Annotated in this window: 61 protein-coding genes and 1 tRNA gene (1 of these 62 running past the window's edge); 31 read left to right on the top strand and 31 right to left on the bottom strand. The window is 68.2% G+C overall.

The genetic code is table 11. The features are described 5' to 3' along the window. The first annotated feature begins 235 nt into the window (after positions 1 to 235). From BMY69_RS07020 to dcm, 9 genes are all read left to right on the top strand, one after another. The gene (locus tag BMY69_RS07020) at positions 236 to 490 is read left to right on the top strand and encodes a hypothetical protein (RefSeq protein WP_090176479.1); all 255 of its coding nucleotides are present in this window, start codon (positions 236 to 238) and stop codon (positions 488 to 490) included. Further along, on the top strand, positions 487 to 723 hold the full coding sequence (locus BMY69_RS19270) for a hypothetical protein (RefSeq protein WP_143070414.1): 237 nt from the start codon (positions 487 to 489) through the stop codon (positions 721 to 723). The genes BMY69_RS07020 and BMY69_RS19270 overlap by 4 nt, the downstream gene beginning before the upstream one ends. Further along, on the top strand, positions 720 to 1,088 hold the full coding sequence (locus BMY69_RS07025; protein WP_090176481.1) for a hypothetical protein: 369 nt from the start codon (positions 720 to 722) through the stop codon (positions 1,086 to 1,088). The genes BMY69_RS19270 and BMY69_RS07025 overlap by 4 nt, the downstream gene beginning before the upstream one ends. Continuing rightward, entirely contained in the window at positions 1,085 to 1,234 is a 150-nt protein-coding gene (locus BMY69_RS19580; protein ID WP_177191103.1) for a hypothetical protein, read from the top strand. The genes BMY69_RS07025 and BMY69_RS19580 overlap by 4 nt, the downstream gene beginning before the upstream one ends. A gap of 108 nt (positions 1,235 to 1,342) precedes the next feature. Continuing rightward, the gene (locus BMY69_RS19585; RefSeq protein WP_090176484.1) at positions 1,343 to 1,603 is read left to right on the top strand and encodes a hypothetical protein; all 261 of its coding nucleotides are present in this window, start codon (positions 1,343 to 1,345) and stop codon (positions 1,601 to 1,603) included. Next, a complete protein-coding gene (ssb, locus tag BMY69_RS07035; protein WP_090176485.1) occupies positions 1,603 to 2,112 on the top strand; it encodes a single-stranded DNA-binding protein in 510 nt (169 codons plus the stop codon). The genes BMY69_RS19585 and ssb overlap by 1 nt, the downstream gene beginning before the upstream one ends. Positions 2,113 to 2,143: 31 nt before the next feature. Further along, complete coding sequence (locus BMY69_RS07040) at positions 2,144 to 3,052, top strand: recombination-associated protein RdgC (protein ID WP_090176488.1); 909 nt, start codon at positions 2,144 to 2,146, stop codon at positions 3,050 to 3,052. After that, positions 3,052 to 3,435, top strand: a complete 384-nt coding sequence (locus BMY69_RS07045; protein ID WP_090176493.1) for a hypothetical protein — start codon at positions 3,052 to 3,054, stop codon at positions 3,433 to 3,435. Before BMY69_RS07040 ends, BMY69_RS07045 begins: the two co-directional genes overlap by 1 nt. Continuing rightward, a complete protein-coding gene (gene dcm, locus BMY69_RS07050) occupies positions 3,428 to 4,390 on the top strand; it encodes a DNA cytosine methyltransferase (RefSeq protein ID WP_255364478.1) in 963 nt (320 codons plus the stop codon). The genes BMY69_RS07045 and dcm overlap by 8 nt, the downstream gene beginning before the upstream one ends. A gap of 5 nt (positions 4,391 to 4,395) precedes the next feature. Here the strand turns inward: dcm and BMY69_RS19590 are convergent, their stop codons facing one another. Then, on the bottom strand, positions 4,396 to 4,566 hold the full coding sequence (locus BMY69_RS19590) for a hypothetical protein (protein ID WP_177191104.1): 171 nt from the start codon (positions 4,564 to 4,566) through the stop codon (positions 4,396 to 4,398). Positions 4,567 to 4,625: 59 nt separating this feature from the next. Between BMY69_RS19590 and BMY69_RS07055 the strand changes: the two genes are divergently transcribed. From BMY69_RS07055 to BMY69_RS19595, 3 genes are read left to right on the top strand one after another with little or no spacing between them, the layout of a single operon-like run. After that, positions 4,626 to 5,168 (top strand): FaeA/PapI family transcriptional regulator, encoded by a 543-nt coding sequence (locus tag BMY69_RS07055; RefSeq protein ID WP_090176496.1) that lies wholly within the window; start codon positions 4,626 to 4,628, stop codon positions 5,166 to 5,168. A 2-nt stretch (positions 5,169 to 5,170) separates the two neighbouring features. Further along, entirely contained in the window at positions 5,171 to 5,515 is a 345-nt protein-coding gene (locus tag BMY69_RS07060) for a hypothetical protein (RefSeq protein ID WP_090176498.1), read from the top strand. Further along, positions 5,512 to 5,679 (top strand): hypothetical protein, encoded by a 168-nt coding sequence (locus BMY69_RS19595; RefSeq protein WP_177191105.1) that lies wholly within the window; start codon positions 5,512 to 5,514, stop codon positions 5,677 to 5,679. The genes BMY69_RS07060 and BMY69_RS19595 overlap by 4 nt, the downstream gene beginning before the upstream one ends. A 107-nt stretch (positions 5,680 to 5,786) precedes the next feature. Here the strand turns inward: BMY69_RS19595 and BMY69_RS19275 are convergent, their stop codons facing one another. Next, a complete protein-coding gene (locus tag BMY69_RS19275; protein WP_143070415.1) occupies positions 5,787 to 6,455 on the bottom strand; it encodes a hypothetical protein in 669 nt (222 codons plus the stop codon). A gap of 74 nt (positions 6,456 to 6,529) precedes the next feature. Between BMY69_RS19275 and BMY69_RS07070 the strand changes: the two genes are divergently transcribed. Then, entirely contained in the window at positions 6,530 to 6,730 is a 201-nt protein-coding gene (locus BMY69_RS07070; RefSeq protein WP_090176504.1) for a helix-turn-helix transcriptional regulator, read from the top strand. On the opposite strand, the gene BMY69_RS07075 is transcribed toward BMY69_RS07070, so the two are convergent. From BMY69_RS07075 to murJ, 7 genes are all read right to left on the bottom strand, one after another. Further along, positions 6,696 to 7,928, bottom strand: coding sequence for a tyrosine-type recombinase/integrase (locus tag BMY69_RS07075; RefSeq protein WP_090176505.1), 1,233 nt, complete (start codon positions 7,926 to 7,928; stop codon positions 6,696 to 6,698). The two genes, BMY69_RS07070 and BMY69_RS07075, sit on opposite strands and share 35 nt — an antisense overlap. A 173-nt stretch (positions 7,929 to 8,101) precedes the next feature. Beyond that, positions 8,102 to 8,177 (bottom strand) — tRNA-Thr (locus BMY69_RS07080). Between the two features lie 49 nt (positions 8,178 to 8,226). Next, positions 8,227 to 9,168 carry a 4-hydroxy-3-methylbut-2-enyl diphosphate reductase gene (ispH, locus tag BMY69_RS07085; protein ID WP_090176508.1) on the bottom strand — a complete coding sequence of 314 codons (942 nt, stop codon included), beginning with the start codon at positions 9,166 to 9,168 and terminating at the stop codon, positions 8,227 to 8,229. A 66-nt stretch (positions 9,169 to 9,234) separates the two neighbouring features. After that, positions 9,235 to 9,738, bottom strand: coding sequence for a signal peptidase II (gene lspA, locus BMY69_RS07090; protein WP_090052314.1), 504 nt, complete (start codon positions 9,736 to 9,738; stop codon positions 9,235 to 9,237). Between the two features lie 76 nt (positions 9,739 to 9,814). Continuing rightward, positions 9,815 to 12,673, bottom strand: a complete 2,859-nt coding sequence (gene ileS, locus BMY69_RS07095) for an isoleucine--tRNA ligase (protein WP_090176511.1) — start codon at positions 12,671 to 12,673, stop codon at positions 9,815 to 9,817. A gap of 52 nt (positions 12,674 to 12,725) precedes the next feature. Beyond that, positions 12,726 to 13,679 carry a bifunctional riboflavin kinase/FAD synthetase gene (locus tag BMY69_RS07100; protein WP_090176514.1) on the bottom strand — a complete coding sequence of 318 codons (954 nt, stop codon included), beginning with the start codon at positions 13,677 to 13,679 and terminating at the stop codon, positions 12,726 to 12,728. A gap of 89 nt (positions 13,680 to 13,768) precedes the next feature. Next, a complete protein-coding gene (gene murJ, locus BMY69_RS07105) occupies positions 13,769 to 15,376 on the bottom strand; it encodes a murein biosynthesis integral membrane protein MurJ (RefSeq protein ID WP_090176516.1) in 1,608 nt (535 codons plus the stop codon). A gap of 398 nt (positions 15,377 to 15,774) precedes the next feature. Between murJ and rpsT the strand changes: the two genes are divergently transcribed. Then, a complete protein-coding gene (gene rpsT, locus BMY69_RS07110; protein ID WP_090052307.1) occupies positions 15,775 to 16,038 on the top strand; it encodes a 30S ribosomal protein S20 in 264 nt (87 codons plus the stop codon). A 129-nt stretch (positions 16,039 to 16,167) separates the two neighbouring features. Here rpsT and cgtA read toward each other — a convergent pair whose 3' ends face one another. From cgtA to BMY69_RS07130, 4 genes are all read right to left on the bottom strand, one after another. Further along, on the bottom strand, positions 16,168 to 17,235 hold the full coding sequence (cgtA, locus tag BMY69_RS07115) for an Obg family GTPase CgtA (protein WP_090176519.1): 1,068 nt from the start codon (positions 17,233 to 17,235) through the stop codon (positions 16,168 to 16,170). Positions 17,236 to 17,322: 87 nt separating this feature from the next. Next, positions 17,323 to 17,580, bottom strand: a complete 258-nt coding sequence (rpmA, locus tag BMY69_RS07120; protein WP_072321611.1) for a 50S ribosomal protein L27 — start codon at positions 17,578 to 17,580, stop codon at positions 17,323 to 17,325. A 20-nt stretch (positions 17,581 to 17,600) separates the two neighbouring features. Beyond that, entirely contained in the window at positions 17,601 to 17,915 is a 315-nt protein-coding gene (gene rplU / locus BMY69_RS07125) for a 50S ribosomal protein L21 (protein WP_090176522.1), read from the bottom strand. Between the two features lie 282 nt (positions 17,916 to 18,197). Next, complete coding sequence (locus tag BMY69_RS07130) at positions 18,198 to 18,722, bottom strand: DUF2059 domain-containing protein (protein WP_090176524.1); 525 nt, start codon at positions 18,720 to 18,722, stop codon at positions 18,198 to 18,200. 214 nt (positions 18,723 to 18,936) lie between these two features. Here BMY69_RS07130 and uvrA point away from each other — a divergent pair, with 214 nt between their 5' ends. From uvrA to BMY69_RS07150, 4 genes are all read left to right on the top strand, one after another. After that, the gene (gene uvrA / locus BMY69_RS07135) at positions 18,937 to 21,876 is read left to right on the top strand and encodes an excinuclease ABC subunit UvrA (RefSeq protein ID WP_090176527.1); all 2,940 of its coding nucleotides are present in this window, start codon (positions 18,937 to 18,939) and stop codon (positions 21,874 to 21,876) included. Beyond that, positions 21,873 to 22,313: an acyl-CoA thioesterase gene (locus tag BMY69_RS07140; RefSeq protein WP_090052298.1), complete on the top strand. Its 441-nt coding sequence runs from the start codon at positions 21,873 to 21,875 to the stop codon at positions 22,311 to 22,313. The genes uvrA and BMY69_RS07140 overlap by 4 nt, the downstream gene beginning before the upstream one ends. A 179-nt stretch (positions 22,314 to 22,492) precedes the next feature. Then, positions 22,493 to 23,953 (top strand): DUF4139 domain-containing protein, encoded by a 1,461-nt coding sequence (locus tag BMY69_RS07145; protein WP_255364479.1) that lies wholly within the window; start codon positions 22,493 to 22,495, stop codon positions 23,951 to 23,953. A gap of 387 nt (positions 23,954 to 24,340) precedes the next feature. Next, positions 24,341 to 25,099, top strand: coding sequence for an enoyl-CoA hydratase/isomerase family protein (locus tag BMY69_RS07150; RefSeq protein ID WP_090176532.1), 759 nt, complete (start codon positions 24,341 to 24,343; stop codon positions 25,097 to 25,099). 74 nt (positions 25,100 to 25,173) lie between these two features. Here the strand turns inward: BMY69_RS07150 and BMY69_RS07155 are convergent, their stop codons facing one another. The 3 genes from BMY69_RS07155 to BMY69_RS19890 all read right to left on the bottom strand — a co-directional run bounded on the left by BMY69_RS07155 (position 25,174) and on the right by BMY69_RS19890 (position 26,843). Continuing rightward, positions 25,174 to 26,103 (bottom strand): Nudix family hydrolase, encoded by a 930-nt coding sequence (locus tag BMY69_RS07155; protein WP_090176535.1) that lies wholly within the window; start codon positions 26,101 to 26,103, stop codon positions 25,174 to 25,176. Then, positions 26,103 to 26,591: a dihydrofolate reductase gene (locus BMY69_RS07160; RefSeq protein WP_090176538.1), complete on the bottom strand. Its 489-nt coding sequence runs from the start codon at positions 26,589 to 26,591 to the stop codon at positions 26,103 to 26,105. The genes BMY69_RS07155 and BMY69_RS07160 overlap by 1 nt, the downstream gene beginning before the upstream one ends. 123 nt (positions 26,592 to 26,714) lie before the next feature. Next, entirely contained in the window at positions 26,715 to 26,843 is a 129-nt protein-coding gene (locus BMY69_RS19890) for a hypothetical protein (protein WP_255364480.1), read from the bottom strand. A 190-nt stretch (positions 26,844 to 27,033) separates the two neighbouring features. Between BMY69_RS19890 and BMY69_RS07165 the strand changes: the two genes are divergently transcribed. Next, positions 27,034 to 27,588, top strand: coding sequence for a DUF4142 domain-containing protein (locus tag BMY69_RS07165; RefSeq protein WP_218143136.1), 555 nt, complete (start codon positions 27,034 to 27,036; stop codon positions 27,586 to 27,588). Positions 27,589 to 27,658: 70 nt separating this feature from the next. On the opposite strand, the gene BMY69_RS07170 is transcribed toward BMY69_RS07165, so the two are convergent. Continuing rightward, positions 27,659 to 27,868: a hypervirulence associated TUDOR domain-containing protein gene (locus tag BMY69_RS07170; RefSeq protein WP_090176540.1), complete on the bottom strand. Its 210-nt coding sequence runs from the start codon at positions 27,866 to 27,868 to the stop codon at positions 27,659 to 27,661. 79 nt (positions 27,869 to 27,947) lie between these two features. Then, positions 27,948 to 28,835 carry a LysR family transcriptional regulator gene (locus tag BMY69_RS07175; protein ID WP_090176543.1) on the bottom strand — a complete coding sequence of 296 codons (888 nt, stop codon included), beginning with the start codon at positions 28,833 to 28,835 and terminating at the stop codon, positions 27,948 to 27,950. Between the two features lie 108 nt (positions 28,836 to 28,943). Here BMY69_RS07175 and BMY69_RS07180 point away from each other — a divergent pair, with 108 nt between their 5' ends. Then, on the top strand, positions 28,944 to 29,876 hold the full coding sequence (locus tag BMY69_RS07180) for an NADP-dependent oxidoreductase (protein ID WP_090176545.1): 933 nt from the start codon (positions 28,944 to 28,946) through the stop codon (positions 29,874 to 29,876). A 10-nt stretch (positions 29,877 to 29,886) separates the two neighbouring features. Here the strand turns inward: BMY69_RS07180 and BMY69_RS07185 are convergent, their stop codons facing one another. The 4 genes from BMY69_RS07185 to BMY69_RS07200 all read right to left on the bottom strand — a co-directional run bounded on the left by BMY69_RS07185 (position 29,887) and on the right by BMY69_RS07200 (position 32,804). Then, on the bottom strand, positions 29,887 to 30,618 hold the full coding sequence (locus BMY69_RS07185) for a TlpA family protein disulfide reductase (RefSeq protein ID WP_090176548.1): 732 nt from the start codon (positions 30,616 to 30,618) through the stop codon (positions 29,887 to 29,889). Between the two features lie 86 nt (positions 30,619 to 30,704). Further along, on the bottom strand, positions 30,705 to 31,817 hold the full coding sequence (locus BMY69_RS07190; RefSeq protein ID WP_090176550.1) for a M56 family metallopeptidase: 1,113 nt from the start codon (positions 31,815 to 31,817) through the stop codon (positions 30,705 to 30,707). After that, positions 31,814 to 32,179, bottom strand: a complete 366-nt coding sequence (locus BMY69_RS07195) for a BlaI/MecI/CopY family transcriptional regulator (protein WP_090176553.1) — start codon at positions 32,177 to 32,179, stop codon at positions 31,814 to 31,816. Before BMY69_RS07195 ends, BMY69_RS07190 begins: the two co-directional genes overlap by 4 nt. A 73-nt stretch (positions 32,180 to 32,252) precedes the next feature. Beyond that, positions 32,253 to 32,804: a TetR/AcrR family transcriptional regulator gene (locus BMY69_RS07200; RefSeq protein WP_090176557.1), complete on the bottom strand. Its 552-nt coding sequence runs from the start codon at positions 32,802 to 32,804 to the stop codon at positions 32,253 to 32,255. A gap of 87 nt (positions 32,805 to 32,891) precedes the next feature. Here BMY69_RS07200 and BMY69_RS07205 point away from each other — a divergent pair, with 87 nt between their 5' ends. Both BMY69_RS07205 and BMY69_RS07210 read left to right on the top strand, forming a co-directional pair. Continuing rightward, positions 32,892 to 33,911, top strand: a complete 1,020-nt coding sequence (locus BMY69_RS07205; protein WP_090176560.1) for an NADP-dependent oxidoreductase — start codon at positions 32,892 to 32,894, stop codon at positions 33,909 to 33,911. A 32-nt stretch (positions 33,912 to 33,943) separates the two neighbouring features. Then, positions 33,944 to 34,288, top strand: a complete 345-nt coding sequence (locus BMY69_RS07210; RefSeq protein ID WP_090176562.1) for a hypothetical protein — start codon at positions 33,944 to 33,946, stop codon at positions 34,286 to 34,288. Between the two features lie 24 nt (positions 34,289 to 34,312). Here the strand turns inward: BMY69_RS07210 and BMY69_RS07215 are convergent, their stop codons facing one another. Together BMY69_RS07215 and lgt are read right to left on the bottom strand one after the other, a co-directional pair. Further along, a complete protein-coding gene (locus BMY69_RS07215; protein ID WP_090052254.1) occupies positions 34,313 to 35,107 on the bottom strand; it encodes a thymidylate synthase in 795 nt (264 codons plus the stop codon). 11 nt (positions 35,108 to 35,118) lie between these two features. Further along, positions 35,119 to 35,949, bottom strand: a complete 831-nt coding sequence (lgt, locus tag BMY69_RS07220; RefSeq protein WP_090176565.1) for a prolipoprotein diacylglyceryl transferase — start codon at positions 35,947 to 35,949, stop codon at positions 35,119 to 35,121. A gap of 150 nt (positions 35,950 to 36,099) precedes the next feature. On the opposite strand from lgt, the gene BMY69_RS07225 reads away from it, so the two are divergent. Together BMY69_RS07225 and BMY69_RS07230 are read left to right on the top strand one after the other, a co-directional pair. Then, positions 36,100 to 38,076 carry an alpha/beta hydrolase family protein gene (locus tag BMY69_RS07225; protein WP_255364481.1) on the top strand — a complete coding sequence of 659 codons (1,977 nt, stop codon included), beginning with the start codon at positions 36,100 to 36,102 and terminating at the stop codon, positions 38,074 to 38,076. A gap of 190 nt (positions 38,077 to 38,266) precedes the next feature. Further along, a complete protein-coding gene (locus BMY69_RS07230) occupies positions 38,267 to 41,089 on the top strand; it encodes a TonB-dependent receptor plug domain-containing protein (protein ID WP_304441821.1) in 2,823 nt (940 codons plus the stop codon). 37 nt (positions 41,090 to 41,126) lie between these two features. On the opposite strand, the gene BMY69_RS07235 is transcribed toward BMY69_RS07230, so the two are convergent. The 4 genes from BMY69_RS07235 to BMY69_RS07250 form a co-directional block, all read right to left on the bottom strand. Then, complete coding sequence (locus BMY69_RS07235; protein ID WP_090176570.1) at positions 41,127 to 41,627, bottom strand: TPM domain-containing protein; 501 nt, start codon at positions 41,625 to 41,627, stop codon at positions 41,127 to 41,129. Then, complete coding sequence (locus BMY69_RS07240) at positions 41,627 to 42,523, bottom strand: TPM domain-containing protein (protein WP_090176574.1); 897 nt, start codon at positions 42,521 to 42,523, stop codon at positions 41,627 to 41,629. Before BMY69_RS07240 ends, BMY69_RS07235 begins: the two co-directional genes overlap by 1 nt. Continuing rightward, a complete protein-coding gene (locus BMY69_RS07245) occupies positions 42,523 to 43,146 on the bottom strand; it encodes a LemA family protein (RefSeq protein WP_090052246.1) in 624 nt (207 codons plus the stop codon). Before BMY69_RS07245 ends, BMY69_RS07240 begins: the two co-directional genes overlap by 1 nt. A 62-nt stretch (positions 43,147 to 43,208) precedes the next feature. Continuing rightward, complete coding sequence (locus BMY69_RS07250; protein ID WP_090052244.1) at positions 43,209 to 43,583, bottom strand: diacylglycerol kinase; 375 nt, start codon at positions 43,581 to 43,583, stop codon at positions 43,209 to 43,211. Positions 43,584 to 43,880: 297 nt separating this feature from the next. On the opposite strand from BMY69_RS07250, the gene BMY69_RS07255 reads away from it, so the two are divergent. The 5 genes from BMY69_RS07255 to BMY69_RS07275 are packed head-to-tail and all read left to right on the top strand — an operon-like array spanning position 43,881 to position 48,967. Next, the gene (locus BMY69_RS07255; RefSeq protein WP_090176577.1) at positions 43,881 to 45,416 is read left to right on the top strand and encodes a peptide MFS transporter; all 1,536 of its coding nucleotides are present in this window, start codon (positions 43,881 to 43,883) and stop codon (positions 45,414 to 45,416) included. Positions 45,417 to 45,469: 53 nt separating this feature from the next. Beyond that, on the top strand, positions 45,470 to 46,750 hold the full coding sequence (locus BMY69_RS07260; protein WP_255364482.1) for an ATP-binding protein: 1,281 nt from the start codon (positions 45,470 to 45,472) through the stop codon (positions 46,748 to 46,750). Next, entirely contained in the window at positions 46,747 to 47,325 is a 579-nt protein-coding gene (locus tag BMY69_RS07265; RefSeq protein ID WP_090052240.1) for a response regulator transcription factor, read from the top strand. Before BMY69_RS07260 ends, BMY69_RS07265 begins: the two co-directional genes overlap by 4 nt. 2 nt (positions 47,326 to 47,327) lie before the next feature. Next, a complete protein-coding gene (locus BMY69_RS07270; protein ID WP_255364483.1) occupies positions 47,328 to 48,506 on the top strand; it encodes a sialidase family protein in 1,179 nt (392 codons plus the stop codon). Next, entirely contained in the window at positions 48,506 to 48,967 is a 462-nt protein-coding gene (locus BMY69_RS07275; RefSeq protein ID WP_090176578.1) for a TlpA family protein disulfide reductase, read from the top strand. Before BMY69_RS07270 ends, BMY69_RS07275 begins: the two co-directional genes overlap by 1 nt. Positions 48,968 to 48,980: 13 nt before the next feature. On the opposite strand, the gene BMY69_RS07280 is transcribed toward BMY69_RS07275, so the two are convergent. The 3 genes from BMY69_RS07280 to BMY69_RS07290 all read right to left on the bottom strand — a co-directional run bounded on the left by BMY69_RS07280 (position 48,981) and on the right by BMY69_RS07290 (position 51,462). Further along, a complete protein-coding gene (locus BMY69_RS07280; protein WP_090176583.1) occupies positions 48,981 to 49,973 on the bottom strand; it encodes a sensor histidine kinase in 993 nt (330 codons plus the stop codon). Between the two features lie 26 nt (positions 49,974 to 49,999). Beyond that, entirely contained in the window at positions 50,000 to 50,728 is a 729-nt protein-coding gene (locus tag BMY69_RS07285) for a response regulator transcription factor (protein ID WP_036111366.1), read from the bottom strand. Between the two features lie 119 nt (positions 50,729 to 50,847). Further along, entirely contained in the window at positions 50,848 to 51,462 is a 615-nt protein-coding gene (locus BMY69_RS07290; RefSeq protein WP_090176586.1) for an arylesterase, read from the bottom strand. Here BMY69_RS07290 and BMY69_RS07295 point away from each other — a divergent pair. Together BMY69_RS07295 and BMY69_RS07300 are read left to right on the top strand one after the other, a co-directional pair. After that, complete coding sequence (locus BMY69_RS07295; RefSeq protein ID WP_090176588.1) at positions 51,461 to 52,147, top strand: ABC transporter ATP-binding protein; 687 nt, start codon at positions 51,461 to 51,463, stop codon at positions 52,145 to 52,147. The genes BMY69_RS07290 and BMY69_RS07295 overlap by 2 nt on opposite strands. After that, a protein-coding gene (locus BMY69_RS07300) for an ABC transporter permease (RefSeq protein ID WP_090176591.1) crosses the window boundary here: on the top strand, positions 52,144 to 54,345 show its 5' portion. Its footprint extends 282 nt past the window's final position; only the first 2,202 of its 2,484 coding nucleotides appear in the window; its start codon is at positions 52,144 to 52,146; its stop codon lies off the right edge, out of view. Before BMY69_RS07295 ends, BMY69_RS07300 begins: the two co-directional genes overlap by 4 nt.

The raw sequence follows: 54,345 nt of genomic DNA on the forward strand, positions 1-54,345 counted from the left end.
TCCGTTATCGCGGCCGAAACCTGCGGTCCGTGATTGGAACGAGCGTGAGCTGGAGCATCGCTCCGACCAAGCCGTAAGGGTTTGACGACAAGCACCAGCGGCACGCTACTAAGATAAACATACACTGAATGCAGTTTAGTGCTCTGTACCCGATAAGTTCATTTCTCTTGACTGTCGCTAGTTCAGAGAAATAGACTCTCTTCCACGCCGCCGGACACCGGCGAGGGAGAGGACCATGCGCACCAATCAGAATGCACTCGGTAGCCAGCAGCGGCTCGCGGATCGCCTCGGCGAACTGACCCGCACCGTCAACCAGGTGATCGCGGACATCGAGTCCGACCTCGCCTCGCCGGGTGAAGCCGCCTTCCATGCGAAGGACGCCTACCGGGCCTTGTGCAGCGCGCACAACGCGCTCCTCGACAGCGCCCGCAATGCTGCGGCCAACCACTACGGGCAGATGGCGCGCGATGCGCAGCAGGCGGCGGCATGAACGACCAGCAGCGAGAGGCGCGTGCAACGGCGTTTGCTGTGGGCTATTGGGTAGCCGCGGCCCGTGAGCAAAATCGGTGGCGGGTCGGCCTGCGCCGTGATGCTCGTGCGGAGCTCCGCTGCGGAAAGTCGGGCCGCCTCTACGACGAATCCCGCCGATGCCGCGTTCGCCGGGACGCCTTCATGGAAATTGCCCGCGACATCCGCAGCGCGCGCACCGGCGGTGCCGCATGAACCGCCTCACGATCCGCGAGCGTCAGGCCCTCCGTTACGCCGTGACGAAGCGCGCCGGTGACCGCGAAGTGCGCGACGAGCGCGCCGCCGAGCAGCTGCGCCACGCCTCTTCGTCCACGCCCGCGCTCCAGCGCTGGTTCGAAGAGCGCGGCGGCTGGCTCGTCGTCTTCATACTGATCGGCGCCGCCGTCTCCCTTACCGCCTGCGGCGAGTGGCGTGCGCGGCCGGACCTCAAGGTTTCCACCCTCACCCAGTCCAGCGCGGCGTGCGTGCGCGGCCACAAGACCGAGCAGGTCGGAACGATGGGCCTCTACGGCACACCCGTGGTCGTGGTCACCGCCGAGCGGTGCGAGGCGAAGCCGTGACGGACTTCGAGATCCACCTCGCGCAGATCGGCGAGCACGCGCAGGCGCACCGGCCGATGACGCGGCGCGACTGGCTCGACCTCGCGAAGGGCCTGGGACTTCCGCTGCTCGGCCTTCTCGCCTTGATCGCCTTCTGCGGTCACTGAACGCCCGCGCCTTCCCCCTCCCCCGAGGTGTGGCGCGTACCGACGGCCGGCGGTGCTTCACCGGCCACCTCTTCAACAGCGCCGGCCTCGCCAGCAAAGGAATCCGCAGTGAGCAAGACCCCAACCCGCATCTACACCGTGAAGCGCAGCAACACGAACAGCGTGCGCCTGGTGCGTGCCACCTCGCAGGCGCAGGCGCTGCGCCACGTCGCGCTCGACGAGTACACCGTCGAGGTGGCCGGGCAGGACGAGCTTGTCCGCGCTCTGCACGACGGCGCCGACGTCGAAACCGCCGCCGCCGAGCCCGCCGTGAGCGACCTGAGCAAGGGCGCGGGCGACGACGTCACGCAGCGCGGCGCGATCGCCTGATGGCTCGCGGCGTCAACAAGGTGATCCTCGTCGGCAACCTCGGCGGCAATCCCGACGTCCGGTACACCGGCGGCGGCACGGCGGTCACCACGATCAGCATCGCCACGTCCGAGCAGTGGACCGACAAGCAGTCGGGCGAGAAGCAGGAGCGCACCGAGTGGCATCGCGTGAAGCTGTTCGGGCGCCTCGCCGAGGTCGCCGGCGAGTACCTGAAGAAGGGCCGTCAGGTGTACGTCGAGGGCTCCCTGCGCCACGACAAGTACACCGACCGCGACGGCATTGAGCGCTACACCACCGACGTCATCGCGAGCGAGCTGCAGATGCTCGGTGGGCAGCAGGCCGACCGTCCGTCAGACCGTTACGGGGATTCCCGTTTCGGCGGCGGGGAGCGCGCCAGCGGCCGCACCGGCAAGGGCCGCGCGCAGCGCGACGCCGACCAGCAGCGCGCCAGCGGATCCACGCCGCCCGCCCAGGGCGAGCAGTTCAACGAAGACGACATCCCTTTCTGATCGCGGCCGGCCGCGCCGGCAAGGATTCCTGATGTTCTTCCGCAACCTCACGCTGTTTCGCTTCTCACCCGCCGTCGCCGAAGACCTCGCGCGCCTCGACGAAGTGCTTCCAGAGCACCGCCTGCGCGATGTCGGTCCGATGGAACTCTCGACCCGGGGCTTCGTGTCGCCGACCAGCCTCGCCGCCCACGACCTTACTCACCACGTGGGGGCGGTGACTTCAATCGCCGCCGGTTCCCAGACGAAGCTGTTGCCGCCTGGCGTGGTCAACGACGAGATCGCCAAGCGCGTCGAGAAGATCGCCGAGGCCGAGGGCAGGAAGGTGAGCGGCCGGGAGCGCAAGCGCATCAAGGACGACGTGCTCAACGAGCTGCTGCCGCGCGCCTTCGTCAGGGCTTCACGCATCCGGGCCTACGCCGACGCGCGGGATGGCTGGCTCGTGGTCGATACCGCAAGCCGCCGCGCAGCCGAAGACGTGCTATCGCAGCTGCGCGAGGCGCTGGGCTCCTTCCCGGCTGTGCCGCTCGCGCCGGAGGAATCGCCCCGCGTGCTGATGACCCACTGGGTCGCGACGGGAAAGCTGCCCACCGGCTTCGAGCTGGGCGACGAGATCGAGTTGCGCGACCCGGCTACGGCCTCAGGCGCTGTCGCGCGCTGCCGCCGGCAGGACCTCGATACCGACGAGGTGCGCGAGCACCTGCGGACAGGCAAGCAAGTTTTCCGTATCGGCCTGGTGTTCGACGACCGCATCAGCTTCGTGCTCGGTGAAGACCTCGTGCTCCGCAAGGTCCGCTTCACCGACGTCGTGCTCGACGAGGTGCCGGACGAGCCGGAGAGCGCCGCCGCCGAAGCGGACGCGAACCTCGCGCTGATGATGCTCGAGCACGGCCGCCTGTTCGAGCGCCTGGCGACGATCTTCAACCTGCCGAGGCCCGAGTGATGGCCGCCGCCCCGATCTACGCAGGCATGCGCGACCACGAGCGCGACGAGGCCATCGCGGCCGCGCGCGCCGCCGGGACGACCGACGAGGTTGCCAACCGATTCCAGATCACGCCCGGCGCCGTGCGCGCCGCGTGCCGACGGGTGCGCCAGCAGAAGACCTACGAGCTGTTCCTCGAGCGCCACGACGGCACGCGCCAGCGCATCGGGACCGTCGTCACGCACAAGGGCTTCACCGCCGCATGCGTCGGCGCCTACCGGACCTACGGCGAGTTCTTCCGGGGCCTCGAACTGGAGGGGTGGCGGGTCACTGACGCCTCCGGCAGCTGCAACACCCTCGAAACCATCCGCAAGATCATCAGCAGGACCGACACCAATGGCTGACGGTAGCCACCACATCCCCATCGCGAAGAAGCCGCTCACGGGTGCACTGGACGTGGGCGATCTCTTCGCCGGCCTGGGCGGCTTCAGCGAAGGCGCGCGCGCCGCGGGCTGCAACGTCGTCTATGCAGCGAACCACTGGCCGGCAGCTGTTGCTGTGCACGCGGCGAACCATCCCGAGACCACCCACGCCTGCCAGGACCTTCAGCAGACGAATTTCGCTCTGCTGCCCCACCTCGACCTGCTTCTGGCGTCGCCGGCGTGCCAAGGCCACAGCCGCGCGCGGGGGAAGGAGCGGCCGCACCATGACTCGCTCCGGTCGACCGCGTGGGCCGTGGTCGCGGCGCTTGAGGCGAAGAAGCCATACGCGTTCGTCGTCGAGAACGTGAAGGAATTCGTGAAGTGGGCGATGTTCGAAGCCTGGAAGGCAGCCATCGAGGCGCTGGGGTATTCGATCTCGATCTACTTCATCGATGCCGCCGACCACGGCGTGCCGCAGCACCGCGTGCGCGTCTTCATCGTCGGCACGCGGTCCGCCAACTCGATCCAGCTCCGCCTGCCGCGGCGCGAGCACGTCCCGGCATCCACGTTCATCGACTTCGGCGCAGGCCGCTGGTCACCGATCGAGAAGCCGGGCCGTGCGGAGAAGACCCTGACGCGCGTGCTCGCCGGGCGCGCCGCCCACGGTGATCGCTTCCTCACGGCGTACTTCGGCAACGAGTGGGGCGGTCGTTCGATCCATCGCCCGATCGGCACGGTCACCACGCGCGACCGCTACGCAGTGGTCGATGGTGACCGCATGCGCATGCTGACAGCCGAGGAGTATCGCCACGCCATGGGCTTCCCGAGCGACTACCAGCTCCCGAAGAACCATCGGGACGCCGTTCATATGCTCGGCAACGCCGTGTGCCCGCGCGTGGCGACGGACGTGATCAACGCGATCCGGCAGGCCGCATGATGAGGTTAAGCGCTCGCCGCCCGCTCGTTGCGATTCATCGAAGCCAACACGGAGAGGTAAACACCGACCGCGAAGTCTGCGTCACGAGAGTTTTGTTTCGTAAAGGTGAAGTGACCGCTCGCAAGCATGCCCGCCGCAAGCTGGGCTGCAATCAGCGCCTTCGTATTCTCGTCCATTGCACCACCCTCGTGAACCGCACGTCGCGGCTTGCCAACCTTATCGCGGTGCGGATCGCATGACCGCGCTCAGCAAGAAGTTTGCCGATTTCGAGCATGCCCTAAAGCGCGCGTGCCTTCGCGCCGTCGCGCGCGCCTCCCGCTACGAGCCGCTGCGCGGCGGCGACATCACGGCCGTCGTCTACGGGCCGCTGATCGGCGAGATCGCGGATGAGGCCGACCTGTCCGTGCCGCAGACGCGCCGACGGCTGCAGGCGCTCCAGCGCGAGGGCAAGGTCATCCGCGACGACCGGCGTGGCGGCAGCACTGCCTGGTGGCTCGTCGGGCTCGCTGAAGCGCCCCGGGCTGCCGCTGGTACGCCTGCCCCGGCGCCGGCAGCACCGCATCAGACCGTGACGGCGACCGTGCCCGCGCGCCAGCACTGGAGCGACGTGCTGGGCGTGGCGCGCGACTGCTCGACCCGTGACGCGACGCGCGCCTACCGCCTCGAGCTGGCCCGCCTTCTGGAAAGCGACGACCTCGAAGCACCCAACGACCTCATGCGGCTGAAGGAGGCGTACAGCGCCTGCTGCCGCGAACACGAAATCCAGATCGAGGAGTGACCATGGACCTGCCCATCCGCAAGCTGTTCGACCCTGCCGCCCTGCCCGCGCGCGACGACATGGGTTGCGTCGAGCATCCGGACCTCGATCGATTCCTGACCGACAAGGACGGCGAGGGCTACCTCGACACATCCGCGCTGGACGCCGCAGGCTTCGATCGCCAGTTCGTCCACCTGGAATCGAGCGACGACCAGGCGGCCATCGACCGCTACTTCGAGCAGGGCGACCCGGATTTCTCGGGCTGGACCCCGCAGACCCCCGAGGGCGGCTGGCTGCTCGCGGGCATGTGGGAGACGGAGGACTGGGGTCCGGTCGCGTTCTACGTGCGCGAGGTCGCGCCGGTATGAGTCCGAACGCCGATCGCCCCGAAGCCAGCGCCATCGCCGGCAAGGTCCACACATTCGTCTGCGGCGGGCACCAGGTGATGTCGATCGCCGCCGCGGAGTCCTACATCCAGAAACTCGCCGCTGCCGTCGAGCAGGCGAAGAAGCAGGAGGCCGAGAAGAAATGAGCACGACGGAATTCGCCGTGCGACGAGGCTGCCAGAAGCCCGCTCACCCTGGTTCGGAACCCTTGAACATGAGCCTAAACGTTCGATGGGCGTGTTTGCCTTTCACACTAATTGACGATCAGTGGCGGCCTGCCATTAGGCGGAATGTGTCGATCGGGAATTGGCGTGCCCTTCGCGGCCGCAATCGCCCATATCGAATCGAGTGCAGCATCCGCCTTCGCCGAAATGTCGCGGGCCGCATTGGCAACCTGGCCCTGCGCGAAGTGGACAACTTCGAGCATGTCTATGCGCGGGAACTTATGAATGTCAGCCTGAAGTCTCAGGATTGCTGCGTAAAGAGTCATCAGGAGGCGACCGCGATCTCCGCGGTACACGTCACGAGCCGCGACGAGGTCGAGAGTCGGTGCGCGACAGGACTCAAGATGGGCCAGCATCGTTCGGTATGCGGGCCGATTCTCTTCTCCTGCGCTGTCAGCATGGATCGCAAGAATCTGGCCGCAAACCCACCGCAGCTGAATCAGCTCTTCCGCGATTCCGGGAGCAAATATCCGCTCCGCATCTGCAGCTTCTTTTTGTCGTGCACGACTTTCTCGTGTGGAAAGGGCCAAGGCAACGACAACAGCACCCGTCGAGGCTACGGCGCCAGCCCACGTCGCAACGTCTCCCCAATCAACGTTTCCATCCCACCGATCGCCAGGCGGGATGGCCAGCAAGACGTAAATGACAAACCCTACGAAAATGTACAGCGCAATGAGTGCGACGGTGCGACAGTCCATGCGTGAGCTCCCCATCCTTTTCAGTGCGCCGATGGTGACTCGGCCGCATCCCACTCGCAAGAAGGAGGCCCATCGTGGCTGAGCGAAGCCTCATCAAGCTGACCGAGGTCCAGAAGCGTACTGCGCTGAGCCGGAGCTCAATCTACGCCAAGGTGGCAGCCGGCGCCTTTCCGCGCCCGGTCAAGCAGGGCGCTTCGTCGGTGTGGGTCGACACCGAGGTCCAGGAGTGGATCGACGCACTTATCGCGTGCCGCGATCAGCAGCACGCCGCGTGATGTCCACCACTTCCCCGCCGCGGCGCAGGCGATCAAGAAGGTCGGCCCACGCCTGCATCATCTTGCGCCGCTCGGGCAGGTGCTGCGCGTAGTTGTACGCCGCGCGCACGCCGTCTTTCTCGCAGTGCGCCAGCTGCCGCTCGATCCAGTCGCCGTTGAACCCTTCCTCGTTGAGGATAGTCGAGGCCATTGATCGGAAGCCGTGGGCCGTCATCTGGTTGCTCGCGTAGCCCATGCGGCGGAGCGCGGCATTGATGGTGTTCTCGCTCATGGGTCTGCTCGGGCCGCGCAGCGACGGGAATACGTACCGCCCTCGCCCCGTCAGCGGACGAAGCTCGTCGAGCACCGCCTGTGCCTGACGCGACAACGGAACGATGTGCGTCACGCCCATCTTCATCTTCTCGCCCGGGATGCGCCACTCGCTACCGTCCTCCGAGATCTCCGACCACTCCCACTGCCGCAGCTCGCCCGGGCGGACGAACACCAGCGCCGACAGCTGCAGGCCGCAGCGCGTGACGAGCTGCCCAGTGAAGGCCTCGATGTCGCGCATCAGCTGCCCGACGCTGGGCTTGTGGGTGATGCTCGCGTGGTGCTGGACGTGCACGGTGGTCAGGACACCGCGCAGGTCCGCCGTCGGGTCGCGATCGGCGCGGCCGGTGCCGATCGCGTAGCGGAACACCTGGCCGCTGGACTGCTTCAGACGCTGCGCGGTTTCCAGCTTGCCGAGGCTCTCGGGCCGGCGGAGTAGTAGGAGCATTTCCGGCGTCGTGATCGAGCCGATCGGCCGTTTGCCGATCCACGGGAACGCGTAGGTCTCAAGCATCCATACCACCTTCGAGCGGGTCGCGTCCGACCACTTTCCCTGCTTCGACATCCACTCGCGCGCGACGCCCTCGAAGCTGTCGTCCGCGGCGACCTGCGCCAGCACCTTGGCCTGCCGGCGAACGTCCGCCGGATCCACGCCGCGCGCGAGCAGGTCACGCTGCCGGTCGCGCTCGCGGCGGGCTTCCTGCAGTGACATCGCCGGGTAGTCGCCCAGGTGCAGCATGTTGGCCTTGCCGAGGAAGCGGTAGCGGTAGCGCCAGGCGCGCGCGCCGGTCGGCCGCACCTCGAGACACAGCCCCTCCATGTCGGCCACGCGGTAGAGCTTCGGCCGCGGCTTCAGGGAGCGGATTTTCGTGTCGGTCAGCGCTGCCATGTGAGTACGGTCCCCTGCGATATCGAGCTTTCGCGGACTGTACTCACAACCGTACTCACACGCTGAGATGGATGCCGGTGGACGGTCGTGGACGTGTGGGCACAAAAAAACCCGCTTTTCAGCGGGTTTCGTTGCGTCTTCTGGACTCCTGTGGAGTGCCTTGGACGGGTATCTGGTGCCGGAAATAGGAATCGAACCTACGACCTCATCATTACGAATGACGCGCTCTACCAACTGAGCTATTCCGGCGAGAAGCGGAATTCTAGGGAACCTTGGCCCCGGGCGCAAGCCTTCGCGGTCAACCCGCGAGGCGAAGCTCCTTCGGCAGGGCGAAGGTGATGTTTTCGGCCTCGCCGTCGAGCTCGCGGACGGTGCCCGCGCCCCAGGACTGCAGGCGGGCGATGACTTCCTGCACCAGCTTCTCCGGTGCCGACGCGCCGGCGGTGACGCCGATGCGGGCCTTGCCTTCGAGCCAGTCGCGCTCGATGTGCTCTGCACCGTCGATGAGGTACGAGGTGACGCCCTGCTTCTCGGCCAGTTCCTTCAGGCGATTGGAATTGGAGCTGTTGACCGACCCCACCACGAGCACGAGGTCCACGGCATCGGCGAGGCGGCGCACGGCGTCCTGGCGATTCTGCGTGGCGTAGCAGATGTCGTCCTTGCGCGGTCCTTCGATGGTGGCGAACTTCGCGCGCAACGCGCCGATGATGGCGATGGTGTCGTCCACCGAGAGCGTGGTCTGCGTGACGAACGCGAGCTTGTCCGGCTGCGCCGGTGCCAGCGCCTCGACGTCGTCCACCGATTCGACGAGGTAGATGCTGCCGGTGTTCGCCGGGTTCCACTGCCCCATCGTGCCTTCGACTTCCGGATGACCCGCGTGGCCGATCAGCACGACGTCATGGCCGGCGCGGCCCAGACGCGCGACTTCCATGTGCACCTTGGTGACCAGCGGGCACGTCGCGTCGAACACGTTGAGGCGGCGGCGGTCGGCCTCCTCGCGCACGGCCTTCGGCACGCCGTGGGCGCTGAAGATCACGGTGGCGCCATCGGGCACGTCGTGCAGCTCCTCGACGAACACGGCGCCGTCGGCGCGCAGACGCTCGACCACGTAACGGTTGTGGACGACTTCGTGGCGCACGTAGATCGGCGCGCCGTACGACTCGAGGGCGCGCTCGACGATGGCGATGGCGCGATCGACGCCGGCGCAGAAGCCGCGGGGATTGGCGAGGAGGATGTCCAAGGGGACCTCGGGGCCTTCAGGGCCGTGAAAAGGGGATGGGCGCCGCGCGGGCGCCGGACCTCTCCATTATCGCATGGGAGCCTTCGGGCTGCCGAAGAGGCTGAAGACGATGAGGGCGACGGCGCCGACGCTGATCGCGGAATCGGCGACGTTGAAGACGGGGAACGGGTAGCTGCCCAGGAACACCTGGATGAAATCGGTGACCTTCGCAGCGTGGAGCCGGTCGATGACGTTGCCCAGCGCGCCGCCCAGGATCAGGGCCAGAGGCGCGGCGGTGCGCCAGTCGGCGCGCGGCGTGCGCGACAGCCATACGGCGAGCGAGGCGCTGACGCCCACCGCGAGCAGGACGAAGAACCAGCGCTGCCAGCCGGCGCTGTCCGCCAGGAAGCTGAACGCCGCGCCCGTGTTGAAGGTGAGCGTCCAGTTCAGGATGCCCGGGATGACCGGATGCGGCGTCTCGGCCGGCTGCAGGGCCGTGAGCGCCCACCACTTGGTCAGCTGGTCGAGCACGATCATGGCGGCGGCGAGCCAGAGCCAGGACAGGGCGTTGGGTTTGGGGCGTGCGGTCATGCGGATCCGGGCGGTGCGTTGCGAGGGTCCGCGCCGCCGGGCGGCGGCGCGGAAAGGTTCGGCGACGATCGCCGGATCAGAACCAGCGGCGGTCCTCGCCCTGCCCCGTCACGTTCTCCACGCAGCGGCCGCAGATCTCGGGATGGTTCGGGTCGACGCCGACGTCCGGGCGATGGTGCCAGCAACGGACGCACTTCACCGCGTCGCTCACCGCCGCCGAGACGTAGACCTCGGCGCCGTCCAGATCGACACGCTCGGCCGTGGCCGGGCGACCTTCCAGCGGCGCGAGCGTCACCTCGGAGGTAATGAAGAAGAAGCGCAGTTCCTTCGCGGATTCCGCCAACGCGGACTGCGTCGGCAGGTCGGCGTGGATCGTCAGCGTCGCGTCGAGCGACGCACCGATCTGGCCGGCCTTGCGCATGCCTTCGAGGACGCGCGACGACGTCTCGCGGATGGCGAGCAGCGTGCTCCACCAGCCGCGCGCCTCGCCGTCCTGGCGCACGTCGAGGCCGTCGTAGAACGTCTCGAACAGCACCGACTCGCTGCGCGAACCCGGCATGTGCGCCCAGGCTTCTTCCGCCGTGAACGTGACGATCGGCCCCAGCCAGCGCAGCAGCGCCTCGAGGATCCGGTACATCGCGCTCTGCGCGCTGCGCCGGCCGCGGCTGTCCGTCGGCATCGTGTAGAGGCGGTCCTTCGTGATGTCGAGGTACAGCGCGCCCAGCTCGTTCGTGCAGAAATTCTGGATGCGCTGGACGATCTCCGGGAAGTCGTAGCGCTCGTACGCCGCCACGATCGCCGCCTGCGTGTCCGCCGCCTGCTGCACCGCCCAGCGATCGAGATCGAGGCAGGCGTCGGTGGCGAGCAGGTGCTTGTCCGGGTCGAACCCGTCGAGGTTGCCGAGCAGGAAGCGGGTGGTGTTGCGGATACGGCGGTACGTATCCGCGACGCGCTTGAGGATCTCGTCCGAGAGCGACATCTCGTTGCGGTAGTCGGTCGAGCAGATCCACAGGCGCAGGATGTCCGCGCCGAGCGTCTTCATGATGTCCTGGGGCTCGATACCGTTGCCCAGCGACTTGGACATCTTGCGACCCTGCGCGTCCACGGTGAAACCGTGGGTCAGCACGTGGTCGTACGGCGCACGGCCGTTGATGGCGGCCGACGTGAGCAGCGACGACTGGAACCAGCCGCGATGCTGGTCGGAGCCTTCGAGGTACATCACCTTGTATTCGCCCGCGTCGCCGGCCTGCAGTTCGGGGCGCGCGCCCACCACCGCGAAGTGGCTGACGCCCGAGTCGAACCACACGTCGAGGACGTCGGTGACCTTCTCGTACTTGTCCGCGTCGTCGCCGAGCAGCTCGCGCGGATCGAGGGTGAACCAGCAGTCGATGCCTTCGAGGGCGACCTTCTTCGCCACCTTCTCCATCAGCGCGACGGAGTCCGGATGCGGATCGTGCGTGACCTTGTCGATGAACAGCGTGATCGGCACGCCCCACGTGCGCTGGCGCGAGATGCACCAGTCGGGGCGACCCTCGACCATGCCCGCGATGCGCTCCTCGCCCCAGCCCGGCACCCAGCGCACGCCCTTGATGGACGTGAGCGCGGTGCGGCGCAGGTCGGCCTGCTCCATGCTGATGAACCACTGGGGCGTGGCGCGGAAGATCACCGGCGTCTTGTGGCGCCAGCAATGCGGATAGCTGTGCGTGAGCTTCGACGAGGCGAGCAGCACGCCGCGGTCGCGCAGGAGATCGACGATCTGGTCGTTGGCCTTCCAGATGTGCACGCCGGCGAACGACACGTCGCCCGCCAGTGGCAGCTCCGCGCGATAGACGCCACGGCCGTCGACGTAGTTGAGCGTGCCGATGCCGTAGTGCTGGCCCACGGTGAAGTCTTCCGCGCCATGGTCGGGCGCGGTGTGCACGGCACCGGTACCGTCCTCGTCCGAGACGTGCTCGCCGAGGATGATGGGTAGCTGCTTGTCGTAGAACGGATGGCGCAGCGGCTGGTTCTCCAGCACCGCGCCCTGCACGCGCCCGAGCACGTTCACGCGCTCCACGCCGTAGCGCGCGAGCGCCTTCTCCACCAGCGCCGAGGCGATCACGAGCAGCAGCGGATTGCCGCCGCGCGACGGACCCTCGACCAGCGAATACTCGAGCTCGCCGCCAAGCGACACGGCCTGGCTGGACGGCAGCGTCCAGGGGGTGGTCGTCCAGATGGGCACGGCGACGGTGGCGTCACCCGCGGCGACGCCGAACAGCGCGGCGAACGAGATCGAATCCACGGCGTCGTAGGCGACGTCGACGGCCGGCGAGGTCTTGTCGGCGTATTCGATCTCGGCCTCTGCGAGCGCCGAACCGCAGTCGAAGCACCAGTACACCGGCTTCGCGCCGCGCACCACGTGGCCGTTGTCGACGATACGCGCGAGCGCGCGGATCATGTCGGCCTCGTACGTGAAGTCGAGCGTGCGGTACGGTTTTTCCCAGTCGCCGAGGACGCCGAGGCGCTTGAAGTCGACGCGCTGCAGGTCGATCTGCGCCATCGCGTATTCGCGACACTTCTGCCGGAACGCGGCGGCGTCGAGCTTGTCGCCGGCCTTGCCGAACTTCTTCTCGATCGCGATCTCGATCGGAAGACCGTGGCAGTCCCAGCCCGGCACGTAGGGCGCCCGGTAGCCGGCCATCAGCTTCGACTTGACGACGACGTCCTTGAGCACCTTGTTGACGGCATGGCCCAGGTGGATCGCGCCGTTCGCGTACGGCGGGCCGTCGTGCAGCACGAACACCTTGTCGCGGCCCGCCGTTTTCTCCTGGATCTGCGCATAGCGCCCCACGCGCTCCCACGTCGCCAGCCAGTTAGGCTCGCGCTTGGGCAGGTCGCCACGCATCGGGAAATCCGTCTGCGGCAGGTTGATGGTGTTCTTGTAGTCCTGGGTCATCGCTTAGAACCGTGGGTTTCGGGGCGTGACGCGCGCGAGGCGCGTTCCGTCGTCAATCGACAAGTATGGGGTTCATCCCAAGGGCCTGCCGGGCGGCGATCTCGTCCTTGCGCATCTGCGCCGTCAGGGCGTCGAGGCCGTCGAATTTTTCTTCGTCGCGCAGCTTCCGCACGAACTCCACGCCGATGCGCTGGCCGTAGAGATCGCCGGAGAAATCGAAAAGATGGGCTTCCAGCAGGGGCTCCTGCACCGCGTTCACCGTCGGCCGGCGGCCCAGGCTCGCGACGCCCGGCCAGCTGCACGGGCCGTCGCCGATGCCGATGCGCACGGCGAAGATGCCCTGGATGGGGCTCACCCTGTCCGTGAGATGGACGTTCGCGGTGGGATATCCAAGGGTGCGACCGAGCTGCTGGCCGTGCTCGACATGGCCGTCGATCACGAACGGCCGCCCCAGCAGGCGGGTCGCGCCGGCGAAATCGCTTTCCGCCAGCAGCGTGCGCACCCGCGAGGACGACACCCGCTCGCCGTCGACGACCACCGGCCGCACCGCGTGCGCGGTGAAACCCAGCTCCGCGCCCATGGACTGCAGCAGCGCGAAATCGCCGCCACGGCGGTGACCGAATCGGAAGTCCTCGCCCACCCAGACCTCGCGCGCAGCCATGCGGCCGACGATGACCCGGCGGACGAAGTCCTCGGCGGACATCTCGGTCAGGGCCTTGTCGAAGCGTAGCGACAGCAGGTCGCGGATGCCGGCCGCGGTCATGCCCTCGGCTTTTTCGCGGACCCCCGAAAGACGCGCCACGGGCTCCTTCGAGAAGAACGCACGCGGCAGCGGCTCGAAGCTGATGACCGCCGGGGCCAGGCCCGCGGCCTCCGCGCGGCGACGCACCTCCGAGAGGATCGCCTGGTGACCGAGATGCAGGCCATCGAACGCACCGATCGCGACGATGCTGCCACCGGGCGCGAGGCACGGTCCATCGACGTCGCGATGCAGTCGCAGCGTCATGCCCGGGGGTCCTGGAATCGATGCGGAATAAAAGCCATCGGGCCAGTATAGCGGCCCCATTGCGCCGCACAATGCGACGCGCGGGAACCTCAGTGGGCGCGCAGGTCGCGCAGGCGGAAGCCCAGCGCGAACAGGCTCGCGACATACGCACCGCCGCCCGCGACCACCAGCACCGCGAGACGCCCCACCCGCTGCCACTTCTCCACGTCGCTCCATTCCGGCCAGACCCACAGGCCGCCGAGCAGCACCGCGACCATCACGGCGCAGGCGACGCCGAGGCGGAGCAAGTGTCGCGGCCAGCCGGGCTGGCGGGTGTAGACGCCGGCCTTGCCCAGCCAGCGCCAGAGCAGCAGCAGGTTGAGGTAGCTGGCCAGCGCGCTGGCCATGCCCAGCGCCATGTGCAGGCCCGGGATCGTCGCCAGGGCCGTCATCCACGAGCCCGCCTTCTGCGCCGGGCTCGCCCAGAGGAAGAACAGCAGGGCCAGGAACGCGACGTTGAAGACCATGTTGGCGACCAGCGACGCCACCCCCGCCCGCACCGGCGTCTTCGTGTCCTTGCGGGCATAGAAGGCCGGCAGCACCACCTTGACCAGCGCGAACGCCGGCAGGCCGAAGCTCAGCGCGGAGATCGACAGCGACGCCATCTTCGTGTCGAACGGCGTGAACCGCCCGTGCTGGAAGATCGTCGCCACCAGCGGCACCGAAAGGATCATCAGCGCGAACATCGCCGGGACGGCGATGAGCAGCGTCGTGCGCAGGCCCCAGTCGAGCGCGCGCGAGAAGCCCGCCTTGTCGGTCGCCACGTGATGGCGCGACAGCGACGGCAGGATGACCGTGCCCAGCGCCACGCCGAAGACGCCCAGCGGCAGCTCCAGGAAGCGGTCCGCCTGCGACAGCCAGCTCTGCGACCCCGCGATCAGCAGCGAGGCGATGACGGTGTCGAGCAGCAGGTTGATCTGCGCGACCGAGGAGCCGAACAGCGTCGGCACCATCAGGGTCATGATCCGGCGCACGTCCGGCGAGCTCCAGCCCCAGCGAGGGAGCGCCAGAAGATCGAGCTGCCGCAACGCCGGCAGCTGGAACAGCAGCTGGAGCAGGCCCGCGACGAGGATCGCCCAGCCCATCGCCATGATCGGCGTCCGCAGCTTCGGCGCCAGCCAGAGCGCGCCCGCGATCATGCACAGGTTGAGGATCACCGGCGTCAGGGCCGGCAGGCCGAACCGGTGGAAGCTGTTCAGGGCGCCGCCACTCAGAGCGGTGAGCGAGACGAAGAGCAGGAACGGAAAGGTGAGCCGCAGCAGGTCGACCGTGAGGCCGAACTTCTCCGGCGTATCGACCGCCCCGGGCGAGAACAGCGCGGTGACCTGCGGCGCGAAGATGACACCCAGGGCCACGACCACGAGCAGCACGCCGCCGAGCGTGCCGGCCGTCAGCCCCATCAGCCGCTTGAGATCCGCATGCGGCCGCGTCTCCTTCACCTCGGTGAACACCGGCACGAAGGCCGTCGAGAACGACCCCTCCGCGAAGAGGCGGCGCATGAAGTTGGGGATGCGGAAAGCCACCCAGAAGGCGTCGGTCGCCGCGTTGGCGCCGAACGAGGCATTGATCGCCATGTCGCGGACGAGCCCGAGCACGCGCGAAACCATGGTCATGCCGCTGAAACTGAGCATGCCGCGAAGAAGGCTGGGGGTTTTCATCCGGTCGAGGGCTGGCAAAAGGGATAGTTTGACAGGCCGGGAGGGCGATGGGGCGTGGCAAGGGGGGCTCGGGGTGGGAATTGGGGGGCGCGGGTGTGGCCGGGGGGTGGGAGTTGGGAATTGGGGGCGATGTAGCCGGCGGACGCGAGAGGGTGCTGGAAGCTCCGCGCCGGCGTCGACGCCCAGCTGATGGCCTGTCGCGCCCTCAACCGCCCGTCGGGATCGCGCCCCCATTTCCCATCCCCCATCCCCCGGCCACACCCGCGCCCCCAATTCCCATCCCCCATCTCCCTTCGCGTCGCGCCCCCACCCACACCCCCCTAACCTATTGACCAACCCCACCTTTGAGGTCAAACTAAGCGTCTTTTTTAAAACCAACCGAACTCTGGAGCTTTACCTTGGCCAACATCAAGTCCGCGAAGAAGCGTGCGCGTCAGTCGGAGCAGCGCCGTCTGCGCAACGTCAGCGCGCGTTCCATGGTGCGTTCCGCACTGAAGAAGGTCGTCAAGGCGATCGACGCCAAGGATAAGGCAGCCGCTGCCAGCGCCTACGCCGTCGCCGTGCCGGTGATGGATCGCTACGCCGCCCGCGGCCTGATCCACAAGAACAAGGCCGCTCGTCACAAGAGCCGCCTGAACGCGAAGATCCGCGACCTGGCATAAGCCTGCGCGACATCGCTGTTCACAAAAAAAGCCGGCTTCCGCCGGCTTTTTTTTGTGTCTCCCTCCCTCCGGTCGCCGTACCCGCGCTACCGAAGGGTGGGAGCCGATCGTATCGGCGATAGGCCAGGCCTACTCCCCGCGCATCCGCACGTCGTCGCGTTCGTCGGTGCGCTCGCGCTGCTTCGCGCGCTCGGCATCGAAGAACTGCTGCACCTTAAGACAGACGTCCCAGGTCCCCACCTCGCCCGCGGCGGAAACGACGAACCACGGCGCCTTCCACTCCAGGCGGGCGACGATGTCGTCGACCAAGGCCTTGAGCTCATCCTCGTCGTCGATGACGTCGGACTTGTTGATCACCAGCCAGCGCGGACGCTCGACGAGCTCCTCATCGAACTGCTGGAGCTCGGCCTCGATCGCACGGACCTGCTCGACGGGATCCGAGCCGTCGATGGGACGGATGTCGACCACGTGCAGCAGGAGACTGGTGCGCGACACGTGACGCAGGAACTGGATGCCCAGGCCGGCGCCTTCGGCCGCACCCTCGATGATCCCGGGGATGTCCGCGATCACGAAGCTCTGGTCCGTGCCGATGCGCACGACGCCGAGGTTCGGATGCAGCGTGGTGAACGGGTAGTCGGCCACGCGCGGCGTCGCCGCCGAGACGGCGCGGATGAACGTGCTCTTGCCCGCGTTCGGGAAGCCCAGCAGACCGACGTCGGCGAGCAGGCGCAGCTCGAGCTTGAGATCGCGCACTTCGCCCGGCGTGCCCGGCGTCGACTTGCGCGGCGCGCGGTTCACCGAGCTCTTGAAATGGATGTTGCCCAGGCCGCCACGACCACCCTGCGCCACCTTCAGGCGCTGGCCGTGCGACGTGAGGTCGCCGATCACCTCGTCGGTATCGACGTTGGTGACCACGGTGCCGACGGGCACGCGGACCTCGGTGTCTTCGCCACCCTTGCCGTACATCTGGCTGCCCATGCCGCCCTGCCCGCGCTGCGCCTTGAACGAGCGCATGTGGCGGAAGTCGACGAGGGTGTTGAGGCCTTCGTCGGCCACGAGCCACACGGAGCCGCCATTGCCGCCATCGCCGCCATCGGGACCACCGAACGGGATGAATTTCTCGCGACGGAAGCTGACACAACCGTTGCCGCCGTCACCGGCCGAGACCCTGATTTGCGCTTCGTCGACGAATTTCATGGGGAAAACCTGGAAAGAGTGTGATGCCGCGCTACAAACGAAAAGCCCCGCCTAGGGCGGGGCCTTCGCTATCGCGTCGGGCGAGGCTTACGCCTGGACGACGTCGACGAACTTGCGGCCCTTGTCGCCGCGGGTCTTGAACGACACGGTGCCGTCGACCAGCGCGAACAGGGTGTGATCGCGGCCGAGGCCGACGCCCACGCCGGCGTGGAACTTGGTGCCACGCTGACGAACGATGATGTTACCGGCTTCGACAGCCTGGCCACCGTAGATCTTCACGCCGAGGTACTTCGGGTTCGAATCGCGGCCGTTACGGCTGGAACCTACGCCTTTTTTATGTGCCATGACTTATATCCTCCGGCGACTCAGGCGTTGATGCCCGTGATCTCGATTTCGGTGTAGTGCTGACGATGTCCCTGCGTGCGCTTGTAGTGCTTGCGACGACGGAACTTGATGATGCGGATCTTATCGGCGCGGCCGTGGGCGCGAACCTTCGCGCTGACGGTGGCACCGGCGACCAGCGGGGCGCCGACCGTGACCGACTCGCCTTCGCCGACGAGGAGGACCTGGTCGAACGTGAAGGTGGAATCGACATCGGCGGGGAGCAGCTCGACGCGCAGGACTTCGCCTGCCATCACGCGATACTGCTTGCCACCGGTCTTGATGACTGCGTAGCTCATGGTGATTTCCTGTTACTGATTATGTAGTTCTTTTTAGGGTCGTACGGGTGTTGCGAACTGCGAATTATAGCGGGACCCAAAAGGCAAGGTCAATCAGGCGGTTAAGATCGGGCGTCTCAAGGCCCCTCTCCCCGCACACCAGTAAAATCAGCATGTTACCAGCTGACCGTAGGAGCGCGCCCTGCGCGCGACATGTTTTCGCGATGAGCCGCAGGACCTGCGGCCCCTCGCGAAAGGCTGTCGCGGCCAGGGCCGCTCCCACAAGGCGCGCCCCTGTCGCGGCTACTTCTTCTTCGCCGACGCTGGCGCCGGCGCCGCCGGAGCGGGCTTCGCCGCCGCGCCCGTGGCCGGGCACTGACCCTGGGCGTTGAGCGTGCCCTGGCTCTGGAGCTGGCCGATCATCTGCTTGCCGCGTTCCTGGCCCCAGGCCTTGCCGATCTGCATGCCCTCGGCCATGGTCGCCGGCATCTGCGTGATCACCTTCTGGCCCAGCGGCGAACGGTAGAACTTCAGCAGGCCGTCGACGTCCTCGGCCGTGAAGTGCTTCTGGTAAACGGGCACCATGCGGCCGATCAGCTGATTCGTCGCGTTGGCGTCCACGAAGCCCTGCCAGTAGCTGGCGGGCACGCACGGCAGCGCGGTGGCCATCACACCGGCCATCTGGCTGTTCATCTGGCTGAGCATCTTGCCCATGCCCACGGCCTCCATCAGCTGGCGCACCTGCGCCTCGCTGGGCGGCGCCGCCAGCGCCTGGCCCGCACTCCACGCCAGCACCAGGCCGGCCGCGATCCCTGTCCACTTACGCATGCGTCGTCTTCCTCTTCGGATGATTGGCTTGGGTCGGATCCCCTCCCCCGAGGGGCCGGCGCCATGGTAGCCGCCACCGGGCCGGTTCGGGCAACCCCCTCGAAGCATGCGTCCGGAGCCTCATGACAAATGTGATGAACAGTCACAGGTCGACGCGGAATGAAGGCCGAAAAGCCTTGGTATAGTCAGTGGCTTCCCCCATCTACGTCGGCACATGGACAGCATTCGCATCCGCGGCGCCCGCACGCACAATCTCAAGAATATCGACCTCGACCTGCCCCGCGATCGCCTGATCGTGATCACGGGGCTGTCCGGGTCCGGCAAATCCTCGCTGGCCTTCGACACCATCTACGCCGAAGGCCAGCGTCGCTATGTCGAGTCGCTGTCGGCTTACGCCCGGCAGTTCCTCTCGATGATGGAAAAGCCGGATGTGGACACGATCGAAGGCCTCTCGCCGGCCATCTCGATCGAGCAGAAGTCGACCTCCCATAATCCCCGCTCCACCGTCGGCACGATCACCGAGGTGTACGACTACCTGCGCCTGCTCTACGCGCGCGTCGGCACGCCCCGTTGCCCGAACCACGGCATTCCGCTCGAAGCGCAGACGGTCAGCCAGATGGTCGACACCGCGCTCGCGCTGGATCCGGACAAGCGCTGGATGCTGCTGGCGCCCGTGATCCGCGAGCGCAAGGGCGAGCACGTGCAGGTGTTCGATCAGCTGCGCGCGCAAGGCTTCGTGCGCGCCCGCGTCGACGGCGAGGTGTACGACCTCGACGCCGTCCCGCCGCTGACCCTGCGCCAGAAGCATACGATCGAAGCGGTCATCGACCGTTTCCGTCCGCGCGAGGACATCAAGCAGCGCCTGGCCGAGTCCTTCGAGACCGCGCTTCGTCTCGGCGACGGCATCGTCATCCTCGTCGACATGGACGACGCGAAGGCCGGCGAGCAGCTGTTCTCGTCGCGGTTCTCGTGCCCCATGTGCGACTACTCGCTGCCGGAACTCGAGCCGCGTCTGTTCTCGTTCAATTCGCCCGTCGGCGCCTGCCCCACCTGCGACGGCCTGGGCGTGACCCAGGTGTTCGACCCGGCGCGCGTCGTCGGCCACCCGGAGCTCAGCCTCGCCGGCGGCGCCATTCGCGGCTGGGATCGTCGTAACGCCTACTACTACCAGATGATCCTGTCGCTGGCGAAGTACTACGGCTTCGATCCGGAGACGCCGTGGCGCGAACTGACGAAGTCGGCTCAGAACGCCGTGCTCAACGGTTCGGGCAAGGACCTGATCCCGTTCCGCTACATCACCGACCGGGGCGGCAAGGTCACGCGCGAGCACAAGTTCGAAGGCATCCTGCCGAACCTGGAGCGCCGCTATCGCGAGACCGAGTCCACGGCCGTTCGCGAGGAGCTGGCGCGCTACATCTCCGACCACCCGTGCCCGGACTGCGGCGGCCAGCGCCTCAACCCGTCGGCGCGCAATGTGTTCGTGGCCGACCGCGCCATTCCCGAGCTCACCTCGCTGGCCATCGACAACGCGCTGGCCTTCTTCGAGACCCTGGCCTTGCCCGGCTGGCGTGGCGAGATCGCGGTGAAGATCGTGAAGGAGATCCGCGAGCGGCTGACCTTCCTCAACGATGTCGGCCTCAACTACCTCACGCTCGACCGCCAGGCGGATTCGCTTTCTGGCGGCGAGGCGCAGCGCATCCGCCTCGCCAGCCAGATCGGCGCGGGGCTCGTCGGCGTGATGTACGTGCTCGACGAGCCGTCCATCGGCCTGCATCAGCGCGACAACGAACGACTGCTCGGTACCCTCACCCGCCTGCGCGATCTGGGCAACACGGTGATCGTGGTCGAGCATGACGAGGACGCGATCCGCGCCGCGGACCACATCCTCGACATCGGCCCGGGCGCGGGCGTGCACGGCGGCGACATCGTCGCCGAAGGCACGCTCGAGCAGGTGCTCGCCTCGCCGCGCTCCGTCACGGCGAAGTACCTCACCGGCGAGCGCGGCATCCGCGTGCCGGAGAAGCGCCGCGAAGCGCGCGACGACCAGTGGATCGAGCTCAAGGGCGCCAGCGGCAACAACCTCAAGGACGTGGACGTCCGCATCCCGGTCGGCGTGTTCACCTGCGTCACCGGCGTGTCGGGCTCCGGCAAGTCGACGCTGATCAACGACACGTTCTACCGCCTCGCGGCGATGGAACTCAACGGCGCGAGCGAGCAGCCGGCGCCATACGAATCGATCGAAGGCCTCGAGCTGTTCGACAAGGTCGTGGACATCGACCAGTCGCCGATCGGCCGCACGCCGCGCTCGAATCCCGCCACGTACACCGGCCTGTTCACGCCGCTGCGCGAGCTCTACGCGCAGGTGCCGGAGGCGCGCCAGCGTGGTTACACGCCGGGCCGCTTCAGCTTCAACGTTCGCGGCGGCCGCTGCGAGGCGTGCGAAGGCGACGGCATGATCAAGGTGGAGATGCACTTCCTCCCCGACGTATACGTGCCGTGCGACGTGTGCCACGGCAAGCGCTACAACCGCGAAACGCTCGAGGTGCTGTACAAGGGCCACACCATCGCCGACGTGCTCGACATGACGGTGGAAGACGCCTTCAAGCTGTTCGAGAACGTGCCGGTGATCGCACGCAAGCTGGAAACGCTGCGGGCGGTGGGCCTCGACTACATCAAACTCGGCCAGAGCGCCACCACGCTGTCCGGCGGCGAGGCGCAGCGCGTGAAGCTTTCCAAGGAGCTGTCGAAGCGCGACACCGGCAGCACGCTGTACATCCTCGACGAGCCCACGACCGGCCTGCACTTCCACGACATCGAGCAGCTGCTCGACGTGCTGCATCGCCTGGTGGATCACGGCAACACCGTGGTGGTGATCGAGCACAACCTCGATGTCATCAAGACGGCCGACTGGCTCGTGGACCTCGGTCCGGAAGGCGGCTCGGGCGGCGGACAGATCCTCGTCAGCGGCACGCCGGAGAAGGTCGCCGCGACGAAGACCTCGCACACCGGCCGCTTCCTGCTGCCGCACCTCAAGCCGGCGGCGCCGGTGACGAAGGCGCCGGCGAAGGCGGCCGCACGCAAGAACACCGCGAAGGCCGCTCCGATGAAGGCGGCCGCCAAGAAAACGCCCGCGAAGAAGAAAAGGACCGCATGAGCACCGAAGCCGCCCAGACCCCGAGCCCGACGCCGATCTTCATCACGCCGATGGACGTCCGTTGGCAGGATCTCGACGCGTACAACCACGTCAACAATTCGAACTACCTGGTCTACCTGCAGGAAGCCCGACTGAAGTGGCTCAAGGAGCTGCCCGGCGACTGGTACAGCCCGTCCGCGGCGCCGGTGATGGCCCATAGCGAGATCAACTACCGCCTGCCCATCGAATGGCCGGCGGACATCCAGATCGAGTTGTACGCCAATCGCATGGGCACCAGCTCGATGACGGTCGGCCACCGCATCCTCGATTCGCAGGACGCCACCCGCATCCATTGCGACGGCAGCGTCACCATGGTCTGGATCGATACGAAGACCGGCCGCCCGGTCCCGCTTCCGCAGGTCATCCGCGACGCCGTGGCCGCGGCCCGGCAGGACTAAAAGACGCTTCCATCGCCGATACGATCGGCTCCCACCGTTCGGGCCCCGGGCGGAATGGTGGGAGCGGATCGCATCGGCGATCCCGCGGCGGCGGGCACGGCTGCCGAACCGTGCCGCAAAAGATCGCGACCGTTCATTTCGCCCCGGTATGATCCGCGAGGATCATCATGGAGAGCATCATGCAACGTTCCCTCGTCCTCGCGATCGCCTGCGCCGTTTCCCTTCGCGCGTTCGCCGCCGATGAGCGCACCGCGCTCACGCTCTACCGCGCCGACGGCGATGCGCTCTTCGCCACGGGAGGCGACGCCGTTTCCGGCGACGGTTACGCCGTGGTGCACGAGCGCCGCGCGTTCGACCTGAAGGGCGGCACGCAGGATCTCTCCATCGACGGCCTCCCCTCCGCGCTCGACAGCGAAGCGCTGTCGCTGCGCTTTCCCGGCAAGGACACCCGCGTCGTCTCGCAGCGCCTGCTGCTCGGCCAGGGCTTCGACGGCGCCGTCGCCGGCCTCGTCGGCCACGATGTCGTCGTGGTCGGCGAAAGCGGCCAGGCGCTCGCCAGCGGCACGCTCGTTCGCGGTGGCGATGCGCTCGTCGTGCGCGACAGCAGCGGCCACGCCACGCTCATCCGCCAGTACGCCGCCCTGCGTGCCGCCGACAGCACGGACTTCGCCCGTGGTTCGACGCTGCAGGTGCGTGTCGCCGGCGGCGCGGCGGGCAGGACGAACGCCAACCTCGATTACCCCACGTCCGGCCTGGGCTGGCGCGGCGCCTACGTCGCGACGCTCGCGCCGGGCAACGCCTGCCGCATGACCTTCGACGCCGCGGCGAGCATCGCCAACCGTAGCGGACGCGACTGGAAGGACGTCTCGCTCAAGCTCGTCGCCGGCGATGCGCGGCGCGCGAAGGCACCGATCCAGAACAAGCTCTTCATGGTCCGTGCCGCGCCGGCCCCGGCCGCCATGGATGCCGAGTCGATGGCGCCTCGACAGGCCACGCTGGGCGACCTGCGCACCTACACGCTGCCGACGCCGGTCGACCTCCCCGACGGCAGCGTCACCCAGACGCCGCTGTACGACCGCCACACCCTCGACTGCCAGCGCGAGGCCGTGTACGACGGTGGCAACACGTGGTTCCCGCCGCGGCCCAACGCCGAGCGCCAGCCGATCCTCGCCAACGCCGGCACGCCGATCGTGTCCAACATCCGCTTCAGGGCATTCGACAGCCTGCCCGCCGGTTACGTCCGCGTGCTGACGACCGACCGCGACGGCAACGCCGAACTGCTCGGCGAAGGACGCATCGACGACACGCCGAAGAACAAGGACACCACGGTGTCGCTCGGCAACGCCTTCGACCTGTCCGCCACGCGCGAGCAGACGGCGTTCACGGCGGACATGCCGGGGCACCGGATCGACGAAAGCACCCGTATCGTCCTGACCAACGCGGGCGACACGGCGCGCACGGTCACCGTTCGCGAGCATCCCAACCGCTGGCGCGCCTGGACGATCACGTCGTCGTCGATGAAGCCGTCGAAGGTCACGCCGGAGGTGGCGGAGTTCAGTGTCACCGTTCCGGCGAATGGCAGCGCGACGCTCGATTACGCCGTGCGCTACACCTGGGCGGACGCGGATATCGCCCAGTAACCGGCATCGCTGAGGCGCCTGATCGCCGATACGATCGGCTCCCACCCTTCGGTACGTACCTCCCCGCAAGGTCACTGCCGGAACGGTGAGGACAGCCCATCGCCGATACGATCGGCTCCCACCCTTCGGTAGCTGCCTTCCCACAAGGCCGCTACCGGAACGGTGAGGACAATCCATCGCCGATGCGATCGGCTCCCTCCTTCGGTAGCTACCTTCCCGCAAGGTCACTGCCGGAACGGTGAGGACAGCCCATCGCTCGAAAATGACGGTGGGAGCCGATCGTATCGGCGATCCCGCGGCAGCGGGCAACGAAGCCGGTGAAGCGGCTGCACCACCGGCCGCCGAAACGCCATAATCGACGCAACCCACACCGACGGACGCGCACCCATGCTCGACATCCTGCTGCACGACGGCGACATCCACGAAATCCGCATGGCTCGCGGGCCGGTCAACGCGCTGGACATCGGCCTCGTCGAGGCGTTGCGCGAGGCGATCGTCGGAGCCCCCGCGAACGGCGCGCGAGGCATCGTGCTTTCCGGCGCGCAAGGCATGTTTTCGGCGGGCGTCGACGTCCCCGCCCTGCTCCAGCGCGACCGCGCGGGCGTCCGCGACTTCTGGAACGCCTTCTTCGCGCTGTGCGGCGCACTGGCGACCTCGCCCGTACCGACCGTCGCGGCGATCACCGGCCACAGCCCCGCGGGCGGCGCGGTCATTTCGCTGTTCTGCGATTACCGTGTGATGGCGCACGGCGTCTACAAGATCGGCCTGAACGAGGTGCAGGTCGGCCTTTCCGTGCCCGAGCCGATCCAGTTCGCGATGCGCCGCATCCTCGGCGGCTACCGCACCGAGCGACTGCTGGTGGCCGGCGCGATGGTGGACGCCGAGCAGGCCCACGCGATCGGTCTGGTCGACGAACTCGCGACCGTCGAACAGGTCGTCACCCGTGCCACGCTATGGCTCGCCGACCTGCTGAAGCTGCCGCCGAAGGCGATGCTGCGCACCCGCGAGATCGCCCGCGCCGATCTCGTCGCCGTCTGGGGCGACACGTCGAACCTGCTCGATCCGGGTTTCATCGACGACTTCTTCGCCGAGGAGACGCAGGGCGTGCTGCAGGCGCTGGTGGCGCGGCTGAAGGCCAAGCACTAGCCAAGCTCTCGCAAGCCCGTATCGCCGATACGATCGGCTCCCACCCTTCGGTAGGAGGTGGGAGCGATCACCGGCTATCGAGCGAACCCGCGGATGCCGGCCACGCCCTGCGCGGCATGCATCCGCGCCTCTCCCACATCGTCGGGACCAAGACCGCCCAGCGCATAGACCGGCAACGACGCCGTCTCGGCCAACCGCGCGAACCGCGGCCAGCCCAGCGGTTCGGCGCCGGGATGGCTGGCCGTCGCCTGCACGGGCGACAGCGTCGCGAAGTCGCAGCCCAGCGCCGAGGCACGTGCGAGCTGCGCTGCATCGTGGCACGACGCGCCGACCACGGACGTCCACGGCAGCGGCCGCTCTTTCAGCTCGCCGAGTTGCTGGGCACGAAGATGCACGCCCGTACCGAGGATGGACGCGCCCTCGATGTCGCCGTTGAGCAACAGGTCGGCGCCCGCGCGGCGGACCTCGGGCAGAACCGCCTTCGCCACGTCGCGCGCGACGTCTGTGGAACGCCCTGGCAACCGCAGTTGCAGCAGGCGCTCGCCGCGCGCCAGCGCGGCGAGCAGCCCCGCGACGACGACGTCGGGTGACGCATCGGGCGCCGTGATCGGGTAATGGGCCGGCAGGCGGATGGCCGCCAGGATGGGCCGGTCGGCCGGCGCGAGGATGGACGGATCGATGTCGCGCGGCGCGCGCCATGCGATCGCCGCGGCGTCGAGCGCGAGCGGCGTCCCGGTCCAACGGCGGACGAGCATCGCCTCCAGCAGCATCGACCGCTCGCCATACGCCCACGGCACGCGGATGCACGACTCGAACGACGCGGGATCGACGGCGATCCCCAGCTCTTCGTCCAGTTCGCGCTCGAGCGCGGCGACGGCGGACTCCCCCGGTTCGAGCTTGCCACCGGGAAATTCCCACGTGCCGGCCAGATGCTTGCCGGGTGGCCGCTGCGCGATGAGGATGCGTCCATTAGCGTCGACCAGCACGCCGGCGACGACGTGCATCAGACGTTCCGGACGTATTCGACCATGTCGAAGGCGTGGGCGTGCTCGGCATCGGCCTTGTGGCGCACCCGCGAAACCTCCGTCCATTCCTTGAAATCGACGCCGGGGAAGAACACGTCGGCGCCATCGACCGCGGCGTACACCCAGGTCAGGTACAGCGTGCGGGCATAGGGCAGCGCTTCGCGGAACACCTCGCCACCACCGATGACCATGAGGCCCGTGTGGCCACAGCTCGCCTGTGCCTCGGTGATCGAACGAACGGTGACCTGCCCAGGGAACGGCGCCTCGCCCTTGCGCGAGAGCACGTAGTTCACGCGTCCCGGCAACGCGCGGCCGATGGATTCGGCGGTCTTACGCCCCATCAGCACGGCCCTGTCGAGCGTCAGCGTCTTGAAGTACCGAAGATCGTCCGGAAGATGCCAGGGCAGTCCACCCTGTTTGCCGATGGCAAAGTTTTCGTCGAGCGCGGCAACCAGGTGTACGGCCATGGAACATCCTTCACGGTTTCAGTCGGAACGGTCGGGCACCGGGCCCGTGCGCTCGCGATAGTAGTCCTGTCCGCGTGATGGTGGAACTAACGATCGTTTGACTGTCCGCGCTAGCGACCTGTCTCAGCCCTGATCCTCGTCGTCGTGCTGCTGCTGAGGCGACTCCGGCTCCTTGGGCGTCTTCTCGACGCGCTGTCCGGTGGAGCGATCGTAGTCATGCGGCGAAACGGGGTCTTTGTGTTCTGCATTCATGGGGTCGTCCGCTGTAGAGATGGTCTCTCATGATCGGGCGCACGATGTCGACACCGCCGGGACGGGGCGTGAAGTGTGCGGCACAGGCGTGAAGGAAGGCCTCGTTGATCCCTGCTGCACGCCTCATTCATTGCACGGGTGCGACACGTTGATCACTCGCGCACAGCGCCCAACCGCACGGAGCCATACCATGACACGCATGCCACGCCACGCCCTCGCTGCCGCCCTTCTCGCCGCGGTCGTTCTGCCGGCCGCCGCCTTCGCCCAGGAACACACGCCAGGTTCGACTTCGGCACCTGCGGCGGACGCCATGTTCGTCACCGAGGCCAGCGCGGCGGGCCTCGCCGAAGTCGCGCTTGGACAGCTGGGCGCATCGAAGGGCAATTCGGAAGCGACGAAGTCGTTCGGCCAGCAGATGGTCACCGATCACACGAAGGCGAACGACGAGCTGAAGACCATCGCCGGCCAGAAGAACCTTCCTCTGGCCACTGCGCCGAAGCCCGCCGACACGAAGGCCGCCGCCGCGATCGGCGAGAAGTCGGGCGACGCCTTCGACCAGGCCTTCGCGAAGAAGATGGTCGCGGACCACAAGAAGGCCGTCGCGCTCTTCAGCAAGGAGTCGACCAGCGGCAAGGACCCCGAACTGAAGGCGTTCGCGACGAAGACGCTGCCGACGCTGAAGGAACACCTGCAGATGGCGGAGAAGCTGCCCGGCAAGGGTGCGAACGCCATGGCGGGCCACTGACTGCAGGAGCGCGCCCTGCGCGCGACATCGTTCGAGGCCCTGATCCCCAGGGCCTCGAACGATGTCGGCGTCAGACCTTCTTCAGCGAGCCCGGTTTGTGCGCGGCTTTACCGCCGCTCTTCTCGCTGACGACGAGGTATTCGGGGTTGTCCTTCGACGCGGCGACCTCGTGCCCCTTGATCTTCGTGGGCTTCGTCAGTTTCTTCTCCACCTTGCCCGTCGTCGTGCCTTGCGAGGTTTTCCAGCTGACCTTGTCGCCGCGCTTGAGCGTGGATGCCATGGCTGCGTTCCCGTTGCTGAGGAACCCCCAGCGTGAAAGCGGCAGGGTGAACGACATGCGACGCGTGCGTCGTCGGCCTTCACCGCGCGGGAAGCGCGAACTCGCCGCCGGGGTACCGGCTGGCCATGAAATCGACGAAGGCACGTACCTTCGGACTCTCGAGCCGACGGGACGTGTGCAGTACCCATAGCTCCACGTCGTCGCCCGCGACGCCCCAGCTAACGACGTCGCCACGTTCGATGAGCTCGCCGGCGATGGACTGCGGCAGCAGTGCCACGCCGGCACCGGCGGCGACCGCGTCGCGCACCATGAGCAGCGACGACAGTCGCAGCACCGGCCGCGGCGCCAGCACGAGCGTGCCATCGCGACGCGCCCACGTATCGCCGTCGCGGTAGTTCGCCGCCATCACGACCGCCGGCACCTCGGACGGCTCATCCGCTCCGCCCGAAGGTCGGGCGAACGACGGAGCCGCGACGAGCAGCAGGCGGTCGCGCGCGAATCGGCGGCCGACCAGCCCGCTGTCCTTCGGCGGATTGATGCGGATCGCCACGTCGAAATTCTCCTCCACGAGGTCTGCCCGACGGTCCTCGGACACCGTCTCGATCTCCACTTCCGGATGGAGCCTCAGGAACGCGGCGGCGAGCCGCCCGAGCGCGAGCTGCGAGAACAGCTGGGGCGCGGCGATCCGCAGCAGGCCGCGCGGCGTGTCCACGCCATCGCGAGCGGCGGCGAAGGCATCGGTCACCTCGTGCATCGGTCCGGCCGTGCGTTCGGCCAGCGCGCGGCCGGCCCCGGTCAGCACGAGACGTTGTCCGCCCCGCTCGATGAGCCGGACACCGAGCTGTTCCTCGAGATCGGCCACCCGCCGCGACAGGGTGGCCTTCGACCGGCCGCTCGCGCGGCTGGCTCGACCGAAGCCGCCATGGGTAGCCACCAGCTGGAAGTCGATCAAGGCGTTCAGGTCCATGCCGTCTCACATCTGGTACGGGATGTCCAAATTCTAGCGACTGTGTTCCGAATCCGATAGCACCTATCGTCTTTCCACACAGCCACTCACCACACCGAGGAGTTACCCATGAACACGATCCGCGCGCTCCAGCTCAACGAATACGGTGGTCCCCAGTCCATCGGCGTCGCTTCCATCGATGCGCCGAGCCCCGCCCCTGGCCAGGTGCTCGTCAGGGTCCACGCAGCAGGAATCAACGGCCTGGACTGGAAGGTGCGCGAAGGCTACGTCCGCGACGTCTTCCCGCTCGACCTGCCGACCGTTCTCGGCATCGAACTCGCCGGCACCGTCGAGGCCGTCGGCGAGGGCGTCACGGCTCTGAAAGTCGGCGATCGCGTGATGGGCCCCCGGGGCGGCCTGGGCGCCTACGCCGACCTGGTCGCCGTCGACGAAGCCATCCTTAGCCGGATCCCGCCCTCGATGAATTTCGTCGAAGCGGCCGCGCTGCCGGTCGCGGCGATCGCGGCCTGGCAGAGCCTGCACCATGCCGGTCCCATCCGTGCGGGTCAGCGCATCCTGATCCACGGCGCGGCCGGTGGCGTGGGCGGTTTCGCGGTGCAGTTCGCCCGCCGTGCCGGCGCGGAAGTGTTCGCCACGGCCCGGGCCGCGCACCGCGACGAGGTGCTCGCCCTGGGCGCCGACCACGTGATCGCATACGACCAGGAAGATTTCGAGCAGACCGTCGCGAACATCGACCTCGTGCTCGATTACGTGGGTGGCGAGGTCCTCGACCGGTCGTGGTCGGTGCTCGCCGACGATGGCGCCATCGTCAGCAGCGCGTCGCCGGCGATCGCTTCGACGGCGCCGGCCGGTCGGCGTGGCCTCTGGTTCGTCAACACACCGGACGCCGCGCGCCTCGAAACGATCGCGAACGAAGTCGCCGACGGCCAGCTGCGCTCGCGCATCGCCGCCACCGTCCCCTTCGACGACCTGCCGGCCGCCATCGAGCGGAACCGCACGGCGTCGCAGCCGGGCAAGACCGTCGTCGACTTTTCGCTCTGACGGCCGTAGATCAGTGCACCGGGCCGATCCAACGCTCGAGGTCGGCCACGCCGAGAGGCTGGCCCGGCGCCTTCACCGTGTCGCTGCGCACCGCGCTCGTCACACGCCCCTGCGCATCGACCCGCATGAGCGTGGGATAGACCGCGACGCCGACGGCATCGATCAGGGCCTGCTGGCCGGCGACGACCGGCCAGTTGAGGCCGCGCGCGCGGACGAACTCACGAGCCGTCTCTTGATCGTCGAACGTGAAGGCCACGACGGGGACCTCCGGATGCTTCCGGTGGTACGCGGAGAGGACCGGCGTTTCGGCGATGCAGGGCGCGCATTGGGCGAAGAAGAAGCCGGCGACGAAGGGCTTGCCGCGCAGGGAAACCAGCGAGACGGGCTTTCCGTCGATCGTCGACGTGACGAAGTCCGGAAAGGCGCGCGGCGCGGCGGCCTGTGGCGCCGGCGCCGCCTCGGCCGCGCGACGCTGCGCGATGACGTCGTCGCTTTCGAGCCTCAGCGTGGCACGGTGCGCCTTCACGTCCTTGATCACGTCGAACGGGCGCGACGCCATCGCCGCCTTGAAGCGTTCGTACGGAATGACCTTCCCGTCCGGGCCCTGGAACACGACGTCGTAATCATCGGGCACCGCGAGCTGGGACAGCATGGAAGACGCCTCGGCGGGGCGACGGTCGTCGGCCGCCGAGGCGGTCGCGCCGAGGCCGACGAAGGCGGTGAAAAGAAGCGTACGGACCACGGGCGCACCTCGACGGGCTACATGTGTAGGCCATACGCTACATGTGTAGCATGGCCCACGCAAGCCGTTGTTGCCCTTCGATCACCTCACCGGCGCGACACGACCGGTGCCGTCGACACGACCCAGCGGCCATCCTTCGCCTGGCTGAAACGCACGCGGTAGACACCGGGGGCCGGCGCGCTCCCGCTCGACGCCCCGCCCACGGTCGACACCCGGTAGGTGCCGGACGCATCGCCGACGGCTGCGAAACGAAGGGACATCCCGCCCAATCCCGCGATCGCTTCCGCCGCGGATCCTGCCTGCCGGACGATCGCCGCTCCGCCGGTGGCGAGCGCCAGCGCGACGAACGCCGCGAGCCATCGTCCCGGGTGTGCGGCCCGCGCGGGACCTTCGGGCGCGATGATCGCCGCCACGCGGCGCCGGGCCGCGAAGGCGGGGCCGGCGACGGTGGATGCGACGCCCGCCGCGCTCGCCGAACGCCGCAGCGCGTCGAGCAAGGCACGGGCATAGCCGGCCCGTGTCTCGCCATCGAGACCGCGCAGGGCGTCGGCGTCGCAGAGTTCTTCGCGCGCGGCGAGGAGCTGGGCATGCAGGTCCCGCAGCGGACGGCACCACGGCAGCATCGCCAGCGCGGCGTGTTCGGCGAGCAGTCGCCAGTTGTCGCGCCGCCGCGCGTGCGCCCGCTCGTGGCGTACGAGCGCGTCGACCACCTTCCGTGGATGCGTCGCGACCGAGATCGGCAGCAGGATCGCGGGTCGGCGGTATCCGACCAGCATGGCTCCCGGGACGTCCGCGATCCGCACCGGGATCGTGTCGCGGCGGTCGCATTCGCCCACGGACGCGACGGCGCGGAGGCGCCGAAGCTGTCGAACGAGATGCAGGCAGCGCCAGGCCGCCCACCCTGCCGCCAGACCCGCGACCGCGCGGGCCAGCCAGAGCAGCCAGCGCTGCGCCGGCAAGGCGTCCGGCAGCAGCGGTCCGAGCAGCGATAGTCCCGTCGTCGGTGCTGCGTTCGGGAAGCAGGCCACCGACGCGACGATCACCGCGGGCACCGCCGCGGTGATCCAGAAGGCCACGGACGCGGCGAGATGCCGGCGCCGCGCGTCCAGGGCGGGATCGACGAAGCGCAGCGCCAGCGCGAGCCCGGCGCCGGCGATCACGCCGCACGCTCCGCTCATGACCAGCGCGATGGCGTTCATCCGCGGCCGCCCGAATTGAGCATGCGCTCGAGTTCCGCGAGTTCGGCATCGTTGAGCAGCGCGCTGCCGGTGAACGCCGAAACCGGCACGCGACCGGACACTTCTAGGACGTTGCGGAACAGATGGCCCAGCGATTCGCCGAGCACCTCGACCTTGGTCTGGGCCGGTGAAAAGACGGCCAGCCCGTGGCTTTCTTCGCGCACGACGAGCTCCTTCACCCGCATGCGTTCGAGCACCGTGCGCGTGGTCGAGACGGCCCATCCCGTGCGCTCCGCGAGCGCGTCGTGCAGTTCACGGGCGCTTTGAGGGCTGCGCTCCCAGAGCGCCTTCAGTACTTCGAGTTCGCTGTCGGCCGGGACCATCGTCGCTCCGCGCATCGCAGTTGGACCGATGCTACTACATCTGTAGCGCGCTCACGGGCGTCGCGGAGATGCCTCACCTGTCGACGCGCAGGATGGTGTCCCTGACGATGCTGAAGAGCCTCTCGGACCGGGCCGCGTGCGCCGGCTGTTCGCGCAGCCATGCGAGCGCGGCGATGAGATCGAAGAGCTCGGCGCCGTCCAGGTCGGCCCGCGCCAGCCCGGCGCTCTGGGCGCGGCGCAGCAGCGAGGCCCCCGCCGCCTTGAGCCGCACGCACGCGTCGTGCAGGGCCGAATCCGGGTCCTCGATGGCGCTCATCATCGGCGCGAGGATCCCGCGGTGCTCATGGGTGAAGCCGATGATGTCGGCCAGCCACGCCACCAGGGCCTCGTCGGCGGCCGCGTCGTTCTCGAGTGCCGCGGCCTTCGCGGCCAGATCGTCGAAGCTCGATCGAAGGAGCGTTTCCAGCAGCGCCTCCCGGGTCGGGAAGTGACGGTAGAGCGTGCCGACGCCGACATCCGCCTGGCGCGCGATATCGCGCATGGAAACGTCCGCGCCCTGTTCCTGGAGCACTTTCTGGGCGACGGCGAGGAGATGGTCGTAATTTTTTCGGGCGTCTGCGCGCATGGGGTCTTGATATCCGGAACGGCGTTCCGTATATTTGGAACACTGCTCCGTTAAAGATACCCCACTTTCGCTCCGAGTAGAAATCCCATGTCGACGTCCCAGATGAAAGCCGTCCGCCAGCATGCCTTCGGCGGCCCCGACCAGCTCCGCTACGAAGACGCGCCGAAGCCCGTGGCAAAGGCCGGGGAGGTGCTTGTCCGTGTCCACGCCGTCGGCGTCAACCCGCCGGACTGGTATCTGCGCGAAGGCTACAAGACGCTTCCGCCGGAGTGGCGCCCTGCCGCGACCTTCCCGCTGATCCTCGGCACCGACATCTCGGGCGTGGTGGCCGACGTGGGCGACGGCGTCGCCGGGTTCGGCGTCGGCGACGAGGTCTACGCGATGGTCCGCTTTCCGGATGGCATGGCCGGCGGCAGCCAGGCCTACGCCCAGTACGTGAGCGTTCCGGCCGCCGAACTCGCCATCAAGCCGGCCTCGGTCGACCATGCGCATGCCGCCGGCGCGCCGATGTCCCTGCTCACCGCCTGGCAGTTCCTCGTCGACCTGGGTCACGACGAACCCAACGCCGTGCAGCCCGGTCCGCATCATCCGGTGCCGCTCGCCGGCAAGACCGTCCTCGTCAACGGCGCGGCGGGCGGCGTCGGTCATTTCGTGGTGCAGGTGGCGAAGCTGAAGGGCGCGCGCGTCATCGCGACCGCGTCGTCTCGACATAGCGAGATGCTGAAGTCGCTCGGTGCCGACGAAGTCATCGATTATACGAAGACGGTTCCCGAAGACGTGGTGCGCGACGTCGACCTCGTCGTGGACGCCGTCGGCGGACCGACCAGCGGCCGCTTCCTGCGCAGCATCAAGCGCGGCGGCGCCCTCTTCCCGATCTTCCCGCTGGGCTTCGCGGATGCCGACGAAGCTGCCCGTCTCGGCGTCACGGTGTCGGCGACGCAGGTGCGCTCGAACGGGGCCCAGCTGCACGAACTCGCGGCCCTGCTCGATTCGGGCGCCCTCCGCGTCGTGCTGGACAGCGCGTATCCGCTGGCGGAAGCGAATCGCGCGCACGAACGGGCGGAGCGCGGTCATATCCAGGGAAAGATCGTGCTGACCGTGGACTGAGCACGCCAGCCACCGACCGTGGAGCGATACCCATGACGATCCTACGCGCTGCCATCCTCGACCTCTTCGATCCCGGCGTGCCGACGACCGACGCCGCGGACCGACATTTCGATCCGTCCTTCCGCCAGCGTGTCGACGGCGCGTGGACCGACCGGGCGACATTCGTCGCCGGCATCGAGGCACTGAGGCAGGATCTCGTCCGCGTCGATGTTTCCGTGCTCGACGAACTCGTCGTCGACGACCGCTACGCGGAACGCCATGTCATCGATCTCGAACTGCGCAACGGCGCACGGATCGCGCGCGAGGTCTACGTGTTCGGACGGCGCGGATCCGACGGCCGGTTCGTCAGCATCGAGGAAACCACGATCGCGCCATGACGCGATCGTGGGTCGGGGCGCCGCTCAGACCGCGACCGGTGCCTTGATCGCGGGATGCGGGTCGTAGTCGACGATGGCGATGTCCTCGAAGCGGAAATCGAACACCGAGCGCACCTCGGGGTTCAGCACCAGCCTCGGCAGCGGACGCGGTTCGCGCGTGAGCTGTTTCGTCGCCTGCTCGATGTGATTCGAGTACAGGTGCGCGTCGCCGATCGTGTGGACGAAGTCGCCGGGCTGCAGGCCCGTCGCCTGCGCGACCATGTGCGTAAGCAACGCGTAGCTCGCGATGTTGAAGGGAATGCCGAGGAAGATGTCGCCCGAACGCTGGTAGAGCTGGCACGAGAGCTTGCCGTTCGCCACGTAGAACTGGAACATCGTGTGGCACGGCATCAGGGCCATTTTCGGCAATTCGCCGACGTTCCATGCGGAAACGATCAGGCGCCGCGAATCCGGATTGCGCTTGATCTCCTCCACCACCCACGCGATCTGGTCCACGACCTTGCCGTCCGCCGTGGGCCACGCACGCCACTGTCGTCCGTAGACCGGTCCGAGGTCGCCGTTGGCGTCGGCCCACTCGTCCCAGATGCTCACCCCGTTTTCCTTCAGGTAGGCGATGTTCGTATCGCCCTTGAGGAACCAGATGAGCTCGTGAACGATCGAACGCAGGTGCAGTTTCTTCGTCGTGACCAGCGGGAAACCGCGGCCGAGGTCGTAGCGCATCTGCCAGCCGAACACGCTGCGCGTGCCGGTGCCGGTACGGTCGGACTTCTCGGCGCCGTGCTCGAGAACGTGACGGAGGAGATCGAGATAGGGCTGCATGGGCGTCGACTTTACCCGTTCGCCGTCGCGGGGGCCGGCGCGACGGGGGCATAGGGCGCCCGCCGCGAAAGCAGCAGCAGGAAGATGCCCACCGCGATCAGCGGCAGCGACAGGATCTGGCCCATCGTGACCCAGCCGAACGCGAGGTAGCCCAGCTGCGGGTCGGGCACCCGCACGAACTCGATGGCGAAGCGGAAGCATCCGTAGAGCAGACCGAACAGGCCCGACACCGCGTAGCGCGGACGGGGCTTCATCGAATACAGCCACAGCACCACGAACATCACCACGCCCTCGAGCGCGAATTCGTAGAGCGGATTCGGGTGGCGCGGCAGCGCGTCGGGGGCGTGGGGGAAGATCATGCCCCAGGGCAGATCGGTGGGCTTTCCCCACAGCTCGCCGTTGATGAAGTTGCCGAGGCGGCCGAGGCCAAGACCGAGCGGGACGAGCGGCGCGACGAAGTCCACCGTGTCGAAGAACTTCACGCCGTTGCGCCGCGACCACCAGAGGCCCGCCACGAGCACGCCCAGCAGACCGCCGTGGAACGACATGCCGCCGTCCCAGACGCGGAAGAGCGCGACCGGATCGGTCCAGATCCAGTCGATGTTCGTATAGAACAGCATGTAGCCGACGCGGCCGCCGAGCACCACGCCCATCATCAGGTAGAACATCAGGTCGCCGAAGCGCTCGGAGCTTACCGGCAGCCTGCCCTGGCGGCGGCGGTACTCGCCGAGCGCCCAGCCGCCGAGGAAACCACCGAGGTACATCAGTCCGTACCAGTGGACCTGGACCGGACCGAGCGAGAGCGCGACGGGATCGATGTTGACGACGTACGGAGTGGCCATGGAACGCCCGGATGAGATGCAGGCGCCAAGTGTACCGCCCCACCCTGTCCGCAGGTCGCCTTGTGGCGAGGCCGGGGATCGGCTATATCGGCCCACGGAGGCCGTCCGGGGGGACGGCACGATACGGACACATCGAACAGGGGAGACTCCATGATCAACCGCCTCGCGCGGCCCATGCTGGCCGCGCTTTGCCTCGCCTCGACCGCCGCCTCGGCCGCCGACCTGGTGCCCGTCGCCGATTTCGCGCGGCGCATGCCGCTGACCAGCCCGAGCCTGTCCCCGGACGGCCAGTACGTCTCGCTCGCCTTCCACGACCCGGACGGCAAGACGCACGGCCTCGCGATCTACCGCGTGGGCGACATGAGCAAGGCGGTCACCCTGATCCGCATGCCACCTTACGAGGCACCGGCGAAGATCGCCTGGGCCAGCCCCACCCGTCTCGTCGTGGCGCGCGGCAAGGTCGACGGTTCCATCGGCCGGACGATGCTCACCGGCGAGATCATGTCCATCGACGTCGATGGCAAGAATCCCGACTACCTGTACGGCTACCAGGCCGTGGGCAAGCGCGCGGCGACCCGCGCCACCGACGAGGGCTGGGGCGAGATCGAAGGCCTGCCGGTGCAGAACAACGGGCACTTCTACATGCGGGCCACGTCGTGGCTCGACCAGAATCGCAGCACGCTCTACGACGTGGACGCAAAGACGAGCACGCGCAAGCAGATGGCCGACATCGGCATCGGCGGCATGAGCTTCATGATCTCGCCCGACGGCCAGGCGCGCTTCGCGTTCGGCACGGACGACTCGTTCCGCTGGGTCGTGTTCCATCGCGAGGGCAGCGGCTGGAACAAGCTCTCCGGGAGTGCGCAGCAGCAGAACTTCACGCCGGTCGCGAGCGTGGCGGGCAGCAATCGCATCTACGCGAAGTACAGTCCCGACGGCAAGGGCGGCGCGTTCGTCGAACAGGACGAGGACGGTGGCAACCCGAAGATCATCCGCAAGGACGACTTCAGCGAGGTGAGCGCGTCCGGCCTGTGGACGCCCGCGCCGCTGCGTCCCTTCGGCACGATCGCCGACACGGGCATCCCGCAGCCGACCTACATCGATCCGGCGTCGCCGATCGCCAAGCTGCACATGGCGCTGTCGCAGAAATTCCCGGGGCAGTTCGTCAGCTTCGTCGACTACAGCGAGGACGGCGGCCAATTGATGTTCAGCGTGTCGAGCGACCGCGAGCCGGGCCGCTACATGATCATCAACACGAAGACGTTCAAGGTCAGCAAGCTGTTCGACGCCAAGCCGTGGATCGATCCGGCGAAGATGTCGGAGCGCCGGCCGCTGCGCTTCAAGGCGAGCGACGGACTCGAGCTCGAAGCCATCCTGACCTTTCCGAAGGGCAAGCCCGAAACGAACCTGCCGTTGGTCCTCGTGCCCCACGGCGGTCCGCACGGCGTCTCCGACGAGTGGTTCTACGACGACGACGCGCAGTTCCTCGCGAATCGCGGTTACCTCGTGCTGCAGGTGAACTATCGCGGCTCGGGGAGCCGCGGCAGCACGTTCGAGCAGGCGGGATACCTGAAGTGGGGCACGCGCGTCCAGGAAGACCTGATCGACGGCGTGAAGTGGGCCATCGCGCAGCGTTTCGCCGACCCGGGACGCGTGTGCGTCTACGGCGCGAGCTTCGGCGGTTACTCCGCGATGATGGTGCCCGTCCGCGCGCCGGGCATGTTCCGGTGCGCCGTGGGTTACGACGGCATCTACGACCTGGACATGATGTACAACAAGGGCGACATCAAGGACAGGAAATCCGGCCGCAGTTACCTGACTACCGTGATCGGCAAGGACCAGGCGGATCTCGCGGCCAACTCGCCCACCCACCTGGCGGACAAGATCGACGTGCCGGTGTTCCTCGTCCATGGCGAAGACGACCAGCGCGCGCCGTTCGCGCAGTTCAAGGCGATGCGCGCCGCGCTCGACGCCGCCCACAAGCCCTACGAGACGCTGACCAAGCCCGACGAGCGGCACGGCTTCGTCAAGCCGGAGAACGTCGAGGAGTTCTACAACCGGCTGCAGGCGTTCCTGGACAAGCACCTGGGCGGCGACAGGCCGGCGACGGCACAGGCGGCGCCATAGCCCCATCCCCAGCGAGGTTGCCCCCCCGGCCCGCAGGCGCTATGTTGGCGCGATCGTCGGGCCCGGGTGGGGTGAGGCGGGGCTTGGGAGGTTTTGGGGTATGCACGTGAGTACCGGGCACACGCGCCAGGTCGCGAGGCGACGTATGGCGCTCGCGAGTGCGCTCCTGGCCGCCTTGTCCGGAACCGCCGTGCATGCCCAGCAGACCGCGCCGGCCGAGATGCTGGCGCCGGTCAACGTCACCGTGACGGGCTCGCGCATCCGCGGCACCGATGTCGAAACCGCGCAGCCCGTCTTCACCATGGACCGCGCGGCCATCCGCGCCACCGGCCTGTCCGATCTCGGCAGCATCGTCGCGCGCATGCCCTCGGCCGCGACGCCCGAGGTCACGCCGCAGGACACCCTCTCCTCCAGCGGCGACGCCGGCGGCCGTTACGCGAACCTGCGCAATCTCGGCGCCGTGCGCACGCTCGTGCTCGTCAACGGTCGCCGCTGGACCACGAGCCTCGGCGGACTGACCGATCTCTCCACCATTCCCGTCGCTATCGTCGAGCGCATCGAGGTGCTCAAGGACGGCGCGTCCTCCATCTACGGCTCCGACGCGATCGGCGGCGTGGTCAACATCATCACGACCGACCGCTTCGAAGGCGCCTCGGCCGACGTCCTCTACGGCCAGAACGGCAAGGGCGACGGCGCCACGAAGCATGGCGCCTTCACCTGGGGCCGGAGCGGCCAGCGCGGCTCGCTGATCCTCGGCGCGAGTTACGACGACGCGGACGACCTGCGCGACGCGAAGCGCTCGCTCACGCGCAGCGCGTACGGCCCACGGCACCCCGATGCCGGTCTCGGCATGGGGCCATGGGGCGGCGTGGTCGACCCGCGCGCACCGGGCACCCCCGGCGCTGGCAACTACGCCGGCGACGGCAGCTGGATCGCCAATCGCTACGTCGCGAACCATCCCGGCGTCGTCGATACGTCCAACCTCGCGAACTACCACCCGTACGATGTCGACAGCAACGCCGACAAGTACGCGACGGCCCGCGACATGACGTTCCGCGCCGGCAGCAAGTTGCGCAACCTCTTCGCGACGGGTCGCTACAACCTCACCGACGACATCGCCCTGCGCGGCATGGCCGACTACGGGGTGCGCGACACGCGCTGGCAGGCGGCGGGCTATCCGCTGCAGAGCGGTTCGGGACGCGACGCCGGCCTCGCGATCGACGCCGACAACGCTTACAACCCGTTCCCGGGTTACGACACCGCGTTCTTCCGTCGCACCACCGAAGTGCCCCGCGTGAACTGGGCGAAGAGCAAGGCGCTGCATCTCGACACGGGTGCCGAAGGCACGTTCGACTGGCTCGACCACGCGTGGAACTGGGACGTCACCTACGCCTATTCGGAGACGCGCGCGAGCCAGACGACCAGCGGCAACATCAACCTGGTGAACGCGCGCAAGGCGCTGGGGCCGACGACGACGCTCGACGGCCAGCCGGCCTGCGCCAGCGCCGCGGATCGCGCGGCCGGCTGCGTGCCATGGAACATCCTTGCCGGCCCCGGCGGCACGCCGGAGGCGGTCTGGCGTTACGTGACGTCGACGGGCACGTCGCACCAGACCACGCGAACGAACGACGTCATCGCCAACCTCACGGGCGGCCTGGTCGATCTTCCCGCGGGGACGCTGCGCGTCGCCGGCGGCATCGAGCACCGTCGCGAGAACGGTCGTTACGTACCGTACCCCGCCGATTCGGCGGGACTGACGACCCAGCTCGCCAGCGCTCCGACGAACGGCGGCTACATCGCGAACGAGGCCTACCTCGAACTCGACGTGCCGCTCCTCGCGGACCTTCCGCTCGCACGCGAGCTGGCGGCGAACGTGTCGAGCCGTTACTCGCACTACTCCGCCTTCGGCGGCCGCACGAACAACAAGTACAGCCTGCGCTGGAAGCCTGTGGACGACCTGCTGCTCCGCGCCACGTTCGCGGAAGGGTTCCGTGCCCCCACGGTGGCCGACCTGTACGCCGGGGCGAGCGAGAGCTTCGAGAGTTTCCTCGATCCCTGCGACAGCGTGTACGGCGCCTCCGCCACCGATGCCTCGGTGCGCGCACGTTGCGCCGCCGCCGGCGTGCCGGCGAACTATCGGCAGATCGACCAGTCCGGTGCGCGCATCGGCTCCGCCACCGGGGGCCAGAACCCGACCGCCTTCACCACGGGCGCGAACCCCGCGCTCAAACCGGAAACGTCGATCACCCGCACCGCCGGTGTGGTGTACAGCCCGAGCTATGTCGAAGGGCTGGACATCACGCTCGACTACTACAAGGTCGACATCCGCGACGTGATCACGCCCGTGCTCGCGGGCGACATCCTCAATTTCTGCTACGTCCGCAACGACCCCTCGTTGTGCGGCCGCTTCACGCGCGCGGCGGACGGCCAGATCGTATCGCTCGACGAGAGCCTCGCGAATCTCGGCTCGCTGCGCACCGAAGGCTACGATCTCGGCCTGCATTACCGGTTCCCCGAGACGCGCTACGGCGAGTTCACCCTGCTCTCCGACAGCACCTATCTGAAGGATTACACGCAGGTCGGCAGCCCCGGCAGCGCGCCGCGCCATCTGGCGGGGTACATGAACGGCGTGCAAGGGCTTTATCGCGTGCGCTCGAATCTTTCGCTCGACTGGTCGTGGCGGCGTTTCGGTGCGACGTGGACCACACGCTGGTTCTCGGGCCTGAAGGATTCGTGCTGGTCCGCGGATGTCGAGTGCAACCGCCCCGACGCGATCAACGCGCTCACGGGCGTCACGGGCCTCAGCCGCAAGGGCGGCGTCGCCTTCAACGACCTGCAGGTGCGCTGGCTGGCACCGTGGAACGGCAGCTTCCGCGTCGGCGTGAACAACGTCTTCGCGCGCAAGGGCCCGCTCTACTACAACGTGTCGAGCGCCGGCGGCGGCAGCCCGCCGTACAACCCGGCGTTCGACATCGACCGCTACTGGTACGTGGGATACCAGCAGAGTTTCTGAGCCGCCGGGCGCATGGTGGGAGCGCACCGCATCCGGATCACAGCACCAGCGGATGATCCGGTAGCTGGTTCTTGCGAGGTTCGCCGTCGCCCGGGAAATGGCGGGCCAGGAGGTCGCCGGCTTCCGCCACGCCGGTCTGCACGGCCTCACGGTAGCGCCCCTGCGCGAACGCGTCGCGCATGTGCGCCGTGATCGCCGCCCATTCGGACGGCGCGACCGCCTTCGCGATGCCGCGGTCCGCGACGATCTCGATGCGGTGCTCGGCGAGCAGCACGTAGAGGAGCACGCCGCAGTTCTCCTCGGTGTCCCAGACACGCAGGTGCGAGAACAGCGCGGTGGCGCGGTCGCGGGCCGTGACGCCCGCTGCCACGTCGGCCAGGGACAGGCGCGATTCGATCACGACGCGCAGTTCGCCACGGTGACGTACCTCGCCTTCGGCGACCGTCTTCGTGATCGCGTCCAGCGTTTCACGCGGAAAATGGCGACCGATCTGGAACCAGGCGCCGAAGAGGTTGCTGGCCATGCGTCCGAAATTCATCACCAGTTCCCCGATGCGCCGCCGCCACCGAAACTGCCGCCGCCTCCGCTGAAGCCGCCGCCTCCCCCACCGCCACCGAAGCCGCCACCACCGAACCCACCGCCGCCGCCCCAGCCGCCGAAACCACCCCAGCCACCACCGCCGATCGAACGGCCGGCGCCGAGGGGAATCGCCATGATCAGCGCGCCGGCGATGAGGCCGACCACGCCGCCGAGGATGGACTGCAGGAACAGCCAGCCGAGGCCGCCGGCGATCGCGCCACCGACCGGCATGCGCAGGCCGAGCGGCGCGCGGCCGAGGATGCCGCGCAGGAAGATCGCCCCGAACAGCAGCGGAATCAGCAGGTGGCCGAAGCCTCCACGGCGCCGCTCGTGGCTCTCGTCCGGTGCGACGGGTGGCGGCAACGCTTCGCCCTGCACGATCTGGGTGATCGCGTTGAGCGCTTCGTCGATGCCACCGAAGTAATCGTTCGCGCGCAGCTTCGGCGCCATGTATTCGCGGATGATGCGCGACGCGATCGCGTCCGGCAGCGCCCCTTCCAGGCCGTAGCCGACTTCGATGCGAACGCGGCGATCGTTCTTCGCCAGCAGCACGAGCACGCCGTCGTCGGGCCCTTCGCGTCCCACCTTGTTCGTTTCCGCCACCTTGAGCGAGTAACTCTCGAGGTCCTCCGGCTGCGTCGTCGGCACCATCAGCACCACGACCTGCGCGCCCTTGGCCTTCTCCAGGTCAACGAGGCGCGCGTCGAGCTGCGCCACCTGCGCCTCCGTCAGCGTCCCGGTGAGGTCCGTGACGTGCCGCGCGAGCTTCGGTACCGCGACGTCGTCCGCCAGTGCCGCCGCGGGCGGCACCAGCAGGGCGACGGCGAACAGCAGGGCTGCCGCGAAACGACGCATCAGCGACCGGCCGTGGATGCCGGGGCCGGGGTGGAACCGAAATCGACGGTCGGGGCGGTGGAGATCGCCTTCTCGTTCTCGACGCTGAAATTCGGCTTGACCTGGTAACCCATGACCTTCGCCGTGAGGTTGTTCGGGAACGAGCGGATCAGCGTGTTGTAGCTCTGTACCGCGGCGACGTAGCGGTTGCGCGCCACGGTGATGCGGTTCTCGGTGCCTTCCAGCTGCGCCTGCAGGTCGCGGAAGGAGCCATCGGCTTTGAGCTGCGGATAGTTTTCGCTCACCACCATCAGGCGCGAAAGCGCGCTGGTCAGCTGCCCCTGGGCCGCCTGGAACTTCGCCAGCGCCTCGGGATCGTTGAGAAGTTCCGGAGTGATCTGCGTCTGGCCGACCTTCGCGCGGGCGTTGGTGACCTCGGTCAGCACGCGTTCTTCGTGCTGCGCGTAGCCCTTCACCGTGTTGACGAGGTTGGGCACCAGGTCGGCGCGGCGCTGGTACTGGTTGAGCACTTCCGACCAGGCGGCCTTGACCGCCTCGTCTTCGCGCTGGATGGCGTTGTATCCGCAGCCGCTCAGGAAGCCGGCGAGAAGGACGAGGGCGAACGCGCGGAGGAGTGTCTTCATGGCGGCGGTTTCCTTGGGTGTGCGGGGCACAACTTACCGCAAAGCCGGGCCGCGTGGATGTCCTACCCCAACAGCCGCGGCCCGAGGATCAGCGCCCAGCTGACCAGCACCATCATCATGAGGAGGAACACGGCCGCCGAGCCCATGTCCTTGGCCCGGCCGGCCAGTTCATGGAATTCCGGACTGACCTTGTCGACGACGGCCTCGATGGCGGAATTGAGCAGCTCCGCCGAAAGCACCAGCATGGGAAAGGTGATCAGGACGATCTTCTCGATCGCCCCCTGCCCGAGCCACAGGCCGAGCGGCACGACCACGATGGCCAGGAGGACTTCCAGCCGGAACGAGGCCTCGTGGCGGAAACAGGCGCGCAGGCCCTGCATCGACCAGCGGAAGGCCGCATAGATCTGCCGCGGCCCGCGCCGCTCGGTCGATGCCATGCCGGTCAGGCCGCCGAGGCGGACGCCGGGCAGAGGCGCCTGGCGGTGAGGAAGTGGGTGCGGTGCGGCATCGGAGCGGATTCGGGCGCGGGAAACGGCCCGTATCATGCCACAGGCCGCCTTCCGGCCGGCTTAGGGCGAATCGCCGTGGCGAATCGCCGCGCCCCTCTGGCGCCGCAACACGACCCGTCGGACCATTTGTATTACGCTTGAACGGTTGTGCCTTCGTTCAGGAGGCCGGCGATGGGAGCCGGGCGATCCGCCCGACTCGCTGCTTCCAATGTGTCCGGAAAATACATGCCCATCCAGAATCCACCCGTTTCTCAGACCAAGTCGTTCAGCACGGTCTTCCTCATCGAAATGTGGGAGCGCTTCGGCTTCTACGGCATGCAGGTGCTGATGGTCACCTACATGGTGAAGAAGCTCGGCTTCGCCGACACCGATGCGAACCTCGTCTGGGGCGCGGCCGCCGCGCTGATCTACGCCACCCCCGCCATCGGCGGCTGGATCGGCGACAAATTCCTCGGCACCCGTCGCACCATGCTGACGGGTGCGGTCGTCCTGATGGTCGGTTACGCCCTCCTCTGGATCCCGACCAACAACACGTACGCCCTTTACCTCGCCCTCGGCGTGATCGTCTTCGGCAACGGCCTGTTCAAGCCCAACGCCGGCAACCTCGTACGCAAGATCTACGAGGGCGACGAGGTCCGCATCGACAGCGCGTTCACCATCTACTACATGGCGGTGAACATCGGCTCCACCGTCTCGATGCTGCTCACGCCCTGGATCCGCGACTACGTCGGCCAGCACTACGGCGACGCGCTCGGCTGGCATACCGCGTTCGGCGTCTGCTCCATCGGCCTCGTGCTCGGCCTCGTCAATTACTACTTCATGCGCCAGACGCTCGCGCACGTCGGCTCCGCGCCGGACGAGCGTCCGCCCGTCGCGAAGAACGTCATCGGCGTCGTCATCGGCGGTCTCGCGGTCGTCGGCGCCTCGGCGTACATCCTGCAGAACCAGAGCGTCGCCAAGGCCTGCGTCTACCTCGCGGGCGTCGTGATCCTCGGCATCTTCATCCACCTCATCCGTTCGAGCGCGCGCGGCGAGCGCGCCGGCCTGATCGCGGCGCTGGTGCTGACGGTGCAGACGATCTTCTTCTTCATCTTCTACCAGCAGATGTCGACCTCGCTGAACCTGTTCGCGCAGCGCAACGTCGACCTGTCGTTCAGCCTGTTCGGCTTCGAGCTGTTCCGCTGGATTCCCGAGCAGTTCCAGTCGCTCAACGCGATCTGGATCGTGATCCTGTCGCCGATCCTGGTGTGGCTCTACAACTCGCTCGGCAAGCACGGCAAGGACTTCCCCGTCGCCGCGAAGTTCGCCCTCGGCTTCGCCGCCGTGGCCGCCGGCTTCTTCATGTACGGCCTGGGTGCCACCACCGCGGTGAACGGCGCGATCTCGTCGTGGTACATGGTGTGGGGCTACGGCCTGTACTCGCTCGGCGAGGTGCTGGTCAGCGGCCTGGGCCTCGCGATGATCGCCCGTTACGTGCCGGCGCGCATGGGCGGCTTCATGATGGGCGCCTACTACGTCGCCGTGGGCGTCTCGCAGTACATGGGCAGCGTCGTGGCGAACGTCGCCGCGATTCCCGACAACATCACCAACCCGCTCGAATCGCTGGCGATCTATACCAGCCTGTTCAACAAGCTCGGCTTCGTCGGCCTCGGCTGCACGCTGATCGCGCTGGCCATGCTGCCGCTGATGAAGAAGCTCTCGCTCGACCATGCGCTGGCGAACGTGCCGCCGGTGCCGCCCGTCCACAACGAAGACCTGTAACGCGGCGAAAGGGCCGTCCCGCGGGGCGGCCCTTTCGCCTTGAAGAGAACGCCGTGAGCGACACCCTGCATACGCCATCGTCCCGCTCCGGCCCGTTCGTGCTCGCACGAACCCTCGCCTGGCTGCGTCTGTGCGCGATCGCCGGGCAGAGCGTCGCCATCCTCTCCTGCGTCACGCTGCTGAAGCTCGACGTGCCGCTGCTGCCCCTGATGATCGGCGTCTGCGTGCTCGCGGTCTTCGCCGCCGCGGCCTCCTTTCGCCTCGGCATGCCGTGGAAGGTGACGGAGGTCGAGGCCGTGGTGCACATCGCGGCCGACACGCTCGTGCTGGGGTACCTGCTCTATTTCACCGGCGGCGCGTCGAATCCGTTCGTCACGCTCCTGCTGGTGCCCATCGCCCTCTCGGCCGCCGCGCTCTCGATCGCGGGCGTGTCGCTGGTGGCGATCCTCACCGGCGTCGCGTACGTGCTGCTGGTGCCCTACCACCTGCCGCTGCCGACCCTCGGCCACAAGAGCCTGGATTTCGATCTGTACGTCGCGGGCATGGGCGTCAACTTCGTGATCATGGCGATCCTGCTGGGCGTGTTCATCAGCAACCTCGCCAAGGCGATCCGCGTCCAGCAGGGCGAGGTGCAGCGCATCCGCGAACGCGCGCTGCGCGACGAGGGCATCCTCGCCATCGCCACGCAGGCCGCCGGGGCGGCGCACGAACTGAACACGCCGCTGTCGACGATGCGCACGCTGCTTCCCGAAATCCGGCGCGAGCACGCGACCGACAACCTGCTGGGCGAAGACCTCGACCTCCTCGACGGCCAGGTGGAGCGGTGCCGCACGATCCTGCGCGAGATGGTCGCCTTCGGGCAGGCGCAGCTCTCGCAGGTGCCGGAACGCATCACGCTCGACGAATTCGTGCACGTCTGCCTCGAGCGCTTCCAGTTGCTGCGACCGGAAGCCGACGTGGACGTCCGGCTCGAACCCGGAGCGGGGCGCATCGCGCTGCGCTCGCCACCCGGGCTACGCCACGCGCTGATCAACCTGCTCAACAACGCGGCCGACGCCTCCGCGATGAACGACAGCACGGCGGTGTCGCTGCGCATCGGCATCGTGGGCTCGTGGCTGGAGCTGACGGTGACGGACGAGGGCCCCGGTTTCGACGAGTTCGACGACCTGGGCACCCTCGGCCTGTCGCAGAAGGACACCGGACTCGGCATCGGGCTCGCGCTCGCCGAAGCCACCGCGGAACGCCTCGACGGCGAACTGGCGGCCAGCAACACGGGCCATGGCGCGCAGATGCGCCTGCGCCTGCCTCTTTCGGTCATCGGAGACCACGCATGAACGATCTCGTTCCACCCACCGGCCGCCCGCTGCTGATCGTCGACGACGACGCCACCTTCGCGCGCGTGCTGGGGCGTGCCCTCACCTCGCGCGGCTTCGAGGTGATCTCCTGCGACAACGCGGACGACGCGCGCGCGCTGACCCGCCGGCACCAGCCGCGCTTCTGCGTCCTCGACCTGAAGCTCGGCGACGAGAACGGCCTGCGCCTGATCCCCGAGCTGCAGTCGCTCGTGCCCGACATGCGCGTGCTGCTGCTGACCGGCTACGCCTCGATCGCGACCGCCGTCGAGGCGATCAAGCGTGGCGCCCACGATTACCTCGCCAAGCCCGTCGACGCCGACGCGGTGGTGCGCGCGCTGCTCGACGGCGACTCCGGCCCGGACCTCGACGACCTGGTCGACGCGCCCGATGCGCCCCTACCGCTGCGCCGCCTGGAATGGGAGCACATCCAGCGCGTGCTCACCGAGTGCGAGGGCAACATTTCGGAAACTGCACGCCGCCTTGGCATGCACCGCCGCACGCTGCAGCGGAAGCTCAGCAAGCACCCCGTCCGCGAACGCCCCGACGAGCACTGAACATGCGCCGCATCCTCGCCCTCGCCTTCCTTCTCGCCTGTACCGCCGTCGGGCAGGCGCACGACGCCATGGCCGGCATGGCGATGGGCCACGAGGCACCGCTCGGCTTCGACGCGGCACTCGACGACGCGGGGCACCTCTGGGTCGTCGATACCGTCGGCGAGCACGTGCGCGTGCGTCGTTCCGACGACATGGGTCGCACGTTCGCCCTTTCGACGATCGTGAACCCGACCGGCGAGCCCGTTTACGCCGAGGGCGAGAACCGGCCGAAGGTCGCGTTGGGCCCGGCAGGCGAGCTCTATGTGACGTGGTCGCAGCCGCGCAAGCTGCCATGGACGGGCTTCGTGCGCTTCTCGCGATCGCTCGACGGCGGCGCGCATTTCGACCCGCCGAAGACGGTGCACACGGACACCGCGGAAATCACGCACCGTTTCGACTCGCTGGCCGTCGACGCCCAGGGCAACGTGATCGTCGCCTGGATCGACAAGCGCGACCTCGTGGCGGCGACCGCGAAAAAGATGCCGTACCTCGGCGCCGCCACCTATTACAGCTGGTCGACCGATCGCGGCGCCACGTTCGCGCCCGAACGCAAGATCGTCGACCAGAGCTGCGAATGCTGCCGCATCGCGCTTGCGCGGACGCCCGATGGCCGCGTCGACGCGTTCTTCCGTGCCATCTATGGCGACAACATCCGCGACCACGCCTTCGCGACGCTGCCGACGGACGGTGGCGCACCGGACGTGAAGCGCGCGACGTTCACGCGGTGGCACATCGAAGGTTGCCCGCATCACGGCCCCTCGCTGGCGATCGACGGACGCGGCACGCGACACGCGGTGTGGTTCAGCGCGGCCGACGGCAAGCCCACCATCTGGTACGGGCAACTCGCGCCGGGCGCCGACCCGAAGCACCTCGTCGCGGTGGCCGGCAACGGCGCCTCGCATGCGGACGTCGCGGTCAGCGGCGCGCATGTGTGGATCGCCTGGCACCAGATGACCGCGAACGGCCTCGACCTCATGCTGCGCGAATCCACCGACGGCGGCGAGCACTTCAGCGAGCCGCGCGCCGTCGCGCATGCCGACGGCTCGTCCGGCTGGCCGAAGCTGGTCGTCTGGAAGGATCGCGCGTTCGTCGCATGGAACCCCGACGGCCGGTTCCGTCTGGTGCCGACGGAGGCGCTGTGATGCGGCGGCTGCTTGCGGCGTTCGCCGCGCTCGTGCTCGCGGCGCCCGCCTTCGCGGTGCCGCCGACGGCGTTGCAGCCCAAGGATGTTTCCACCCTGCTGAAGCCACCGGCGCAAGGGACGCGGGTGATCGCGCTGTGGGCCCTCGACTGCGCGTACTGCGAAGCCAACCTGGACGCGCTGGCGAGTTTCCGCGCATCGCATCCCGGGATCGAGCTCGTGATCGTCGCCACGGACCCCGTCAGCCAGGCCGCGGCGCTCGAAGCGCGACTGAAGACGGCGAAGCTCGATAGCCTGCCCACGCGCGCCTACGCCGACGCGACGCCCGACCGCATCAACTTCCTGCTCGATCCATCATGGGGCGGCGAGACGCCGCGCACGCTGGTGATCCGCGCCGACGGGACGCGCGACGCGGCCAGCGGTCTGCTCGACGCCGCCCGGATCGATCGACTGATCCGCTGACGGCGGGGAACGCTCAGGCTTCCACGGGCTGCGGATGCGGGAAGCGCACGCTGGCGATACGGCTGGCGCCCGGCAGCGCACGCAGTTCCAGCGGCCACTGGAAGCGATCCGAGAGACGACGTGCGATGGCGAGGTCGAAGCCGTGCCGGTCGACCGCCGCATGGCGGCGGCTGCCTTCCTCCGGCGCGTCGAGCGCGGGATTGATCACGCTGACGCTGCCCGGCATGACCGTCACGACGATCGTGCCCTGGTCGGTCTGCTGCAGCGCGTGGCGGATCAGCTGCCCGCAGAGCACCGCGAAGACACGCGGCGACGCATGCAGCGCGAAACTGGCCGGCTCGTCGAGCACGAGCTCCACCGGGCGCCCGGCGATGAGCTCCCGCGCGTAATCCACCTCCTGGCGGAGCACGGCGTTCACTACGAAATCCTCCTCGGCCAGCCCCTGGTCCGACTCGCGCGAGAGGATCAGGAACGCCTCCACGAGGGCTTCCAGTTCCCGCGTGGAACGGCGGATGCGCTCCAGCGAGCGGTGGCCGAACTCGGAGAGTTCCGCTTCGTCGGCGAGCATGTCCGACGACATCTTGATGACCGTGAGCGGACTGCGCAGTTCGTGGCTGGCATCGCGGGTGAAGTTTCGCTCCCGTTCGCCGTAACCCTCGATTCGCGTCGCCAGTCCGTGCAGCCCCCGGATCAGGCTGCCGATGTCGCCGTCCGCGCGCTTGTCGCCCTCGCGGTCGAGCCCTTCCATGTTAGGGCGATCGGGATCCCAGCCATCGAGCAGGCGGGCAAGCGCCGCCACGGGAATCCACTCCCGCGATACGGCGAGCCAGGCCAGCCCGCCCGAGCACAGGATGATCGCGATCACCGCGCCGACGGGGGCCACGTTGTTGGCCGCCATCAGCGAGGCGATGATCATCACCGCCGTCTGCAAGACGAACACGACGGCCACGCGCGCGCGAAACGAGCCGCGCCGTCGCCGTTTTTCCTTCGGTGCCCTGCCTTCCATCGATCAGTTCCGGCCTTGCTCCCGCGTCATGCCGTCTGCGACGCGGCGACTTCGGAGTCGAGGTCGGCCAGGCGGTATCCCGCGGAGTGGATCGTGTGCAGCAGCGGACGATCGAACGGCTTGTCGATCACGCGGCGCAGGTTGTAAAGGTGCGAGCGGAGGGTATCCGAATCGGGCAGCGTGTCGCCCCAGATCTCGCGCTCGATGTCCCGGCGGCTGACCACGCGCGGCGATTCGCGCATGAGGATCGCGAGCAGCTTCAGGCCGATCGGCGACACCGTGAGTTCCTGGCCGCCGCGGGTGAGGCGCAGGGTGGCGGTGTCCAGCGTCATGTCGCCGACGTTGAGCACCTCGGACGACACCTGGCGGCGATCGCGACGGATCAGCGCACGCAGGCGCGCTTCGAGCTCACGGACTTCGAACGGCTTGACGAGGTAGTCGTCGGCACCGGCCTCGAGGCCCACGAGCTTGTCTTCCAGCGTGTCGCGCGCGGTGAGCATGAGCACCGGGGTGGACTTCTTGCCGTCCTTGCGCAGCTTGCGGCAGACGTCCAGGCCGTCCATGCCGGGCAACATCAGGTCGAGCACGATCACGTCATAGCTGTTGGACACGGCCAGGTGCAGGCCGCTCACGCCATCGGCGGCGTAGTCGACCGAATAGCCCCGGCGCTCCAGGAATTCACCGACCATCTCGGCGATCTGGCGGTTGTCCTCGACCAGAAGGATCAGGCCTGCCTGTTCGTCGCGGTTGCTCATCGCTCCACTCCTTTCGCTGATTCACAAATGTGAAGAGTTAACGGCCGGACCGGTGAGAACAGCGTGAAGACCGAAAACGAGAATTCATTGTGGGTAGGGAAACGTGCAGGCGGCGTCGACTAACGCAGCATCGGGCTAAGCGCTTTCCACACATTCTCCGCCACCCGGGGTTCGCCCGCGGCCTTCGGATGCAGGCCGTCGTCCTGCATCAGCGCTGCGTCCAGCGCCACGCCGTCGAGCAGAAAGGGCACCAGCGCGACCTCGTGCTTGCGCGCGGCATCGGCGTACACCTTACGCAGGCCGTCGCGGTACTGCGGCCCGTAGTTCACGGGCAGCTCGATCCCCAGCAGGAGCACCTTCGACCCGGCCGCCTTGGCGGCGCCGATCATGGTGTCGAGATTCTGCGCGAGCTGGGCCAGCGGCAGTCCCTGCAGCCCGTCGTTGGCGCCCAGTTCGATGATCGTGACGCCCGGGCGCTGCTTCTGCAGCAGGCCCGGAAGGCGGTTGCGGCCGCTCAGGGACGTCTCGCCGCTGATGCTGGCATTGACCATCGTCCACGGCGTCGCCATCTTCGAAGTGCGCGCGTCCAGCAGACGCACCCAGCCGGCCTCCACCGGGATGTTGTGCGCCGCCGACAACGAGTCCCCGAGCACCAGCACCTTGCGCGGCGTTTCAGCCGCCTGGGCGATGGCGCATCCGACGAACAACAGCAACAGGACAAGGCAACGGCGCATGAGCGATTCTTCCCGGGTTCTTCTCGAAGTGACGGATGTTAGCAAGTCGGTTTTCGGCCCGGAGGGCAGGCTCGACATCCTCTCGGGCGTGAACCTGCGCGTCGCGGAGGGAGAAAGCTTCGCCATCGTCGGCGCTTCCGGTTCGGGCAAGACCACGCTACTGGGACTGCTGGCGGGCCTCGACGTTCCCACGACGGGTGGGATCCGGCTCGACGGCCAGGCGCTGGAGGCGATGGACGAGGAAGCCCGGGCCGCGATCCGCCGGCGCCTCGTGGGCTTCGTGTTCCAGTCGTTCCATCTGCTCCCGGCCCTTACGGCCGAGGAGAACGTGATGCTCCCCCTCGAACTCGAAGGCGACGACTCGGCGCGCGAACGAGCCCACGCCGCACTCGACGCGGTGGGCCTCGCCGCGCGGCGCCGGCACTACCCGGCCCAGCTCTCCGGCGGCGAACAGCAGCGGGTGGCCCTCGCGCGCGCCTTCGTGCACCGTCCGCGCATCCTCTTCGCCGACGAGCCGACCGGCAACCTCGACCAGCACACCGGCGAGCACATCGGCGACCTGCTTTTCGACATGAACCGGCAGCACGCCACCACGTTGATCCTCGTGACGCACGACCCGCGCCTCGCCGCCCGCTGCGCGCGCTCGGCGGAACTGCACGAAGGCCGTCTCGGAGTCACCGCATGAACGTGCTGCGCCTCGCCCTGCGCACGTTGCGCCGCGAGTGGCACCTGGTCGAGCTGCGAACGCTCGCCGCCTCGCTCGTGCTCGCGGTGATCGCCCTGGGCGTCGTCGCCACCCTCTCCACGCGCATCGAGCGCGGCATCCTCGCCAGCGCGGCCGAACTCATCGGCGGCGACCTCGGTGTCTCGGCACCGGCGGCGCTCCCCGAGCCGATGTCGCGTTCGGCGCAAGCGGACGGCCTCGCGGTCACCCGCGGCGCCTCGTTCCGCAGCGTCGCCTTCGTCGGCGACCGCAGCCAGCTCCTCGACGTGCTCGCCACCGACCGCGCCTATCCACTGCGCGGCACGCTCGAAGTCCGCGGCGTCGACGGCCGCGACCGCGTCGCGCACGGACCCGGTCGCGGCGAAGTGTTCCTCGACCATCGTGCCATGGTCGGCCTCGGGATCCGCGCGGGGCAGACGATCCAGGTCGGTGGACGCGACCTCACCGTCGCCGCCGAACTGCTGCGCCAGCCGGACGGCGGCGAGCTCTTCGCGCTCGCGCCGCGCGCGCTGATGAACCTCGACGACGCCAGCGACGCCGGCCTGCTGTCCGTCGGCAGCCGCGCGCGGCACCGCCTGCTCGTCGCCGGCGCGCCGGGCGCGGTCGCCGTGTGGCGCGCCAGCGCCGAACGGGAGTCCCTTCCGCAGGGCGCCGAGCTCATCACCCCGGAGAAGATGCAGGAACGCATGCGCACGGCGTTCGACCGCGCGAGCAGCTTCCTGCGCCTCACCGCGTTGCTGTCGGCGCTGCTCGCGGGCGTGGCCATCGCCCTCGCGTCCGCACGTTACGCGCGGCGCAAGGCCGGCGAGGTCGCGCTGCTGCGCGCGCTCGGCACGCCGCGGCGGCGCGTCGCCGCTCTCCTGGTGACCACGCTGGCCGCGCTGGCGCTGCCCGCCGCGGCGCTCGGCATGGCGATCGCGCTGGCCCTCGCCCAGGGCGCGTGGTATTTCGCCAGCCAGCTGTTCGACAACATCCCGACCAGCCTCCCTCTCGGCCCCGCCTTCGCGGCGGCGGCGATGGGGCTCGCCGTGCTCGCCGGCTTCGCGCTACCGCCGCTCGTGCGGCTGGCGGAAGTGCCACCCGTCGCCGTCTTCCGCGAATCGATGCAGCGGCGCGTGCGCCGCTTCGACGCCCTGTACCTCGTGCCGCTCGTGACCGCGATCGGTCTGCTCTGGGTGCAGAGCGATTCCGCGAAGCTGGCCGGCATCCTCGCCGCCAGCCTCGCCGGGGTCGCGGTCGTCGCCGCCTTGCTGTCCGCGCTGCTGCTCGTGATCGCGCGGCGCGTCGCGCCCGGCGCGCACCCGGCGTTGCGGCTGGGCCTCGCGGCGCTCGCACGACGCCGTGGCCTGTCGCTCGTCCAGGCCACCGCCCTTTCGCTGGGTCTGTGCGCGCTCCTGCTCCTGGCGGTCATCGCGCCGTCGCTGCTCGAGGGCTGGCGCCGCGAGCTCCCCGTCGACACGCCGAACTGGTTCGCGCTGAACCTGCAGGACGACCAGCGCGACGCGTTCACGCAGGCGCTGGGCGCCCTCGGTGCGAGCCGCACGAACATGATGCCGCTGGCCGTCGGCAAGCTCACCGCGATCAACGGCCAGCCGATCGACCGCATCGCCTTCGCCAACGACGAGGCCAGGGATTCCGCCGATCGTCAGCTGCGCCTGTCGTGGAGCGCCGAACTGCCGCCCTCCAACGAAGTCGTCGCGGGCCAGTGGCCCGGCGCGGCGCCGGCGCAGGCGGAGGTCTCCGTGGATACGTCGTGGCGCGATCGCTACCAGCTGAAGCTCGGCGACACGCTGAGCTTCGAAGTCGGCGAAGGCACGCTCGACGCACGCGTCACCAGCGTGCGCAAGGTCGACTGGAGTTCGTTCCGCGTGAACTTCTTCCTGCTGCTCGACCCGGCCCATGCGAGCGAACTGCCGCACACGTGGCTGACCAGCTTCTACCTTCCGCGCGGCCACGGCGACGCGCTCGCTAAGGTGTCGCGCGACTTCGGCAACCTCAGCCTCATCGATGTCGACGCGCTGCTCGATCGCGTGCGCGAGATCGTCGACCGCGTCGGCGGCGCCGTGCGCTGGGTGCTCGGATTCAGCCTGCTCGCCGGGGCGCTGGTGCTGACCGCCGCGCTCGCGGCGAGCGCGCAGGAGCGTCGCAAGGAGGCCGCC

The organism is Luteibacter sp. UNC138MFCol5.1, assembly GCF_900110505.1.
Lineage (GTDB): Bacteria > Pseudomonadota > Gammaproteobacteria > Xanthomonadales > Rhodanobacteraceae > Luteibacter.

Bases quoted from the DNA above. Each gene is read 5' to 3' on its own strand.
- BMY69_RS07020 (WP_090176479.1), top strand. From the start codon at position 236: ATGCGCACCAATCAGAATGCACTCGGTAGCCAGCAGCGGCTCGCGGAT.
- BMY69_RS19270 (WP_143070414.1), top strand. From the start codon at position 487: ATGAACGACCAGCAGCGAGAGGCGCGTGCAACGGCGTTTGCTGTGGGC.
- BMY69_RS07025 (WP_090176481.1), top strand. From the start codon at position 720: ATGAACCGCCTCACGATCCGCGAGCGTCAGGCCCTCCGTTACGCCGTG.
- ssb (WP_090176485.1), top strand. From the start codon at position 1,603: ATGGCTCGCGGCGTCAACAAGGTGATCCTCGTCGGCAACCTCGGCGGC.
- BMY69_RS07040 (WP_090176488.1), top strand. From the start codon at position 2,144: ATGTTCTTCCGCAACCTCACGCTGTTTCGCTTCTCACCCGCCGTCGCC.
- BMY69_RS07045 (WP_090176493.1), top strand. From the start codon at position 3,052: ATGGCCGCCGCCCCGATCTACGCAGGCATGCGCGACCACGAGCGCGAC.
- dcm (WP_255364478.1), top strand. From the start codon at position 3,428: ATGGCTGACGGTAGCCACCACATCCCCATCGCGAAGAAGCCGCTCACG.
- BMY69_RS19590 (WP_177191104.1), bottom strand. From the start codon at position 4,566: ATGGACGAGAATACGAAGGCGCTGATTGCAGCCCAGCTTGCGGCGGGC.
- BMY69_RS07055 (WP_090176496.1), top strand. From the start codon at position 4,626: ATGACCGCGCTCAGCAAGAAGTTTGCCGATTTCGAGCATGCCCTAAAG.
- BMY69_RS07060 (WP_090176498.1), top strand. From the start codon at position 5,171: ATGGACCTGCCCATCCGCAAGCTGTTCGACCCTGCCGCCCTGCCCGCG.
- BMY69_RS19595 (WP_177191105.1), top strand. From the start codon at position 5,512: ATGAGTCCGAACGCCGATCGCCCCGAAGCCAGCGCCATCGCCGGCAAG.
- BMY69_RS19275 (WP_143070415.1), bottom strand. From the start codon at position 6,455: ATGGACTGTCGCACCGTCGCACTCATTGCGCTGTACATTTTCGTAGGG.
- BMY69_RS07075 (WP_090176505.1), bottom strand. From the start codon at position 7,928: ATGGCAGCGCTGACCGACACGAAAATCCGCTCCCTGAAGCCGCGGCCG.
- lspA (WP_090052314.1), bottom strand. From the start codon at position 9,738: ATGACCGCACGCCCCAAACCCAACGCCCTGTCCTGGCTCTGGCTCGCC.
- ileS (WP_090176511.1), bottom strand. From the start codon at position 12,673: ATGACCCAGGACTACAAGAACACCATCAACCTGCCGCAGACGGATTTC.
- BMY69_RS07100 (WP_090176514.1), bottom strand. From the start codon at position 13,679: ATGACGCTGCGACTGCATCGCGACGTCGATGGACCGTGCCTCGCGCCC.
- murJ (WP_090176516.1), bottom strand. From the start codon at position 15,376: ATGAAAACCCCCAGCCTTCTTCGCGGCATGCTCAGTTTCAGCGGCATG.
- cgtA (WP_090176519.1), bottom strand. From the start codon at position 17,235: ATGAAATTCGTCGACGAAGCGCAAATCAGGGTCTCGGCCGGTGACGGC.
- rpmA (WP_072321611.1), bottom strand. From the start codon at position 17,580: ATGGCACATAAAAAAGGCGTAGGTTCCAGCCGTAACGGCCGCGATTCG.
- rplU (WP_090176522.1), bottom strand. From the start codon at position 17,915: ATGAGCTACGCAGTCATCAAGACCGGTGGCAAGCAGTATCGCGTGATG.
- BMY69_RS07130 (WP_090176524.1), bottom strand. From the start codon at position 18,722: ATGCGTAAGTGGACAGGGATCGCGGCCGGCCTGGTGCTGGCGTGGAGT.
- uvrA (WP_090176527.1), top strand. From the start codon at position 18,937: ATGGACAGCATTCGCATCCGCGGCGCCCGCACGCACAATCTCAAGAAT.
- BMY69_RS07140 (WP_090052298.1), top strand. From the start codon at position 21,873: ATGAGCACCGAAGCCGCCCAGACCCCGAGCCCGACGCCGATCTTCATC.
- BMY69_RS07145 (WP_255364479.1), top strand. From the start codon at position 22,493: ATGCAACGTTCCCTCGTCCTCGCGATCGCCTGCGCCGTTTCCCTTCGC.
- BMY69_RS07150 (WP_090176532.1), top strand. From the start codon at position 24,341: ATGCTCGACATCCTGCTGCACGACGGCGACATCCACGAAATCCGCATG.
- BMY69_RS07155 (WP_090176535.1), bottom strand. From the start codon at position 26,103: ATGCACGTCGTCGCCGGCGTGCTGGTCGACGCTAATGGACGCATCCTC.
- BMY69_RS07160 (WP_090176538.1), bottom strand. From the start codon at position 26,591: ATGGCCGTACACCTGGTTGCCGCGCTCGACGAAAACTTTGCCATCGGC.
- BMY69_RS19890 (WP_255364480.1), bottom strand. From the start codon at position 26,843: ATGAATGCAGAACACAAAGACCCCGTTTCGCCGCATGACTACGATCGC.
- BMY69_RS07165 (WP_218143136.1), top strand. From the start codon at position 27,034: ATGACACGCATGCCACGCCACGCCCTCGCTGCCGCCCTTCTCGCCGCG.
- BMY69_RS07170 (WP_090176540.1), bottom strand. From the start codon at position 27,868: ATGGCATCCACGCTCAAGCGCGGCGACAAGGTCAGCTGGAAAACCTCG.
- BMY69_RS07175 (WP_090176543.1), bottom strand. From the start codon at position 28,835: ATGGACCTGAACGCCTTGATCGACTTCCAGCTGGTGGCTACCCATGGC.
- BMY69_RS07180 (WP_090176545.1), top strand. From the start codon at position 28,944: ATGAACACGATCCGCGCGCTCCAGCTCAACGAATACGGTGGTCCCCAG.
- BMY69_RS07190 (WP_090176550.1), bottom strand. From the start codon at position 31,817: ATGAACGCCATCGCGCTGGTCATGAGCGGAGCGTGCGGCGTGATCGCC.
- BMY69_RS07195 (WP_090176553.1), bottom strand. From the start codon at position 32,179: ATGGTCCCGGCCGACAGCGAACTCGAAGTACTGAAGGCGCTCTGGGAG.
- BMY69_RS07200 (WP_090176557.1), bottom strand. From the start codon at position 32,804: ATGCGCGCAGACGCCCGAAAAAATTACGACCATCTCCTCGCCGTCGCC.
- BMY69_RS07205 (WP_090176560.1), top strand. From the start codon at position 32,892: ATGTCGACGTCCCAGATGAAAGCCGTCCGCCAGCATGCCTTCGGCGGC.
- BMY69_RS07210 (WP_090176562.1), top strand. From the start codon at position 33,944: ATGACGATCCTACGCGCTGCCATCCTCGACCTCTTCGATCCCGGCGTG.
- BMY69_RS07215 (WP_090052254.1), bottom strand. From the start codon at position 35,107: ATGCAGCCCTATCTCGATCTCCTCCGTCACGTTCTCGAGCACGGCGCC.
- lgt (WP_090176565.1), bottom strand. From the start codon at position 35,949: ATGGCCACTCCGTACGTCGTCAACATCGATCCCGTCGCGCTCTCGCTC.
- BMY69_RS07225 (WP_255364481.1), top strand. From the start codon at position 36,100: ATGATCAACCGCCTCGCGCGGCCCATGCTGGCCGCGCTTTGCCTCGCC.
- BMY69_RS07235 (WP_090176570.1), bottom strand. From the start codon at position 41,627: ATGAATTTCGGACGCATGGCCAGCAACCTCTTCGGCGCCTGGTTCCAG.
- BMY69_RS07240 (WP_090176574.1), bottom strand. From the start codon at position 42,523: ATGCGTCGTTTCGCGGCAGCCCTGCTGTTCGCCGTCGCCCTGCTGGTG.
- BMY69_RS07245 (WP_090052246.1), bottom strand. From the start codon at position 43,146: ATGAAGACACTCCTCCGCGCGTTCGCCCTCGTCCTTCTCGCCGGCTTC.
- BMY69_RS07250 (WP_090052244.1), bottom strand. From the start codon at position 43,583: ATGGCATCGACCGAGCGGCGCGGGCCGCGGCAGATCTATGCGGCCTTC.
- BMY69_RS07255 (WP_090176577.1), top strand. From the start codon at position 43,881: ATGCCCATCCAGAATCCACCCGTTTCTCAGACCAAGTCGTTCAGCACG.
- BMY69_RS07265 (WP_090052240.1), top strand. From the start codon at position 46,747: ATGAACGATCTCGTTCCACCCACCGGCCGCCCGCTGCTGATCGTCGAC.
- BMY69_RS07270 (WP_255364483.1), top strand. From the start codon at position 47,328: ATGCGCCGCATCCTCGCCCTCGCCTTCCTTCTCGCCTGTACCGCCGTC.
- BMY69_RS07275 (WP_090176578.1), top strand. From the start codon at position 48,506: ATGCGGCGGCTGCTTGCGGCGTTCGCCGCGCTCGTGCTCGCGGCGCCC.
- BMY69_RS07280 (WP_090176583.1), bottom strand. From the start codon at position 49,973: ATGGAAGGCAGGGCACCGAAGGAAAAACGGCGACGGCGCGGCTCGTTT.
- BMY69_RS07285 (WP_036111366.1), bottom strand. From the start codon at position 50,728: ATGAGCAACCGCGACGAACAGGCAGGCCTGATCCTTCTGGTCGAGGAC.
- BMY69_RS07295 (WP_090176588.1), top strand. From the start codon at position 51,461: ATGAGCGATTCTTCCCGGGTTCTTCTCGAAGTGACGGATGTTAGCAAG.
- BMY69_RS07290 (WP_090176586.1), bottom strand. From the start codon at position 51,462: ATGCGCCGTTGCCTTGTCCTGTTGCTGTTGTTCGTCGGATGCGCCATC.